At 69.1% G+C, this 57671-nt stretch carries 50 protein-coding genes (2 of these 50 only partly in view); 28 read left to right on the top strand and 22 right to left on the bottom strand.

Annotated elements, in window-relative coordinates:
* Nucleotides 1–472, bottom strand: the 5' portion of a protein-coding gene (locus tag FOH10_RS30105; RefSeq protein ID WP_143983210.1) for a hypothetical protein. Its footprint begins 173 nt before the window's first position; the window shows 472 of its 645 coding nt (coding positions 1–472); the start codon lies at nucleotides 470–472; its stop codon lies beyond the left edge, outside the window.
* Between the two features lie 37 nt (nucleotides 473–509).
* Complete coding sequence (locus FOH10_RS30100) at nucleotides 510–734, bottom strand: hypothetical protein (RefSeq protein ID WP_039808675.1); 225 nt, start codon at nucleotides 732–734, stop codon at nucleotides 510–512.
* Nucleotides 735–953: 219 nt separating this feature from the next.
* Between FOH10_RS30100 and FOH10_RS30095 the strand changes: the two genes are divergently transcribed.
* From FOH10_RS30095 to FOH10_RS30080, 4 genes are read left to right on the top strand one after another with little or no spacing between them, the layout of a single operon-like run.
* A complete protein-coding gene (locus FOH10_RS30095) occupies nucleotides 954–4379 on the top strand; it encodes a transglutaminase family protein (protein ID WP_143983209.1) in 3426 nt (1141 codons plus the stop codon).
* A gap of 22 nt (nucleotides 4380–4401) precedes the next feature.
* Nucleotides 4402–7293, top strand: a complete 2892-nt coding sequence (locus FOH10_RS30090) for a circularly permuted type 2 ATP-grasp protein (RefSeq protein WP_244961433.1) — start codon at nucleotides 4402–4404, stop codon at nucleotides 7291–7293.
* A gap of 29 nt (nucleotides 7294–7322) precedes the next feature.
* Entirely contained in the window at nucleotides 7323–8273 is a 951-nt protein-coding gene (locus tag FOH10_RS30085) for a transglutaminase family protein (protein ID WP_425326111.1), read from the top strand.
* Between the two features lies 1 nt (nucleotide 8274).
* The gene (locus tag FOH10_RS30080) at nucleotides 8275–9324 is read left to right on the top strand and encodes a zinc-binding metallopeptidase family protein (RefSeq protein ID WP_143983207.1); all 1050 of its coding nucleotides are present in this window, start codon (nucleotides 8275–8277) and stop codon (nucleotides 9322–9324) included.
* A gap of 179 nt (nucleotides 9325–9503) precedes the next feature.
* Here FOH10_RS30080 and FOH10_RS35915 read toward each other — a convergent pair whose 3' ends face one another.
* Complete coding sequence (locus tag FOH10_RS35915) at nucleotides 9504–9647, bottom strand: hypothetical protein (RefSeq protein ID WP_244962166.1); 144 nt, start codon at nucleotides 9645–9647, stop codon at nucleotides 9504–9506.
* Between FOH10_RS35915 and leuA the strand changes: the two genes are divergently transcribed.
* Nucleotides 9580–11340 (top strand): 2-isopropylmalate synthase, encoded by a 1761-nt coding sequence (leuA, locus tag FOH10_RS30075; RefSeq protein WP_244962134.1) that lies wholly within the window; start codon nucleotides 9580–9582, stop codon nucleotides 11338–11340. The genes FOH10_RS35915 and leuA overlap by 68 nt on opposite strands.
* 240 nt (nucleotides 11341–11580) lie before the next feature.
* The gene (locus tag FOH10_RS30070) at nucleotides 11581–13401 is read left to right on the top strand and encodes a MinD/ParA family ATP-binding protein (protein WP_244961432.1); all 1821 of its coding nucleotides are present in this window, start codon (nucleotides 11581–11583) and stop codon (nucleotides 13399–13401) included.
* A 64-nt stretch (nucleotides 13402–13465) separates the two neighbouring features.
* Here FOH10_RS30070 and FOH10_RS30065 read toward each other — a convergent pair whose 3' ends face one another.
* Nucleotides 13466–14374: a LysR family transcriptional regulator gene (locus FOH10_RS30065; protein ID WP_143984399.1), complete on the bottom strand. Its 909-nt coding sequence runs from the start codon at nucleotides 14372–14374 to the stop codon at nucleotides 13466–13468.
* A gap of 728 nt (nucleotides 14375–15102) precedes the next feature.
* Here FOH10_RS30065 and FOH10_RS30060 point away from each other — a divergent pair.
* The 7 genes from FOH10_RS30060 (at nucleotide 15103) to FOH10_RS30030 (ending at nucleotide 23515) form a co-directional block, all read left to right on the top strand.
* A complete protein-coding gene (locus tag FOH10_RS30060) occupies nucleotides 15103–16065 on the top strand; it encodes an EamA family transporter (protein WP_143983205.1) in 963 nt (320 codons plus the stop codon).
* Nucleotides 16066–16092: 27 nt separating this feature from the next.
* A complete protein-coding gene (locus tag FOH10_RS30055; protein ID WP_143983204.1) occupies nucleotides 16093–17862 on the top strand; it encodes a hydroxysqualene dehydroxylase in 1770 nt (589 codons plus the stop codon).
* A gap of 52 nt (nucleotides 17863–17914) precedes the next feature.
* Nucleotides 17915–18538, top strand: coding sequence for a pyridoxamine 5'-phosphate oxidase family protein (locus tag FOH10_RS30050; protein WP_029932823.1), 624 nt, complete (start codon nucleotides 17915–17917; stop codon nucleotides 18536–18538).
* 135 nt (nucleotides 18539–18673) lie between these two features.
* Entirely contained in the window at nucleotides 18674–19921 is a 1248-nt protein-coding gene (locus FOH10_RS30045) for a Mur ligase family protein (RefSeq protein WP_186000625.1), read from the top strand.
* A gap of 209 nt (nucleotides 19922–20130) precedes the next feature.
* Nucleotides 20131–20796: a type 1 glutamine amidotransferase gene (locus FOH10_RS30040; RefSeq protein WP_228810672.1), complete on the top strand. Its 666-nt coding sequence runs from the start codon at nucleotides 20131–20133 to the stop codon at nucleotides 20794–20796.
* Nucleotides 20797–21005: 209 nt separating this feature from the next.
* Nucleotides 21006–22613, top strand: coding sequence for a GMC oxidoreductase (locus FOH10_RS30035; RefSeq protein ID WP_483406959.1), 1608 nt, complete (start codon nucleotides 21006–21008; stop codon nucleotides 22611–22613).
* 92 nt (nucleotides 22614–22705) lie between these two features.
* On the top strand, nucleotides 22706–23515 hold the full coding sequence (locus FOH10_RS30030) for an ion transporter (RefSeq protein WP_244961431.1): 810 nt from the start codon (nucleotides 22706–22708) through the stop codon (nucleotides 23513–23515).
* Between the two features lie 18 nt (nucleotides 23516–23533).
* Here the strand turns inward: FOH10_RS30030 and FOH10_RS30025 are convergent, their stop codons facing one another.
* From FOH10_RS30025 to FOH10_RS30015, 3 genes are all read right to left on the bottom strand, one after another.
* Nucleotides 23534–24745, bottom strand: a complete 1212-nt coding sequence (locus FOH10_RS30025) for a low temperature requirement protein A (protein WP_143983200.1) — start codon at nucleotides 24743–24745, stop codon at nucleotides 23534–23536.
* Nucleotides 24746–24815: 70 nt separating this feature from the next.
* Complete coding sequence (locus tag FOH10_RS30020) at nucleotides 24816–25355, bottom strand: SRPBCC family protein (protein WP_081592163.1); 540 nt, start codon at nucleotides 25353–25355, stop codon at nucleotides 24816–24818.
* 179 nt (nucleotides 25356–25534) lie between these two features.
* On the bottom strand, nucleotides 25535–25720 hold the full coding sequence (locus FOH10_RS30015; RefSeq protein ID WP_029932816.1) for a DUF1918 domain-containing protein: 186 nt from the start codon (nucleotides 25718–25720) through the stop codon (nucleotides 25535–25537).
* 137 nt (nucleotides 25721–25857) lie between these two features.
* Here FOH10_RS30015 and FOH10_RS30010 point away from each other — a divergent pair, with 137 nt between their 5' ends.
* Nucleotides 25858–26433 (top strand): dihydrofolate reductase family protein, encoded by a 576-nt coding sequence (locus tag FOH10_RS30010; RefSeq protein WP_143983199.1) that lies wholly within the window; start codon nucleotides 25858–25860, stop codon nucleotides 26431–26433.
* A gap of 9 nt (nucleotides 26434–26442) precedes the next feature.
* Here the strand turns inward: FOH10_RS30010 and FOH10_RS30005 are convergent, their stop codons facing one another.
* A complete protein-coding gene (locus tag FOH10_RS30005; protein WP_029932814.1) occupies nucleotides 26443–26862 on the bottom strand; it encodes a secondary thiamine-phosphate synthase enzyme YjbQ in 420 nt (139 codons plus the stop codon).
* A gap of 272 nt (nucleotides 26863–27134) precedes the next feature.
* Here FOH10_RS30005 and FOH10_RS30000 point away from each other — a divergent pair, with 272 nt between their 5' ends.
* A complete protein-coding gene (locus tag FOH10_RS30000) occupies nucleotides 27135–28400 on the top strand; it encodes an aspartate kinase (protein ID WP_029932813.1) in 1266 nt (421 codons plus the stop codon).
* Nucleotides 28401–28479: 79 nt separating this feature from the next.
* Nucleotides 28480–29514, top strand: a complete 1035-nt coding sequence (locus FOH10_RS29995; protein WP_029932812.1) for an aspartate-semialdehyde dehydrogenase — start codon at nucleotides 28480–28482, stop codon at nucleotides 29512–29514.
* Nucleotides 29515–29580: 66 nt separating this feature from the next.
* Here FOH10_RS29995 and FOH10_RS29990 read toward each other — a convergent pair whose 3' ends face one another.
* Nucleotides 29581–30261, bottom strand: a complete 681-nt coding sequence (locus FOH10_RS29990; RefSeq protein WP_143984397.1) for a YoaK family protein — start codon at nucleotides 30259–30261, stop codon at nucleotides 29581–29583.
* Nucleotides 30262–30920: 659 nt separating this feature from the next.
* Between FOH10_RS29990 and FOH10_RS29985 the strand changes: the two genes are divergently transcribed.
* Nucleotides 30921–32153, top strand: a complete 1233-nt coding sequence (locus FOH10_RS29985) for a helix-turn-helix domain-containing protein (RefSeq protein WP_143983198.1) — start codon at nucleotides 30921–30923, stop codon at nucleotides 32151–32153.
* A 10-nt stretch (nucleotides 32154–32163) separates the two neighbouring features.
* On the opposite strand, the gene FOH10_RS29980 is transcribed toward FOH10_RS29985, so the two are convergent.
* Both FOH10_RS29980 and FOH10_RS29975 read right to left on the bottom strand, forming a co-directional pair.
* Entirely contained in the window at nucleotides 32164–33528 is a 1365-nt protein-coding gene (locus FOH10_RS29980) for a serine hydrolase domain-containing protein (RefSeq protein ID WP_039808740.1), read from the bottom strand.
* A 48-nt stretch (nucleotides 33529–33576) separates the two neighbouring features.
* Nucleotides 33577–34818: an APC family permease gene (locus FOH10_RS29975; protein WP_143983197.1), complete on the bottom strand. Its 1242-nt coding sequence runs from the start codon at nucleotides 34816–34818 to the stop codon at nucleotides 33577–33579.
* A gap of 440 nt (nucleotides 34819–35258) precedes the next feature.
* Between FOH10_RS29975 and FOH10_RS29970 the strand changes: the two genes are divergently transcribed.
* The gene (locus tag FOH10_RS29970) at nucleotides 35259–35678 is read left to right on the top strand and encodes a Fur family transcriptional regulator (protein ID WP_029932806.1); all 420 of its coding nucleotides are present in this window, start codon (nucleotides 35259–35261) and stop codon (nucleotides 35676–35678) included.
* Between the two features lie 42 nt (nucleotides 35679–35720).
* Nucleotides 35721–37184: a catalase gene (locus FOH10_RS29965; RefSeq protein ID WP_143983196.1), complete on the top strand. Its 1464-nt coding sequence runs from the start codon at nucleotides 35721–35723 to the stop codon at nucleotides 37182–37184.
* A 66-nt stretch (nucleotides 37185–37250) separates the two neighbouring features.
* Here FOH10_RS29965 and FOH10_RS29960 read toward each other — a convergent pair whose 3' ends face one another.
* Entirely contained in the window at nucleotides 37251–37982 is a 732-nt protein-coding gene (locus FOH10_RS29960) for a TetR/AcrR family transcriptional regulator C-terminal domain-containing protein (RefSeq protein ID WP_143983195.1), read from the bottom strand.
* Between the two features lie 157 nt (nucleotides 37983–38139).
* On the opposite strand from FOH10_RS29960, the gene FOH10_RS29955 reads away from it, so the two are divergent.
* Nucleotides 38140–39705 (top strand): MFS transporter, encoded by a 1566-nt coding sequence (locus tag FOH10_RS29955; protein ID WP_143983194.1) that lies wholly within the window; start codon nucleotides 38140–38142, stop codon nucleotides 39703–39705.
* Nucleotides 39706–39763: 58 nt separating this feature from the next.
* Here the strand turns inward: FOH10_RS29955 and FOH10_RS29950 are convergent, their stop codons facing one another.
* Nucleotides 39764–40345 carry a TetR/AcrR family transcriptional regulator gene (locus FOH10_RS29950; protein WP_143983193.1) on the bottom strand — a complete coding sequence of 194 codons (582 nt, stop codon included), beginning with the start codon at nucleotides 40343–40345 and terminating at the stop codon, nucleotides 39764–39766.
* A gap of 161 nt (nucleotides 40346–40506) precedes the next feature.
* On the opposite strand from FOH10_RS29950, the gene FOH10_RS29945 reads away from it, so the two are divergent.
* Nucleotides 40507–40815, top strand: a complete 309-nt coding sequence (locus FOH10_RS29945) for a nuclear transport factor 2 family protein (RefSeq protein ID WP_244961430.1) — start codon at nucleotides 40507–40509, stop codon at nucleotides 40813–40815.
* Between the two features lie 15 nt (nucleotides 40816–40830).
* On the top strand, nucleotides 40831–41349 hold the full coding sequence (locus tag FOH10_RS29940) for an anthrone oxygenase family protein (protein WP_143983192.1): 519 nt from the start codon (nucleotides 40831–40833) through the stop codon (nucleotides 41347–41349).
* Here FOH10_RS29940 and FOH10_RS29935 read toward each other — a convergent pair.
* Both FOH10_RS29935 and FOH10_RS29930 read right to left on the bottom strand, forming a co-directional pair.
* Nucleotides 41287–42309, bottom strand: coding sequence for a phosphotransferase family protein (locus tag FOH10_RS29935; RefSeq protein WP_244961429.1), 1023 nt, complete (start codon nucleotides 42307–42309; stop codon nucleotides 41287–41289). The two genes, FOH10_RS29940 and FOH10_RS29935, sit on opposite strands and share 63 nt — an antisense overlap.
* Nucleotides 42310–42316: 7 nt before the next feature.
* Entirely contained in the window at nucleotides 42317–43429 is a 1113-nt protein-coding gene (locus tag FOH10_RS29930; RefSeq protein WP_143983191.1) for an Rv3169 family protein, read from the bottom strand.
* A 122-nt stretch (nucleotides 43430–43551) separates the two neighbouring features.
* Here FOH10_RS29930 and FOH10_RS29925 point away from each other — a divergent pair, with 122 nt between their 5' ends.
* Complete coding sequence (locus FOH10_RS29925; RefSeq protein ID WP_143983190.1) at nucleotides 43552–44169, top strand: TetR/AcrR family transcriptional regulator; 618 nt, start codon at nucleotides 43552–43554, stop codon at nucleotides 44167–44169.
* Nucleotides 44170–45267: 1098 nt separating this feature from the next.
* Nucleotides 45268–46905 carry a PKD domain-containing protein gene (locus tag FOH10_RS29920; RefSeq protein WP_244962133.1) on the top strand — a complete coding sequence of 546 codons (1638 nt, stop codon included), beginning with the start codon at nucleotides 45268–45270 and terminating at the stop codon, nucleotides 46903–46905.
* Here FOH10_RS29920 and FOH10_RS29915 read toward each other — a convergent pair.
* Nucleotides 46892–47914: a TIGR03617 family F420-dependent LLM class oxidoreductase gene (locus FOH10_RS29915; RefSeq protein WP_143983188.1), complete on the bottom strand. Its 1023-nt coding sequence runs from the start codon at nucleotides 47912–47914 to the stop codon at nucleotides 46892–46894. The two genes, FOH10_RS29920 and FOH10_RS29915, sit on opposite strands and share 14 nt — an antisense overlap.
* Nucleotides 47915–48040: 126 nt before the next feature.
* A complete protein-coding gene (locus FOH10_RS29910) occupies nucleotides 48041–49684 on the bottom strand; it encodes a GMC family oxidoreductase (protein ID WP_143983187.1) in 1644 nt (547 codons plus the stop codon).
* Between the two features lie 327 nt (nucleotides 49685–50011).
* Here FOH10_RS29910 and FOH10_RS29905 point away from each other — a divergent pair, with 327 nt between their 5' ends.
* Together FOH10_RS29905 and FOH10_RS29900 are read left to right on the top strand one after the other, a co-directional pair.
* Nucleotides 50012–51244 (top strand): cytochrome P450, encoded by a 1233-nt coding sequence (locus tag FOH10_RS29905; protein ID WP_143983186.1) that lies wholly within the window; start codon nucleotides 50012–50014, stop codon nucleotides 51242–51244.
* 46 nt (nucleotides 51245–51290) lie between these two features.
* The gene (locus tag FOH10_RS29900; protein ID WP_029932795.1) at nucleotides 51291–51779 is read left to right on the top strand and encodes a glutathione peroxidase; all 489 of its coding nucleotides are present in this window, start codon (nucleotides 51291–51293) and stop codon (nucleotides 51777–51779) included.
* A 63-nt stretch (nucleotides 51780–51842) separates the two neighbouring features.
* Here FOH10_RS29900 and FOH10_RS29895 read toward each other — a convergent pair whose 3' ends face one another.
* Together FOH10_RS29895 and FOH10_RS29890 are read right to left on the bottom strand one after the other, a co-directional pair.
* Complete coding sequence (locus FOH10_RS29895; protein ID WP_143983185.1) at nucleotides 51843–53198, bottom strand: cytochrome P450; 1356 nt, start codon at nucleotides 53196–53198, stop codon at nucleotides 51843–51845.
* Between the two features lie 118 nt (nucleotides 53199–53316).
* Nucleotides 53317–53880: a TetR/AcrR family transcriptional regulator gene (locus FOH10_RS29890; RefSeq protein WP_029932793.1), complete on the bottom strand. Its 564-nt coding sequence runs from the start codon at nucleotides 53878–53880 to the stop codon at nucleotides 53317–53319.
* Between the two features lie 138 nt (nucleotides 53881–54018).
* On the opposite strand from FOH10_RS29890, the gene FOH10_RS29885 reads away from it, so the two are divergent.
* Nucleotides 54019–54678 carry a class I SAM-dependent methyltransferase gene (locus tag FOH10_RS29885; protein WP_143983184.1) on the top strand — a complete coding sequence of 220 codons (660 nt, stop codon included), beginning with the start codon at nucleotides 54019–54021 and terminating at the stop codon, nucleotides 54676–54678.
* Nucleotides 54679–54717: 39 nt separating this feature from the next.
* The gene (locus tag FOH10_RS29880; RefSeq protein ID WP_143983183.1) at nucleotides 54718–55461 is read left to right on the top strand and encodes a helix-turn-helix domain-containing protein; all 744 of its coding nucleotides are present in this window, start codon (nucleotides 54718–54720) and stop codon (nucleotides 55459–55461) included.
* Here FOH10_RS29880 and FOH10_RS29875 read toward each other — a convergent pair.
* From FOH10_RS29875 to FOH10_RS29865, 3 genes are all read right to left on the bottom strand, one after another.
* Nucleotides 55440–55841, bottom strand: a complete 402-nt coding sequence (locus FOH10_RS29875) for a VOC family protein (protein ID WP_143983182.1) — start codon at nucleotides 55839–55841, stop codon at nucleotides 55440–55442. The genes FOH10_RS29880 and FOH10_RS29875 overlap by 22 nt on opposite strands.
* Before the next feature lie 56 nt (nucleotides 55842–55897).
* Nucleotides 55898–56662: an LGFP repeat-containing protein gene (locus tag FOH10_RS29870; protein ID WP_303627687.1), complete on the bottom strand. Its 765-nt coding sequence runs from the start codon at nucleotides 56660–56662 to the stop codon at nucleotides 55898–55900.
* Nucleotides 56663–56879: 217 nt separating this feature from the next.
* Nucleotides 56880–57671: the 3' portion of a glucosidase family protein gene (locus tag FOH10_RS29865; protein ID WP_143983181.1), read on the bottom strand. Its footprint extends 282 nt past the window's final position; 792 of the gene's 1074 nt are visible here — the last part of the coding sequence; the start codon falls outside the window, past its right edge; it ends in the stop codon at nucleotides 56880–56882.

The following is a 57671-nucleotide window of genomic DNA, read 5'->3' as shown; positions in this document are numbered from 1 at the left end:
TCTGCACGTACCGCTGATCTCCCCGCTCCACGATCAGATACGGTCCGGGATCCGCCAGCGCCGGCAGCCAGAGATCGAGCAATTCCTTGGTGACATAAGGGAATTCGCCCGCACCGCCGTGTGTGACCGTGGCCGGGATATGCCCGGCGGGATCGGCCAGCCAGGTCAGCTGCGGATCGTAGACGGCGTAGCCGCGCGGCGTGGCCAGCTCGAACAGCAGCGCCCGCACATGGCCGATGGCGTCGTACGGCGTGGAAACGACCAGCGTGGCACCGTTGTCCTTGCCGCCGAGCGGAGTGGAACTCAGGAAGCTGTCGGCTTCCGGCAGCTCCCCATCGCGCCGCTCCAACTCCGCGGCGATCTCGGCCACGACCCCGGCTTCGGGCTGCCCCTCCTGCGCTGTGAGGTAGGCGTCGACCTCGGCGGGCGTGCGCGCCACACCCGAGGGCAGCAGGATCTGGTCATAACTCACCCCGCCAGGCTAGCTGGCCCGCCTCCCCGCCCAGGGGTCAGCTGGTTCGGCGTAGGTGGAGAGTCTCGGCGGTGGACTCTGGGTGTGTGCACTGGCAGCCGCCCGCTATATCGCCGCAGTCCACGATGAAGGTGTGGCGGGCGTGGGCGGAGTCTGGGCAGTCGGGGTCGGTGCATTCCACCGATCGGTCGGCGTGCTCGACCAGGGTGCCGTGACAGTGGTCGAGGGCCGATGTGCAGGACGAGCAGACCGAGTTGGCCATGGAGCCTCCTTCAACCGTTCCCTACGTCCTAGCACTCGGCACCGACAGTCGCGGGAATCCGCGGCGTGTCGTCCGGACTGTCCGGAAAATGCCTGACGTCGGGGGAGTGCCGGGCGTGTCGTGTACCCCGGGGCGTGGTGCGGGCGAAAAGCGGTGCGTGAAGTGGGTTCTGTGGGCTGATCTGGGGGTGCTACCGGGGCCGGCGTGGTGAACTTGGTTATGGGAATCAAGGTTTCCCTCGAACATCGCACCACCTACACCTTCGAGCGGCCGGTGCGGATCCATCCCCATGTGGTGCGGCTGCGCCCGGCACCGCATACGCGCACCACCATCGAGGCGTATTCGATGCGGGTGACACCCGCCGAGCACTGGGTCAACTGGCAGCAGGACGCGTTCGGGAATTTCCTTGCGCGCCTGGTGTTCAGCGAGCCCGCGCGCACCCTCGACATCGTGGTCGGGCTGATCGCCGACCTGGATGTGGTGAATCCGTTCGACTTCTTCGTCGAGGAGTTCGCCGAGCACTTCCCGTTCACATATCCGCCGGACCTGGCGGTCGACCTGGAACCCTATCTGCGCCCCGTGGACGAGGGCGAGACCGGCTCCGGCCCAGGGGAACTGGTGCGCGACTGGGTGCGCCGCCATCCACCCGGGGGCCGGCCGCGCACCATCGACTTCCTGGTGACGCTCAATCAGGCGCTGCACCGCGATGTCGCCTACACCATCCGGATGGAACCGGGTGTGCAGACGCCCGACCACACCCTGCGCGCCGAACTCGGATCCTGCCGGGATTCGGCCTGGCTGCTGGTGTCCATCCTGCGGGGGTTCGGCCTGGCCGCCCGCTTCGCCTCCGGCTACCTCATCCAGCTCGCCCAGGACGCGCCCTCCCTCGACGGGCCCTCCGGCCCGCCGGTCGACTTCACCGACCTGCACGCCTGGGCCGAGGTCTTCGTGCCCGGAGCGGGCTGGATCGGCCTGGATCCCACCTCCGGCCTGTTCGCGGGCGAGGGCCACATTCCACTGGCCGCCACCCCGCATCCGGTCTCCTCCGCGCCCATCACCGGCGCGACCGACCCGGTCCGGGCCACCCTGGACTTCTCCAACACCGTTCGCCGCATCCACGAGGACCCCCGGGTCACGCTGCCCTACACCGACACCCAGTGGTCTCGCATCACCGCCACCGGCGCGGCCGTCGACGCCCGCACGGCCGCCGCCGATATCGGTCTCACCCTCGGCGGCGAACCCACCTTCGTCTCCATCGACGACCGGACCGGCCCCGAGTGGACCACCGCCGCCGACGGCCCGCACAAACGCGAACGCGCCGCCGACCTGGCTCGCCGCCTGCGCCGCATCTACGCCCCCACCGGCCTGACCCAGTACCGCCAGGGCAAGTGGTACCCCGGAGAACCCCTGCCGCGCTGGGAGATAGCCCTGCTCTGGCGCGCCGACAATTATCCCCTCTGGACCCGCCCCGACCTCCTCACCGACCCCTGGCTCCCGCCTGCAGCCGAGCTCGCCGCCCGGCACGGACAGGCCGCCGGACCGCCCGATGAGTCGGCCCCGAACGACGTGGTGCGCCGCGCTCGGCGGGCCGACGCGGAAGCCGCGCGGGCGGTGATCGCGCACGTGGCGGCGGGATTGGGGTTGCCGACCACGCAGGTGCGGGCCGCCTACGAGGATCCCCTGCTGCGTGTCGTGGCGAAAGTCCGTGCGCCGGAAGGTGAACCGGTGCAGGACGAGGACGATCTCGCGCCGGGCGAGGATTCGGTGCAGGCGCGCAAGGCGCTGCTGGCGCGGCTCGACGCGGCGGTGAACGAGCCCGCCGCCTACGTGCTGCCGCTGCACCGGCGCGGTGACGAGGGCGGGTGGGCGAGTGCGGACTGGCGGCTGCGACGTGGACGCATCGTATTGACCGAGGGGGATTCTCCGGCCGGGTTGCGGCTGCCGCTGGGGTCGATCTCCTGGCGGACGCCGCCGGTGCGACCGGAGCCGGATCCGATCGTGCTCCAGTCCTTCGGTGCGGACGGCACGGCATCGAACCCCGCCGCCGTGGTGGAGCCTGCCGATCGCGCGCCCACCACCGCGTTGGTGGCCGAGGTGCGAGACGGTCGGCTGTGCGTATTCCTCCCCCCGGTGGAGGATCTCGACGCCTATCTCGACCTGGTGCGCCGGGTGGAGGCGGCGGTGACACACGTCGGCCATCCGGTCGTGCTGGAGGGCTACCCGCCACCCACCGACCCCCGCCTGCACGCCCTGTCCATCACCCCGGACCCGGGGGTGATCGAGGTGAACATCCAGCCCACCGGCTCCTTCGCGGCCCAGTCCGAGTTGCTCGAAACCCTGTACGAGCAGGCCGGACTGGCCCGGCTGACCACCGAGACCTTCGACATCGACGGCACCCACGGCGGCACCGGCGGCGGCAATCACATCACGCTCGGCGGCCGTACCCCCGCCCGCTCGCCCCTGCTCCGCCGCCCGGACCTGCTGGTCTCCATGCTGACCTACTGGCAGCGGCATCCGGCCCTGTCCTACCTGTTCTCCGGCCGGTTCATCGGCCCCACCTCGCAGGCCCCGCGCGTGGACGAGGCCCGCGACGACGTGCTGTACGAACTCGAGATCGCCTTCGCCGAGATCGCCCGCCTGTGCGGCGGCAGCGGCGCGGACGCGGTGGGCGCGGCACCGTGGCTGGTGGACCGCGCGCTGCGCCACCTCCTCACCGACCTCACCGGCAATACCCATCGCGCCGAGTTCTGCATCGACAAGCTCTACAGCCCGGACTCCGCGCGCGGCCGCCTCGGCCTGGTGGAACTGCGCGGCTTCGAGATGCCGCCGCATTTCCGCATGGCCATGGTGCAGTCCCTGCTGGTCCGAGCATTGGTGCTGTGGTTCTGGGAGCGTCCGTACACCGCGCCGCTCATCCGGCACGGCGCGAATCTGCACGGCCGCTACCTGCTGCCGCACCATCTGCTGGCCGATATCGCCGAGGTCGCCGCCGACCTGCGCGCGCACGGCATCGATTTCGACACCAGTTGGCTGGACCCGTTCGCCGAGTTCCGTTTTCCGCGCATCGGCACGGTGGTACTCGGTGATATGGAGCTGGAACTGCGCACCGCCGTCGAACCGTGGCACACCCTCGGTGAGCAGACCACCGCCAGCGGCACCGCCCGCTATGTGGACTCCTCGGTGGAGCGCCTCCAGGTACGGCTGGTCGGCGCGGACCGTGGCCGCTACCTGGTCACCTGCAATGGTCACCCGGTGCCGCTGCTGCCCGCCGGGAAGGCGGATGTGCAGGTGGCGGGCGTGCGCTACCGGGCGTGGCAGCCGCCGAACGCCCTGCACCCCTCCATCACCGTGGACACCCCGCTGGTCTTCGATGTGGTGGACACCCGGTCGGAACTCTCGCGCGGCGGCTGCACCTATCACGTCTCGCATCCGGGCGGCCGGGCCTACGACGCGCCTCCGGTGAACGCGGTGGAGGCGCAATCGCGGCGCAACCGGCGGTTCGAATCTTCCGGACATACTTCGGGACCCGTCGATATCGCCGATCTGCGTGCCAAAATGGCCATACAGGCCACCGATGTCGGTGCGCCCGGGATCCTGGATCTGCGGCGGGCGCGGACGGTGTGGGGAGTGGTCGGCGACCGGTAGGCAAGCCTGGGAAGTGGTGGCGGTGACAGTGCTCGACCCGACGCAACCCGGCGCCGCCGACGGACCCGACCGCTGGGACAAGGTCGCGGCCCGCCGGGAGGTGGCCGAAGAATTCGCGAAATACCGTGCGGCAGCGGCGGATACCGGAGCTGTGGACGCCTGCGGCCTGCCCACGCCCGGCTACTTCGACGAACTGGTCGACGACGCCGGCCGGGTCCGGCCGATGTGGACCGAACTGTCCGCCGAATTCCTGGACCAGGGTCGTTCCGGACTGCACCGCATGGACACCCGAGTGCGGCGGCTCATCGAGGACGACGCCATCACCTACACCGAGATCAGCGGATATCCGGATCGCGCCGAACCGACGGCGGCGACCCCGTGGCGGCTGGACCCGATCCCCCTGCTGGTCTCCGCCGACGACTGGACCGGATTGGAGGCGGGGCTGGTGCAGCGCTCGCGCCTGCTGGACGCGGTGCTCACCGATGTGTACGGCGCGCGGCGCACCCTCACCGAGGGCCTGTTGCCGCCACAGCTGGTCTTCGGGCATCGCGGGTATGTGCGTGCCGCACACGGGATCTCCCTGCCCGGACGGCAACAGCTGTTCCTGCACGCCTGTGACGTCAGCCGCTGGAGCGACGGCGAGTTCCGCGTGCTGGCGGACTGGGCGCAGGCGCCCTCGGGGGCGGGTTACGCGCTGGCCGACCGCCGCGTGGTCTCGGCCGCCATTCCCGAGGCGTTCGAGCTGGCCAGCCCGCGCCCGCTCACCCCCTTCGTCCGGGCCATGCGCCTCATGCTGGTGGAGGCCGCGCCGCGGGCCGGGGACGAGGAGCCGGTGGTCGTGGTGCTCAGCCCCGGCGTCCATTCCGAAACCGCCTTCGATCAGGCGTATCTGGCGTCGGTGCTGGGCTTTCCGCTGGTGGAGAGCGCCGATCTGGTGGTGCGGGACGGGCGGTTGTGGATGCGGTCGCTGGGCACGCTGGAACAGGTCGATGTGGTGCTGCGCCGGGTGGACGCCGAATTCTCCGATCCCCTGGACCTGCGGCCGGATTCGCGGCTGGGCGTGGTCGGGTTGGTGGAGGTGCTGCGGCGCGGCGCGGTGACGGTGGTGAACACGCTCGGCAGCGGGTTGCTGGAGAGTCCGGCGCTGGCGTCGTTCCTGCCGCGGTTGTCGCGGGCGCTGCTGGACGAGGACTTGAAACTGCCCGGCGTGCCGTCCTATTGGGGCGGTGACGATCTCGAGCGGGCGCACCTCATCGCACGTCTGGATCGGCTCATCCTGCGTTCGACCGTCGACGACAGCACCGTCTTCGGTCCGGTGCTCTCGCGGGCGCAGGTGCAGCGGTGGCGTGCCCGCATCGAGGCCGAGGGGTGGCGCTGGGTCGGCCAGGAACCGGCCCGCTTCTCGGTCGCCCCCGCCGTGACCGGGCGCGGGGGATTGGCCGCCGCACCCGTCGCGCTGCGGCTGTTCTCGCTGGCGGGCCGGGTCGGCTATCGCGCCATGGCGGGTGGGCTGGGGCAACTCCACCACGGTGGCGCGCCCCGGGCCGAGGTCTCCGAAGCCGCCGCCAAGGACATCTGGGTCCGCACCGCCCCCACTCCCGTCCCCGCCGCCGAGATCCCCGACGAACGCGAACGCCCCACCCCCGCCGCCGCACACGAGGCGGTGAACTCCCCCCGCGTCCTCGACGACCTGTTCTGGCTGGGCCGCTACAGCGAACGCGCCGACGCCACCGTCCGCCTGCTCACCGCCGTCCACGACCGCTACCAGGACTACCGCTACCGCCCCTGGCTCGAGGGCGCCGAAGCCATGCCGACCCTGGTCACCGCCCTCTCCCGCCTCACCGGCACCCCCTACCCCCTGCCCGAGGCCGCAGCGCCGGACTCGCCCACGGACTCGGAGACACCACCGCGAGAGGCATCCGCGCCGGATGCGGCCTCCGGTCGCGCGATGGCGGCCGAGCAGGTGCAGGGCCCCGGCGGACAGTCCCAGCGCATGGGTTCGGCAGCACCGACCGGCGGCCCGTCACCGCCGCGGCAATCCCCTACGGCACAGCGGATGCGGCGGCACGGCTCATTCGATCATCCGACGGAGCCGATCGCGCTGCCCGGGGCGTCGTGGCGGGATCATCGGTATCTGGTGACCCTGACCATCGATCGGGAGCTGCCGGGGGCGTTGGCGTATGCGGTGGAGCGGTACGCGAATACCGCTCGGGCGGTGCGAGATCAGGTGACGCCGGGCGTCTGGGCGACCCTGGGCGCCATCGACCGGGCGTTCGCCGAGTATCGGACGACGCGGGGGGATCGGGTGGCGGCCCTGAGCGAGGTGCACGCACGGGTGCTGTCGGGGCTGGAGTCACTGGCGGGGATCGACGCGGAGATCATGGTGCGCGATACCGGGTGGCAGGTGCTCGACATCGGGCGGCGCATCGAACGGGGGCTGGCGGTGACGGCGTTGTTGGCGGCGGCGTTCGCCGAAACGCATCCGCCGGGGATCAGCCGGGTGCTCACCGAGGCCGTGCTGCAGGCGACCGCGTCGTCGGTGAGTTACCGTCGGCGGCACCGGGATTCGCTGCGGGTGGCGGCGGTGGCCGAACTGCTGCTCTTCGATGCCGCCAATCCGCGGTCGCTGGCCTATCAGCTGGAACGGGTCGAAACCGAGCTGCTGGCCCTGCCGGGTGGTTCGGCCACCACCCGCCCGCAGCGGCTGCTGGCGGATGCGCGGCGCATGCTGCGGCGGCTCGATCCGGCCGATCTGGAGGCCACCGATGCCGAGGGTCGTCGCACCGACCTGGTGGACCTGCTCGACGGTCTGCATCTGCGGCTGCGCACGTTCGCCGAATCCTTCGAAGCCACCCGGCTTTCCGTGCCGCGTGATATTCAGCCGCTGTGGGGCAGCACCCGGGTGGTCGGATGAGCGGTCGAGCATGCGCGAAAGGACACGGCATGAGCGAGCGACCGGAAGAACCGGTGGCGCCGGATCGTATGCGGGAAGTTGCCGGCGGTGCGAGCCCGCGCCGCTACCGCGTGCTGCACCGCACCGTCTACACCTACTCCGACGCGGTCGGCAGCTCCTACGGCCGGGCCTACCTGTCGCCGCGCGAATTCCCGGGGCAGCGGTTGCACGCCCACGAGATCCGCATCGACCCGGTGCCGTCGGACCGCTCGGTCGGCGTCGACGTGTACGGCAATATCACCCTGTACTTCCACGTCACCGCCGAACACCGCCGCCTGGAGGTGACCGGCGAGTCGGTGGTGGAGGTGACGCGCCCGGAACATCCGGGCGGCACACCGCCCTGGGAGTCCGCGCGCCCCGACGGGAAGCGCGGCCCGCTGGCGGTCGACTTCGCCCTCGACCTGCATCCGCCGGAGATCACGCCTGAGGTGAAAGCCTATGCCGCCGAATCGTTTCCACCCGGCCGCCCGCTGCTGGACGCGGTCGCCGAACTGAATTCCCGCATCCACCGCGACTTCACCTACACCTCCGGCTCGACCACCGTCACCACCCGCGTCGCGGATGTCTTCGCCGCCCGCGAGGGCGTCTGCCAGGATTTCGCCCGCATCGGCGCGGCCTGCTTGCGTTCCCAGGGGCTGGCGGCCCGCTACGTCTCCGGTTACCTGTCCACCCGTCCGCCGCCCGGCCGGGAACGCCTGATCGGCGTGGACGCCACCCACGCCTGGACGGCGGTCTGGCTGCCGGGCGGCGACGCCCCCGGCGACCCGGGTCGCTGGATCGGCTTCGACCCCACCAACGACCAGTTCGCCGACGACCGCTATGTCACCCTGGCCTGGGGCCGGGACTACGCCGATGTGCCGCCGCTGCGGGGCATCATCTACACCGACGCCAAGGAATCCACGATCGCGGTGTCGGTGGATATGGCGCCGATCGAGGTGTGAGATGCGAGATTTCAGCTGTCCACAGTGCGGCCAGCGCCTGGCCTTCGAGAACTCGCTGTGCCTGAGCTGTGGCAGTCCGCTCGGCTTCAGCCTGGCCGACCGCACCCTGGTGGTGCTGGCGCCGACCGGTGAATCCGAGGGTACCGTCGACGCGAATCGCTTCCGGCTGTGCCGCAATCAGCATCTGGCGCAATGCAATTGGATCGTTCCGGTGGTCCAGGGTGGTGTGCTGTGCGAATCCTGCCGCCTCACCCGCACCCGCCCGGAACCACTGGACGGCACCTGGCTCACCGCCTTCGGCGAGGCGGAGGCCGCCAAGCGTCGCCTCATCGTGGAACTCGCCGAGCTCGGGCTGCCGCTGGTCGGCCGCGACACCGATCCGGAACGTGGCCTCGCCTTCGACCTGCTCTCCAGCGCCGACGAGCAGGTCATCACCGGCCACGACAACGGCGTCATCACCCTCGACCTGGCCGAGGGCGACGACGTGCACCGCGAACAGCTCCGCGTCGAAATGGACGAGCCCTACCGCACCCTGCTCGGCCACTTCCGCCATGAGATCGGCCACTACTACTTCCCGGTCCTGGTGCAGCGGCTCACCCCGCACAATCCGTCCGGGGACGCGTCGCGCGGCGACACCCTCGACCGCTTCCGGGAACTGTTCGGCGACCCCTTCGCCGACTATCAGCAGGCTCTCGACCGCCACTACGCCGAGGGCGCGCCACCCGGCTGGGAGGACAGCCACGTCTCCTCCTACGCCACCATGCACCCCGCCGAGGACTGGGCCGAGACCTTCGCCCACTACCTGCACATCCGCGACACCCTCGATACCGCCGCCGCCTGCGGATTCGCCCCCGCCGGGGCCACCCTGGACCGCCCGCAGGTGGGCCGTTCCGGCTTCGATCGCATCATCGACCTGTGGCTGCCGCTGGCCTGGGCGCTCAATATGCTCAACCGGTCCATGGGGCACCGCGATCTCTATCCGTTCGTGCTGGCCGAGCCGGTGCTCGACAAGATGCGATTCATCCACGAACTCTGCGCCGAGCGGCAGTGAACGCGCGGCGCGCGGTGTGGCGCGCCTCGCCCCCGCTTCCGTCGGCGTATCGCCGACCTGTAAACTTCGATCATCATGCAGCGGGCACTTCTCCTTTGCCGCCGCGACGGGGTCTGATTCGGACCGGCTCCTGTCGCGGGGATCTGCCGTGCCGGTCAACCCATAACACTGGGATCCAGTCACACTTCGGAGAGAACACGCATGTCACCCGCTGACGCTTTTACGTCCTTCAATGTTGCAGCCGGCACGCGCACCATCACGCAGCCGTCCAAGCCCGCGCCCGCCGACCAGCCCGCCTGGAACAGGCAGAAGAACTCCTCCATGCCGGTGTTCCGGTACCGGCCCTTCGCCGAGGAGGTCGAGCCGATCACCCTGCCCGACCGCACCTGGCCGGACAAGGTCATCGACCGCGCGCCCTCCTGGTGTGCCGTCGACCTGCGCGACGGCAACCAGGCGCTCATCGACCCGATGAGCCCGGCCCGCAAGCGCCGCATGTTCGACCTGCTGGTGCGCATGGGCTACAAGGAGATCGAGGTGGGCTTCCCGTCCGCCTCGCAGACCGACTTCGACTTCGTCCGCGAGATCATCGAGGACGGGGCGGTGCCCGACGACGTCACCATTCAGGTGCTGACCCAGTGCCGTCCCGAACTGATCGAGCGCACCTTCGAGGCGTGCAACGGCGCGCCCAACGTGATCGTGCACTTCTACAACTCGACCTCCGTCCTGCAGCGGCGGGTGGTGTTCCGCGCCGACCGCGCGGCCGTCAAGAAGATCGCCACCGACGCCGCCACGCTGTGCCTGGAGATCGAGCAGCGCTACCCGGACACCAACTGGCGCTACGAGTACAGCCCGGAGTCCTACACCGGCACCGAGCTGGACTACGCCCGCGAGGTGTGCGACGCGGTCTCCGAGATCATCGCGCCCACCCCCGAGAAGCCGCTGATCATCAACCTGCCCGCCACCGTCGAGATGGCCACTCCGAACGTGTACGCCGACTCGATCGAGTGGATGAGCCGCAATCTGGCCCGCCGCGACTCCATCGTGCTGTCGCTGCATCCGCACAACGACCGCGGCACCGCCGTGGCCGCCGCCGAACTGGGCTACCAGGCCGGCGCGGACCGCATCGAGGGCTGCCTGTTCGGCAACGGCGAGCGCACCGGCAACGTCTGCCTGGTGACGCTGGGCATGAACATGTTCTCCCGCGGCATCGACCCGCAGATCGACTTCTCGAATATCGACGAGATCCGCCGCACGGTCGAATACTGCAACCAGCTGCCCGTGGCCGAACGCCACCCGTACGGCGGCGACCTGGTGTACACCGCCTTCTCCGGCAGCCACCAGGACGCCATCAACAAGGGCCTGGACGCCATGAAGGCCGCCGCCGACGCCGCGAACGCCGATGTCGACGACATCACCTGGGAGGTCCCGTACCTGCCCATCGACCCCAAGGACGTGGGCCGCACCTACGAGGCCGTCATCCGGGTGAACTCGCAGTCCGGCAAGGGCGGCGTCGCCTACATCATGAAGACCGACCACGGGCTGGTGCTGCCGCGCCGCCTGCAGATCGAGTTCTCGCAGGCCATCCAGAAGATCACCGACGGTGAGGGCGGCGAGGTGACGCCCAAGGAGATGTGGGATGTCTTCGCCGAGGAGTACCTGAACCCGATCACGCCGCTGGAGCGCATCCGGCAGCGGGTCACCGCCTCGGAGACCGACAACGGTGTGGACCACATCGAGGCCGTCGTCAAGGTGGACGGCGTCGAACAGGAGATCTCCGGCGAGGGCAACGGCCCGCTCGCGGCCTTCGTCGACGCCCTGTCCGGCATCGGCTACGACGTGCGCATTCTGGACTACTCCGAACACGCCATGTCCGCCGGTGACGACGCCCAGGCCGCGTCGTATGTTGAGGTGGCCATCGGCGACACCGTGACCTGGGGCGTCGGCATCGCCACCTCGATCACCACCGCCTCGCTGCGCGCCGTGGTCTCGGCGGTGAACCGCGCCCAGCGCCCCTGACGGTGACAACGACCCCGATCCCGCACGACACGGCGGCCGCCCACCAGCGCAACCCGGGCGGCTGTCGGCACCCAACCGCCGGCACGCACGCACGACCGACGACGGCTCTGAGCCACGCGCTGAAGGCGCGGGGAGGCGGGCGAGCGCCACAGTATCCGGTGCGGGTGGGGGCGTGATGCTAGCGTTGGAACGCACTAGCGCCGAGCTCTCTGTTCGCGCCGTCGAACAGATGGGGGACACGTGACCACGAAAGACCAGAATTCGACCTCGCCGCCCTGGTTGCAGGGGCCGGACGCCGACGAATCCGCCGCGGCCGACGCCGCGGTGCATGCCGATGACCAGGATTCGGCGGCCGAGACCGCCGACGATGCCGTCGACGCGAAGGAACCCGCGGGCGAGGCGGAGCCGGAGTCCGGGTCCGGGTTCTTCCCGCCGGTGCCCGACTCCATCGACCAGACCACCGCGTTCCAGCCCGACGGGCCGTTCGCGCACGGGCAGTCGGGCGGCTTCCCACAGCCGGGGCCGTTCGCCCCGCCCGGTCCGCCGGGTGAGGGGCCGTTCCAGGGCTCGTTCGCCCCGCCCGGAGCCCCGGGCGAGGGACCGAATCCGTACGGGCCGAACGGGCAGTTCCCACTCGGCCCGAATACCGGCGCGTACCCGGCGCCCGAGCAGGGGTCGTGGGCCCCGCCCGGCGGCCCGGGCTTCCCGCCCACCGGCGCGTACCCGCCGCCGGGCTTCAATCCCGGTGCGGGCGAAGGCGGCCCGCAGTCCGGACCGTACGGCGAGATCCGGCAGGAGACCCCGTACGGGGAGATCCGGCAGGAGATCGGCGCCGACGGCATGGTGCGCCGGGTCTTCGACCAGCCGGGCGATCAGTCCGCCGGCGGTGAGCAGACCGAGCATTTCGGCGCTCCGGGCCAGAGCGGGCAGGCCCCGGCGGGTGCGGACCACTCCGGCGGCCCGATCTACAGCTGGTCGCCGCCGCCCGCGCCGCCGCAGCAGCCGCAGCCGCAGCAGAATTTCCAGCAGCAGCCCGGGCAGAGCTATCAGCAGCCGGGGTGGAACCAAGCGCCGCAGGGCTTTCCGCAGCAGGGTGGGCCGCAGCAGCCGCCGCCGGGGCACTCGGTCAACGACCTGAACCTGTTGCGTCGCGCCCGGCGCGCGCCGCGCGGCGGTTGGCGACGTGCCGTGCACAAGATGTCCGGCGGTGCCATCAATCCGGGCGAGTCGCCCGCGGACATCATCCACAACGAACTCGTCGACCGGGTGAACCAGCCGGTGCGCGGCGACTACCGGATCGCCATCCTGTCGCTCAAGGGCGGCGTCGGAAAGACCACCACCACAGTCGGTCTCGGCTCCACCTTCGCCTCCTTGCGCGGTGACCGGGTGATCGCCATCGACGCCAACCCCGACCTCGGTACGCTCGCGCACCGGGTGCCGCGGCAGACCCGCTCCACCGTGCGGAATCTGCTGGAGGACAACCACATCACGCGTTACTCGGATGTGCGGGCGCACACCTCGCAGGCTCCGAGCCGCCTGGAAGTGCTTGCCTCCGAACAGGATCCGGCGGTTTCCGAGGCGTTCAGCGAGGCCGACTACCGCAAGGCCATCGGTATCCTGCAGCAGTTCTACAACATCATCCTCACCGACTGCGGTACCGGTCTCATGCACTCCGCCATGGCCGGTGTGCTGGATATGGCCAGCTCGCTGGTGCTGGTGACCTCGCCCGCCATCGACGGCGCCCGGTCGGCCTCGGCCACGTTGGACTGGCTGGACCACCACGGCTACCACAAGCTGGTGGAGCGAACCGTGGTGGTGGTCAACGCCTCTCGCAAGGGTTCGTCGACCGTCGACCTGGACCAGCTGCGCAAGCTGTTCCTGGACCGCACCCGCGCCGTTCAGGTGGTGCCGTTCGACGACCACCTGGCCGAGGGTGCGGAGATCGACCTGGAGCTGGTCAGCAAGCCGACCCGGCGCGCACTCCTGGAACTGGCCGCCATGGTCGCCGACGACTTCGGCTACCACGCCATCCAGCAGCGGGGTTACCAGCCGCCGCGTTGACAGGGCGCGCCCCGCGTTCCGCGACAGCGGCACTACCGGTGTATTCGGTTGCGCCCCTGCGGTGTCAGCGCGGCCTGTCGGTGGCGGTGGCCTGCTGCGCGGCGGTGCGGAAGGCGGCCAGGACGGCGGCGACCGCGGGGCGGCGGTCGGCGTGCGGACGGGTGGCCAGGTCGTAGAGGCGGGCGGCGCGGACACCGGCCAGTCGCAGCATGACCAGGTTCGGGTCGCGGACGGCGAAGCGGGGCATGAGGGCGATGCCGCAATCGGCCGCGACCATGGCCTCGATCACGGAGAAGTCGTTGAGACGCTGGGTGATTCGCGGTTGCACGCCGGTGACGGTGGCGATGGAGCGCAAGACGTCGTCCACGGGGAAGCCGCCGCGCACCGACAGCCACTCCTCATCGGCCAGTTCGGCGGGCACGACCGCGCCACTGCGGGCCAGGCGGTGTTCGGGCGCGACCAGCACATCGATCGGCTCCCGCATGAGCACCCGGGAGTCGACCCGCGGCCCCGCCACGGACGGCGCGTGCTCGTCGCGGTGGGTGAGCACCACGTCGTAGTCCGCCAGCAGCCGCAGCACCTCCGAGGGCGGCAGGTCCTCGTCGGCGGCGACCACGTCCACACCGCTGCCCGCCAGCTCGCGCAGCACCCGCGGCAGCAGTAGCGCGGCCCCCGACGGGAACAACGCCACCCGCACCTGCCCGCGCGGCGAGCCGCGATACGACTCCATCTCGGCGACGGCCCGATCCATGGCCGCCAGCACCTCGTCGGCGCGCACCACCAGTGCCCGCCCCGCATCGGTCAGCCGCACCCGCCGCCCGTCCGGCTCCAGCAGCACCACCCCCGCCTCCCGCGCCAGCACCTTCAACTGCTGCGACACCGCCGACGGCGTCATGGACAGCGCCGCCGCCACCGCCGCCACGGTTCCGCGATCCGCCAACTCCCGCAGCACCCGCAGCCGCTCGACCGCCATCGCCCCGCCCGCGGGCTGCGCCACCCGCCGCGCCCACCCGGTCCGCTCCGGTATCCCCGACGGCACAGCCTTCCCCTCTGCCACCGCGTCGGTACTGTCCGGCGGAGTCCGCCCCGCCGCATCCTGCGCCGCGACGGTCGCGCCGCCGACCCGCCGAGGTGGCCGCACGGTCCTGGGCAGCCCGCTCCCTGCCGCCGCCTTGCCCTCCGCACGCGCCGCCGATCGCCGCGCGGTATTCGCCCGCGCACCCGCCACGGGTAGCGAGGTCTCCGTGGACGCGATCGGACCGTCGGCGGTATCGGACCTCGTTGGGCGTTGGGTTGCCGCCGTGTTCACCGGCGTATCGGTGTGGACAGGTTCGGGCGCGGCGCTACCCGCGGGCGAGTCGGGTCGGGCGGTGTGCGACGAACCCGCAGCGGTATCGGACCGCCCGCTGGCTTCGGGTGCGGAGCCCATGCGGACCTCGGGCCGCGTGGTCGGCGGTGGCGACGTGATGCGTGCGCGTGTGCCCGGCCCCGTGGTGACGCGTGAGGGCGCGGCTCCGGGGATGCCGGGTTGCGTGCCGGGCGGCGCGGTGGCGGCTGTGGTGTCGGTCTCGGTCGCCGATCCGGCGGCGGGGGTATCGCCGGTGGTCGGCGGGTTGTGCTGCGGCATACTTCAGTTTTACTACACTATTAGTGCACAACAATTCGATTGTTCTTACCTATAGAACGCTTCACGATGCGTGCATGAGTAGTCGTGACCGCTTGATCGGGCTCACCGTCGTCGTGCTGTGGGGATTGAACTTTCTGGCGATTCGGGTGGGTCTGGATCATTTCCCGCCGTTCTTCTTCGTGGGATTGCGGTTCGCGGTGATCGCGGTGCCGGTGTTGCTGTTCGTGCCGCGGCCGCGGGTGCCCTGGCGGTATCTGCTGATGTACGGCACCGGGTTCGGGGTGTTGCAGTTCGCCTTCCTGTTCACCGCCATGCGGGCTGGGATGCCGACCGGTTTGTCCTCCTTGGTGTTGCAGTCTTCCGCACCGTTCACCGTTCTGCTCGGCGCTCTGCTGCTGCGCGAGCGGCTGCGTCCGATCCAGCTGGTCGGCATTGCCGTGGCCATGGCCGGGATGGCGGTCATCGGATGGGATCGCGCGCACTACGCGGCGCTGCTGCCGCTGCTGCTCACCCTGGCCGGTGGATTGAGCTGGGCGTTCGGCAATATCGGGTCGCGGCTGGCGATGGCGGATGCCGAGGGGGTGAACCCGCTGCACCTGACCCTGTGGATGGCGGTGGTCCCGCCGCTGCCGATGTTCGCGCTCTCGGCGCTGACCGAGGGCCCCACCACGGGCTGGCGGGATCTGGCCGAATCCTTCACCGCGACCGGCTGGCCCGCCCTGGCGGCCCTGGCCTACATCGTCCTGCTCGGCACCATCGCGGGCTCGGGCCTGTGGACCCTGCTCATGAGCCGCTACCCGGCGGGCACCGTCGCCCCGCTGTCCCTGCTGGTGCCGGTGGTCGGCATCGCCGCCGCCTGGGCCTTCCTGCACGAAACCCCGACCGCCCTGTCACTGCTGGGCGCGGCCGTCGTCATCATCGGAGCCTTCACCGCCACCTCCGCCGGCCGCCCCGCACCCGCGCGCTTCGCACATTCGCTGGCTCTCGGGGAGAAGTCCCGCACCCCAACCGACCACAGGGCGGAATCCGCTGCCTAGGATCGGTCCCGGCTGGGAGGTAAGGGAATGGCAGGACAGCGCATGTCCGTGTCGCGGCGGTCGGTGCTGCGCGGCACGGTCGCGGCGGGCGCGGTGACCGCGGGGGCGGTGACGACCGGGCTGCGGTCCGCCCCCGCGCGGGCGGCGGCGGGCCGTCGGGTGGCGGTGCTGGGCGGCGGCGTGGCGGGAATGACCGCCGCGCACGAACTCGCCGAGCGCGGCTTCGAGGTCACCGTGTACGAGCGGCGGGCACTGGGCGGCAAGGCGCGCAGCATGCGGGTGCCGGGCAGCGGCCGGGGCGGTCGCCCCGATCTGTGGGGCGAGCACGGCTTCCGCTTCTTCCCCGGCTTCTACCACCACATTCCGGATACCATGCGGCGAATCCCGTTCGCGGGCAACACCAATGGTGTGTGGGACAACCTGATCGCCGCACCCGAGGCGCGTTTCTCCCGTCGCGACAACGACGACGTGATCATGCCGCTGGGCAAGGCGGGCCGGGTCTGGGCGACGCCGGAGGACTTCCGCGAGACGGTCAGCTCCGCCATCTCCACCACGGCGAAGATGCCCTATCAGGACGCCCTCTACTTCGCCAACCGGCTGCTGGTCTTCAACACCAGTTGCGACGCCCGCCGATACGGCCAGTGGGACAAGGTGTCCTGGCGCGACTACGTGGGCGCGCGCAACCGGTCGAGCGAATTCCGCATGCTCATGTCCCGCACCCTCACCACCCTGCTGGTGGCGGCACGGGACGATCTGGCCAGCACCCGCACCATCGGCAATATGGGCGAGCAGTTCCTCGGCAATCCGCTCGAGATCGGCAATGACGGTGCGCTGGACCGGATTCTGGACGGCCCCACCAATGAGGCGTGGATCGACCCGTGGGCGGCGCGGCTGCGTGAACTCGGCGTGCGCTTCGTCGCGGCGGAGGTGCGCGGACTCGAGGTGAGCGGCAACCGCATCGGCTCGGCCCGGGTGGTGACCGCCGCCGGCGCGGCCGAAACGGTGGCGGCCGACCACTTCGTGTGCGCCCTGCCCGTGGAGGCGGCGCGCACCCTGCTCACTCCCGAGATCCTGGCGCTGCGACCGGAATTGGCGGGCATGCACCAGCTGATGGTGGACTGGATGACCGGCCTGCAGTTCTTCCTGCGCCGACCGACCGCCATCGCGCGCGGCCACGTGGCCTACGTGGACTCGCCGTGGTCACTGACCTCCATCTCCCAGGATCAGTTCTGGCCGCGCGTACGACTGTCCGAGCACGGGGACGGCACCGTCGTCGACTGCCTGTCGGTGGACATCTCCGACTGGAACACCCCCGGCCCGCTCTACGGCAAGACGGCCAAGGAGTGCACCCACGACGAGATCGTCCGCGAGGTGTGGGCGCAGCTGAAGGCCCACCTCAACGATCGCTCCGAACTGCTGCGCGACGAGGATCTGCACTCCTGGTTCCTCGACACCGGCATCTCCTGGAATGCCGCCACCCGCCGCAACGAGAACGCCGACCCGCTGCTGATCAATACGGCCGGCTCGTGGGCGCTCCGCCCAGAGTGCCACGGCGCCATCGAAAATCTGTATCTGGCAGGCGATTACGTGCGGACGAACGTGGATCTCGCCACCATGGAGGGAGCGTCGGAGTCGGCGCGCACGGCGGTGAACGCCATCCTGGACGTCACGGGCGCCACCGCTGCGCGCTGCCGCCTGTTCACCCTGTACCGGGCGGCGGAGCTGGAGCCCTTCCGGCAATTGGATGTCGCGCGCTACGCCAGCGGCCAGCCGAACCTCTTCGACGGCCCGGTCTGATTGTTCACAAACCCCTGGTGCCGCAGCCGGATCGGGGCGTTCAATCGAATCCATGAGCGAGATCACCGACCCCGAGGAACTGCGAGAACTGTTGGGCGCGGTGAATCCTCGCGCCGCCGCCAAGGAACGCGTCCAACTGCATCCGCGCGACCGCGAGTGGATCGCGGCGTCCCCGTTCGTGGTGCTGGCGACCAGCGACGCCGCGGGCAATTGCGACGCCTCCCCGAAGGGTGACCCCGCCGGATTCGTTCGGGTCCTCGACGATCGGACCATCGCGATTCCGGAGCGTCCCGGCAACCGTCGCGCCGACGGCTACCTCAATATCCTGGACAACCCGCACATCGGCGTACTGTTCGTGATCCCCGGCCGCACCGAAACCCTGCGCGTCAACGGCCGCGCCCGCCTGGTCCGCGACGCCCCGTACTTCGACGACATGATCGTGCGCGGCCACCGCCCCATCCTCGCCGTGGAGGTCGACATCGACCAGATCTTCTTCCACTGCGGCAAGGCGTTCCTGCGCTCCAACCTCTGGCACCCCGACCGCTGGCCCGCCGACACCCTCCCCACCCAAGCCCACCTGGTCAAAGAACTACAACCAGACACCCCCCAATCCCTCGAGGAACTGACCCACTACTACTCCGAACCCAACTACGCCCAGTCCCTCTACAAGTCCTGACCCGCCGAGGGGGAACTGGTGGCGGGGGTCTCCCGCGCGATACCGCCACGGATTCCCCCTGACCGTTCGGTCTGTGCGAGCGGGATCACGCGGACCGCGTGTGGCGGGGTGCGGTGGCGGCAATAGACTCGCGGCGTGGCAGACATTTCGGTGCGCGGGCGGGTGGCGCTGCGGGCGGCGACCGCGGCCTCGTGGGCCTCGCAGAAGGCCGGGCGCGGTAAGGGGTCGATGATCGGCGGGCTGATCGCGCTGAAGATCGACCCGTCACTCATGACGCAGCTCGGCCGGGGACGGCGCACGGTGCTGGTGACCGGCACCAATGGCAAGTCCACCACCACCCGGATGACGGCGGCCGCGCTCGGCACCCTGGGCCGGGTCGCCACCCAGGCCGACGGCGCGAATATGGACGCCGGCATCGTGGCCGCGCTGACCGCGAATCGCACGGCGCCGCTGGCCGCGATCGAGGTGGACGAGCTGCATCTGCCCCATGTGGCCGATGCGCTGAATCCCTCGGCGGTGGTGCTGCTCAACCTCAGCCGCGACCAGCTGGACCGGGTCGGCGAGATCAATATGATCGAGCGCCGCCTGCGCGCCGGCATGGCCCGGCATCAGCACGCCGTGCTCATCGCCAACTGTGACGACGTGCTGGTCACCTCCATCGCCTACGACCACCCGAATGTGGTGTGGGTGGCGGCCGGCAGCGGCTGGCAGGTCGATGCCACCAGCTGCCCGCGCAGTGGCGAGCCCATTCTGTGGGAGGGCGACCACTGGTACAGCACCGGCGCGGATTTCAAACGCCCGCAACCGGATTGGTGGGTGGACGAGCACACGCTGTACGGCCCGGACGGACTGGAGCTGCCGCTGAGCCTGGCGCTGCCCGGACGCGCCAACCGGGGTAATGCCGCGCAGGCGGTGGCGGCGGCCATCGCGCTGGGGGCCGATCCGGCGCGGGCCGTCGCGGCGGCGGCGACCGTGAAGGAGATCGCGGGCCGCTACCGCACCGTTCAGGTCGGCGACCACGCGACCCGGCTGCTGCTGGCCAAGAACCCCGCCGGTTGGCAGGAGGCGCTGTCCATGATCGACCCCGCCGCGAAGGGTTTGGTGATCGCGGTCAACGGCCAGGTGCCCGACGGCGAGGACCTGTCCTGGCTGTGGGACGTGCGGTTCGAACACTTCGAGGGCACCCGGGTGGTGGCGGCGGGCGAGCGCGCCACCGACCTCGCGGTCCGCCTCACCTACGCCGGGGTGCAGCACACCATCGTCGCGGACCCCGTGCGCGCCATCCGTTCCTGCCCCCCGGGCCAGGTGGAGGTGCTGGCCAACTACACGGCATTCCGCGACCTGAACCGCGACCTGGAGGAGAAGGCGGGGGTGCGCGCATGAGCGAGCGAAGCGATCGACCGGAAGACACGACCGAGCGGCCGAGGGATACCGCCGACCACGCCGGGCCCGCGGACACCGCTGCCTCGTCGCAGGCGGCGGACATCACCGCGGAGCGGATCGCGGCCGCCGCCCGCGTGGAACAGGCTGCGGCGCAAGGGCAGCGGTCGAGTGAGTCCACGGTGCGTATCGGTTTGGTGCTGCCGGATGTCATGGGCACCTACGGCGACGGCGGCAATGCGGTGGTGCTGCGGCAGCGGTTGCGGATGCGCGGCTACGACGCCGAGATCGTCGAGATCTCGCTGAGCGAGCCGGTTCCCGACTCGCTCGACATCTACACCCTGGGCGGTGCGGAGGATTCCGCGCAGCGCCTGGCCACCCGCCACCTGCAGCGCTACCCCGGCCTACAGGCCGCCGCCGGGCGCGGGGTGCCGGTGCTGGCCATCTGCGCGGCCATCCAGGTGCTCGGCCACTGGTACGAGACCTCCTCGGGCGAACGCGTGGACGGTGTCGGCCTCATCGACGTCACCACCTCCCCGCAGGCCGAGCGCGCCATCGGCGAGGTGGTCACCAACCCGATCCTCGCGGGGTTGAGCCAGCCCCTCACCGGCTTCGAGAACCACCGTGGCGGAACGAAACTCGGCGGCGCGGCCACCGGTCTGGCCCGCGTCACCCGCGGCGTCGGCAATGGTGTCGGCGACGGCCTGGAGGGCGTGGTGCAGGGCTCGGTCATCGGCACCTACATGCACGGTCCCGCCCTGGCCCGCAACCCGGAACTCGCCGACTACCTGCTCGCCAAGGCCCTCGGCGTCGACTCCCTCCCGCCTCTCGACCTCCCCGAGGTGGAGCAGCTGCGCCGCGAACGCCTGCGCGCCTGAGCGAACGCGTTGCCGGTGCGGGTCGGATCCCCGGCATCACTCGGTGCCGGTGTGATGCGATGGCGCGCATCGAAATCGAGAGATCATAGCCGCCGAACATGGTGCTCGCACGGATATTGCGAACGTGTTGAGGTGTGGGCGGCGGCCCGGTAGTGTCGCGCGCGGCCATTGGTTGATGAGGAGGTGGCCGGTTGCGGAGGCGCGCCGTCTTGAAGGCTGCCGGGGTGGCGGCTTTGCTGGCGGGCGTCGGGACGGGGGCCGCCACGCGCGGTGCCGGACCGGCGTCGGCGAATTTCCTGTGGCATGCGCTGTTCGAGGCATGGGTGCCGGAAATCTTCGCGCCGCTACCGGATCCGCCGGAGCACACCGAGGCCATCGTCATCGGCTCGGGGTTCGGCGCGTCGGTCACCGCCCTGCGGTTGGCCGAGGCCGGGGTGCGGAACACGGTGCTGGAGCGCGGATCACGGTGGCCCAACGACCCGTGGCGGGAGATCTTCACCGGTGACGATCTGCCGGACGGACGCGGGTTCTGGCATCGGAACACCTTCACCGGCGTGACCAAGGTGCCCATGTCGTTCGCCAGCTTCGGCGGTGTCCTCGATGTGACCGAGTACCCGGGTATCGACGTGTGGCGGGCCGCGGCGGTCGGCGGCGGCTCGGTGATCTTCACCGGGGCCATGGTCGCGCCCGAGCGGCATCTGTTCGATGCCGTCTTCCGCGGCGTCGTGAACTACGACGAACTGGACCGCGTCTACTACCCGCGGGTGCGGCAGATGCTGCGGCTGAGCCCCATGCCCGCGGATGTGTACGGCTCCGCGCCGTTCACGCATTCACGCATCTGGGATCAGCAGGTGCGGGCGGCGGGCTACCAGCCCACGCCCAACGATTCCGCCTTCGACTGGAACATCATTCGCGGCGAGCTGGCGGGCACCACCCGCGCCTCCGCCATCGCCGCGCGCAGCAATCTCGGCAATTCCAACGGCGCGAAGTTCGACCTCAACCAGAACTACCTGCGCTACGCCGAGGCCACCGGCAATACCGGCATCTATCCCGGCCACCGGGTGGACGCCATCGCGCAGGACGGCGACCGGTACGCGGTCACGGTGACCAAGCTGGCCCCCACCGGGCAGGTGCTGTCCACCCGCACCCTCACCTGCGACCGCCTGTTCCTGGGCGCGGGTTCGGTGGGCACCTCCGAACTGCTGGTGCGCGCCCAGGCGACCGGTGCGCTGCCACACCTCAACGAGCACGTCGGCGACGGCTGGGGCACCAATGGCGACGCGGTGCTGGCGCGCGGCGCGAACGCCCTCACCGGGGTCGGCAACGGCGTCCCGAGCGCCAGCCGCATCGTGGACGAATCGGGTGTGCCGCTGACCCTGGAGAACTGGTACGTGCCGGGCATTCCGGTGGACACCGGGGCCATCGCGTCACTGGGGATGGTGCTGGACCCGACCCGCGCCCGCTTCGGCTACGACCGCGCCGCCGACCGGGTCGGCCTGACCTGGCCCGCACACGCACAGGACCAGGTGCTGGCCGCCTGCCGTGCCGTCGACGACCGGATCGCCGAGCGCGGCCGCGCGATCGTGGACTACACGCCCATCGGCTACGACGCCCAGGCGTTCTTCACCGCCCACCCGCTCGGCGGCGCGGTGCTGGGCCGCGCCACCGACGCCTACGGCCGCGTGCACGGCCATCCGGGCCTGTACGTGATGGACGGCGCGGCCCTGCCCGGCAGCACCGCCACGGCGAACCCGTCCCTGACGATCACCGCCGTCGCCGAACGCAATATCGAGGCCATCCTCCGCGCCGGACGGTAGCCGCCGGATCGCCCGGCCCGGTTCGGTTCCGCCCGCGGCACCGGCGCGGCAACTACTCTCGGCTTGGCTGTTTCGAGGTGGAAGGGGCCGTCGTGAGCCAGTTCAGCGGCGCGGAGGGTGAGTACCCGCGCAAACCGCCGGTGCTGTGGACAGATTTCGCCATGCTGGCACTGGCCGTCGTCTCGGTGGTGCTGGTCGGCTGGGTGACGTTCTTTCCGGTGGCGGACAACACCTATCGGACGATCGTGGTGGTGGACTGGATCATCTGCGGCGTCTTCGCGATCGAGTTCGTCTGGCGCTGGCGGCGCGAGGGCTGGCCGTGGTCGTTCCCGTTCGTCTACTGGTACGAGGTGCTGGGCATGATCCCGGTGACCAGCCCGTTCTTCCGCGGCTTCCGGCTGTTGCGGGTCGTGGTGGTCGTGGTGCGCCTGGCGCGGGTGGCGGACCGGGCGTTCGGCGACCGGGTCACCGCCGCGGTGGTGAACCGCTCGGTCGGGACCATTGTCGAGACCATCAAGCGCCCGGTGACGGTGGCCGTCATGGACGAGGTCGCCCAGGTGTTGCGGACCGCCCATTTCACCCGCAATATCTCGGCGGCGCTGGAGGAGAATCGCGCCGAGCTGGATCAGATGATCCTGGAGACCATCCGCAAGGATCCGCAGTTGGGTCGCGTGCGCTATCTGCCCTTCCACGAGGAGATCATTCGCGGCATCGCCGACGCCAGCTTCCGCGTGGTGCTCGACGTGCTGGCCGACCCGCGCACCGACGAGCTGGTCGCCGATGTGTTGCGGGAGAATGTGGATCAGATGCGCGAAGCGGTGCGCGCGGGCGTGCGGGTGCCGGATTCGTTCGACCATCGGCCGCCGCCCGTCCCGGACCGCGCGGCCGTGCTCGAGCGCTGACCGGTCCGGGACGGCTGCCTACCCCGCGTGGCCGTGTCGGATCTCGTCGCGGAACTGCGCGTGCCGCACCGTTTCCCAGACGATGAGCACGGCCAGCACGGCGCACAGGATGCCGAGGGCCGCCAGGGCGGGCAGCGCGGCGGCGACGGGGATCAGCGCCAGCAGCGCCACCGCGGCCACCAGCCGCTGCGTGCTCACCTGACCCGTCGCGTACTGCTTGAAGCCCACGAGGGCGACCAGGTACAGCACCACGCCGCCGAACAGCCCGTACAGCGGAATGCCGTACAGCTTGTCCTCCAACGTGTGTCCGTCGGCCCCGCCCACGTAGTTCAGCACCTTCTTGAGGCCCACGGAGAGTCCGATGATGCCGACGATCATGGGGAAGTGCCAGTAGGTGTAGCAGGCTCGCGCGATCTTGATCCGCCGTGCCCCGTCGGCCCGGTGCATGGCCTGCTCGACCGTGAGCGCCGCGATATCGAAGTACGCCCACCACAGCAGCCCGGAGATGGCCAGTCCCAGCATGGATCCCAGCGCGATGGGCCAGGAGATGGGCAGTCCGGACACACCGATGCCGATGGACACGATGGATTCGCCGAGCGCCACGATGATGATGAGCCCGTGCCGTTCGGCGAAGTGCTTGACGGAGTTGAGTCGCCAGTCGGTGCCCGCGATCATCGTCCACAGCATGTCTCCGGCCACGGCGAGCATCCACAGCGCGATCTGCCAGGCGCCGTGCGTGAATGCCGCGAGCACCAGCAGTCCGCCGCCGATGGTCAGCGACCCCAGGCCCCAGCGCACCACCTGTCCGCGCAGTTGGGCGTCCTCGGAGCTGGCGACCATGAACACGACGATGTGCACCAGCCGCACCACCAGGTAGCCGATGGCGAACACCAGGGGTGCGTACCAGCCGCCCGGAAGGTCGTGGAATGCCTCGGGAATCGCGAGCGCCATGAGGAAGGTCGCCCCCATGGCCACGAATATGCCGAGGCGGGTCACGCCCTCGTCGGCTCGGACCACGTTCCCTAGCCAGGAGTACGCGACCCACAGCCACCACATGAGGGCCAGCACCACGAGTGCCCGCAACATGTTCACCGCGGTGGTCTCGTGGGCCGCGAGATCGGCGACCATGGTGAAGGCGAAGACCAGCACCAGGTCGAAGAACAGTTCCAGTTGAGTGACGGCGGAGCCCTCGGACACCGCTGTTGTCCGCGATCGGCGCGATTCGCTCATGAAGGACATCGTGGCAGGAATCGCCCGAAAGGCGTGGACCTCCGGCGGATTTCCGCCGCCGGCGTAATGGTCAGGCGAGTCCGGGTTCGAACGATCCGCCGTACAGCGGCCCGGCGTACCCGCGCGGCTCGTACGCGCCCTCGGGGTACGGTTCCGGCTCGGCCTCCGGCTCGATGCCCGCGTAATCCTCGATGTAGGCGATGAAGTTCTCCACCAGCGTCTCGCTCTCGCGATTGGCGGTGCGCTTGAGCAACATGCCGGGCACCGGAATCGGGAGGCGGATCTCGGAGTGGTACCAGACCTCGGTGCCGTCCTCGGTATCGGCGATCTCGAACCAGCCCTTGCCGCCCGCACCGGCGCTGGATTCGGTGACCTTCCACTCGATTCGATCCTGGGTGCAGGTGTATTCGACCACCTGCCGGTCGGGTCGGCCCATGAGATTGGCCGACACGTAGACCCGCTTGGGCCGCCCATAGCTGTCGCGAGTCGCGACACGCACATCCTGGTGGGAAGGCGACCAGTCGGGCAGTCGCTCGACCGTCAGCAGCGCCTCCATCACCTGTTCGGGATCGACGTCGACAACGAATCGGTGATCAGTCTTAGTACGCATTACAACCCTCCAGCTTCAGGGGCCGATTGTGACGAGCGTCGCTCTAGGAGTCAACCTACCGGTCCGATAGCTGGTACCGCCGGGAACTGGTACAGGATCGAATCCTGCTGTCCGGCAAGGGGATCGGGCTGGACCGAAGTATCTTCGAGAAACTTCGGAAGGGGTGCGGTGAACCGCCCTCAGCCGGGGGCTTTCACTTCCCAGTCCGGGCCTGGGAACACCAGGCTCTCGTGGCCGTCGTCGAAGCGCACCACGTAGGGCGGCGCGCCGTCGTCGCCGCGCACCTCGACGATCTCGCCGGTGCGTTCCCGTAGCCCGACGGCATGGGTGTGGACAACAAGCTGGTCACCGACATTCGCTCGCATGATGTGCATTATCGGCCGTTCGTGATGCGCGTCACAAGGGGTCGGCGCCCGTCGAAAACCTGCTTGACACCACTTCGGGCGTAGTACTACATTTCTAATCACTACGAACGAAGTACAACAATCGAGGCGGTAAGAGTATGCGAAACCTGGTCTACTACGTGGGCGTCTCCCTGGACGGCTACATCGCCGGGCCGGGCGGGGAGATCGACTTCTACCCCCTCTCCGACGACATGACCGCGTGGATGACGGAGCAGTACCCGGAGTCGCTGCCCACCCACATTCGCGAACAGGTCGGACTGGCGGTGGACGCACCCAACCGGGAATGGGACACCGCGGTGATGGGTCGCGGCACCTACGACCCGGCCTACCTGCACGGCATTACGAACCCGTACGCCCATCTGAAGCAGTACGTGGTCTCGACGACGCTCGGCTCCGTGGACGAACCGAACGTGACCGTGGTCGACAGCGATCCGGTCGAACTCGTACGACGGTTGAAGCAGGAAGAGGGGAAGAAGATTTGGCTGTGCGGCGGCGGCACACTGGCGGGGCAGCTCATCGACGAGATCGACGAGCTGATCATCAAGAGCTATCCGGTGCTCGCGGGGACCGGCATCCCGGCGCTCACCGGCGCATTCACCCCGACCCGGTTCCGGCCCACGCGGCGGCGGGAATTCGACAACGGGGCGCAGGTCACCTGGTTCAGCCGGGCGTGACCCGTGGGGTCACGCCGGGTCGGCAAGGAAGGAGAGCCGTATCTTCCGGTTCGGGTTATCGACGTTGAGGTCCACGAACGCGATGGACTGCCAGGTGCCCAGCGTCATGACGCCGCCGAGCACCGGCACCGTGGCATAGGGCGGGATCAGCGCGGGCATGACGTGCGAGCGGCCGTGCCCGCGCGAGCCGTGGGCGTGCCGCCAGCGGTCGTCGGCGGGCAGCAGATCGCGCAGCGCGGCCAGCAGGTCGTCATCGCTGCCCGCGCCCAGTTCGATGATCGCGATACCGGCCGTGGCATGCGGTACGAAGACGTGCAGCAGCCCGTCGCCGCCGCCCGCCGCCTCGCGTAGGAACTCCTCGCACAGCCCGGTGATGTCGTGCACCACCTCGCTGTGCCCGGTCTTCACCTCGAGCACCGTGCTCTTCATCGTTCACCTCCCGAATTCGCTCCCCGCCATGGTCCCGCCGGGCCGCGCTCTCGCCAATAGAGGTTATGCATGAAACCGCGCCGCCCGTTCGCGACCGCGCCGGTGGCGGGTGGACACCGCCGCACCCGCGTCACCACCGAAGTCAATCTGTTCGTCATATTCGCGCGGCATTACATGGGTCACAGCCGGGAGGTGGGCGCAAAACCCCTGGACGCTCATCGGTAGGCTGGGTGCTCGATAGCAGCAGTTTGTCGATCTTGGAGGATTCCACCGTGGCTCTCGTCGTTCAGAAGTACGGAGGATCTTCGCTCGAATCGGCCGAGCGCATCCGTCGCGTCGCTGAGCGGATCGTCGAGACCAAGAAGCAGGGCCACGACGTGGTGGTCGTCTGCTCCGCCATGGGCGACACCACCGACGAGCTCCTCGATCTCGCCCAGCAGGTGGCCCCCGCGCCGCCCGCCCGCGAGATGGACATGCTCCTCACCGCCGGTGAGCGCATCTCCAACGCGCTGGTGGCCATGGCCATCCATTCACTCGGCGCCGAGGCCCGCTCCTTCACCGGCTCCCAGGCCGGTGTGGTCACCACCGGTGCGCACGGCAACGCGCGCATCATCGACGTGACGCCGGGTCGGCTCCGCGAGGCCCTCGACGAGGGTGTCATCGTGCTGGTCGCCGGATTCCAGGGTGTCTCCCAGGACAGCCGGGATGTGACCACGCTGGGTCGTGGCGGTTCCGACACCACCGCGGTCGCGCTGGCCGCCGCGCTCGAAGCCGATGTCTGCGAGATCTACACCGATGTGGACGGCGTGTTCACCTCGGACCCGCGCATCGTTCCCGATGCGCAGAAGCTCGAACAGGTCTCCTACGAGGAGATGCTGGAACTGGCCGCGACCGGGGCCAAGGTGCTCATGCTGCGGTGTGTGGAGTACGCGCGCCGCTACAACGTGCCCGTGCATGTGCGCTCGTCGTACACCGACAAGGTGGGCACCTACATTTACGGATCGATGGAGGACATCCCCTTGGAGAAAGCAATCCTCACTGGCGTCGCGCACGACCGCAGCGAGGCCAAGGTGACCGTCGTCGGCATTCCGGACGAGCCGGGTTACGCCGCCAAGGTGTTCCGCGCGGTCGCCGATGCCGAGATCAATATCGACATGGTGTTGCAGAACATCTCGAAGGTGGAGACCGGCAAGACCGACATCACCTTCACCCTGCCCAAGAGCGAGGGTCCGCGCGCCGTGGAGCTGCTGACCAAGCGGCAGGGCGAGATCAACTTCTCCCAGGTGGTGTACGACGACCACATCGGCAAGGTGTCCCTGGTGGGTGCGGGCATGAAGTCGCACCCGGGCGTCACCGCCACCTTCTGTGAGGCGCTCGCGGACGCGGGCATCAATATCGACCTCATCTCGACCTCCGAGATCCGCATCTCCGTGCTGGTCAAGGACACCGATCTGGACGAGGCCGTGCAGGTGCTGCACCGCGCCTTCGATCTGGGCGGCGACGAGGTGGCGGTCGTGCACGCCGGAACGGGGCGCTGACATGATCGGGTCAAGCGCGGAGGCGGCAGCGCAGCGTAACCACGTAGCGCTCCCGATCATGTCGAAAGGACACTGAGCCATGGGTGTACGCGTAGGTGTGGTCGGCGCGACCGGGCAGGTCGGCGCCGTCATGCGGAAGCTGCTGGAAGAGCGCGATTTCCCGGCCGACGAGGTGCGTTTCTTCGCGTCGTCGCGGTCGGCGGGCAAGACGCTGCCGTGGCGCGGTAAGGAGATCGTGATCGAGGACGCCGAGACGGCGGACCCGACCGGGCTGGACATCGCGCTGTTCTCGGCCGGTGCCACCATGTCCCGGGTGCAGGCCCCGCGCTTCGCGGCGGCCGGTGTCACGGTCATCGACAACTCCTCGGCCTGGCGCAAGGATCCCGAGGTGCCGCTGGTTGTCTCCGAGGTGAACCCGGAGCAGACCCGGAACCTGCCCAAGGGCATCATCGCCAACCCCAACTGCACCACCATGGCCGCCATGCCGGTGCTGAAGGTGCTGCACGACGAGGCCGGACTCCAGCGCCTCATCGTGTCCAGCTACCAGGCGGTGTCGGGCTCCGGCCTGGCCGGTGTGGAGGAGCTGGCCTCGCAGGTGCGCGCGGTCATCGACGACGCCGAGAAGCTGACCCACGACGGTTCCGCCGTGGAGTTCCCCGCGCCGAACAAGTACGTCGCGCCCATCGCCTTCGACGTGATCCCGCTGGCGGGTGCGCTGGTCGACGACGATTCCGGCGAGACCGACGAGGACCAGAAGCTGCGCAACGAGTCCCGCAAGATCCTGGGCCTGCCGGAGCTCGCGGTGAGCGGCACCTGTGTGCGTGTCCCGGTCTTCACCGGCCACTCGCTGTCCATCAATGCCGAGTTCGCGCAACCGCTCTCGGTCGAGCGCGCCACCAAGCTGCTGGAGAATGCCCCGGGCGTCAAGCTGGTGGACGTCCCCACCCCGCTGCAGGCGGCCGGTATCGACGAATCCCTGGTCGGCCGCATCCGCCAGGATCCGGGCGTCCCCGACGGCCGCGGTCTGGCCCTGTTCATCTCGGGTGACAACCTGCGCAAGGGCGCGGCGCTCAACACGATTCAGATCGCCGAGGTGCTGCTCGAGAACCGCTGACGCGGCGGCTCACCGCACGAGACCGATCGCCCCCGATCCCGTTGGGATCGGGGGCGATCTCGTTTCTCACTCCGTCGCCAGCGGGCCGTGCCGGTCCAGGTGCAGGTAGGTGTAGACGGTGGTGATCAGGCAGACGATGGTCGCCAGCAGCAGCAGCCCGAGGCCGTCGGTGATCATGTTCATGAGTCCGCCGATGAGCCCGCCGAGCAGGAATGACGACCAGATCAGGAAGTGGCCCAGCCAGGCGGCGGCGGTGGCCGCGCCCGCGAGGTGGCGTTCGAGCCCCTGGCCCATCTTCACCAGGGCTCCGGTGAAGTAGGTGATCGGCACCGACACCTCCCCGTTCTTCACGAACGAGGTGTTCAGCGCCCCGGTGCCGAAGGCCACGAACAGGATCGGCACCAACTCGATGTCCGGAGCTCCGGCGGGTGTCTCCGTGAAGTAGTCGATGACCGTGGCGACGGCGAGGCTCATCGTGGTGAGCAGCGTCGGCCCGTGCGGATGCTGGGTCCAGAAGTGCCGCCGACACCAGGACGCCACGAATACTCCGGCCACGAAACTGACGATGAGCAGGATGGCGGCCAGGGCCATGGAGCTGCGCCCGTCGAACCAGTTCACGATGGCGCGCTCGGAGTTGCCGGTCATGAAGGTGACGAAGTAGCCCTCGGTGTGCAGAAGTGCCGCCGCGCCGATGACACCGGCCATGGCGGCGAGCACCCAGGACAGCCGTGCTTCAGCGTCGAACATGCCCGCGTAGGGGCTGCTTTCCGTTTCCGGCACAGGTAGAGCTCCTTCCGGGGGGATGTGAGCGCTACCAGTCTTACCGATGCATCCTGAGAATCAGCTGTCGCCGGGCTGTATTGCTAGCCAGTTGCTATCAATCGATCCACGATTCGCTGCGCAGGGGGAATCGGAGAATTCAGTCATCTTGACGATGCCCGATGTGCCGGAGAGTTTCCTTTCGTGGTGCGCGCCGAGAGGATTCCCTCGCGCTCCAGGCGGGCGGTGATGTTCTGTACCGTCGGTCCCTCGCCGAAGCTGGAATATCTGGTTGTCGTCACCGCGCAGGCCGCGAACCACATTGCGGCACCACCGATTCCGACTCCGAGTAGGAAGAACCACAGTTCGCCGGGCATGGTCACCTCTTGACGTCCGTATCGTTCGTGTCGATCGACAGCTCCCACCCATGACGGTAAACACAGAAAAATTGCGGTGCAATAAGAAAAATCCATGTTCCATACTGTGCGCCGTAAGCTCGCCCGGTCTGCAATCCTTGTCGGCAGATCCGATCGGAAGGAGTGAGCATGGATTCGTTACGAAGGCGCTGCGGGATCTGCCGGGCGCACACATCGATCCTCTGGCGGTGATCGCCGGCAAAGCCCATCAGGTAGAAGGAGTTTGACCCGGTGGCCGAAAGTACCCTTGGGGCACGGGTAGCGGAGTTGCGCCGGCGTAGAGGGCTATCGCAGAAGGAGCTTGGCGCCGCCATCAGGCGGTCGGAAAGCTGGGTGTCGCAGGTAGAGCGGGATGTACTGCCGGTCGAGAGACTGTCGGTACTGCAACGGCTCGCCGATGTTCTCGGAGTCGCGGTCCGAGATCTGCGGCCGGAAGCGGCCGAACCGATGTCGACCGACCGTGCGGGCGGCGAACGCGTGGGTTCAGCGGTCTTCGAGCAGTTGCGACTCATGCTCACCGGCCATCCGGCGCTGGATCGGCTGTTCGACGACGAGACCGGTCGCGAGCCGGTCGAGGTGCCGCAGCTGGCCGAACGCGTCGATCTGGCCTGGCAGCTGGCACACGAGTCACGGCTCGTCGAAGTGGGCAGCAGCCTGCTGGAGCTCATTCCGGATCTGGAACAGGCGGCACGCGTCGCGGCGACGCGGCGGGAGGTGCTGGGCCTGCTGTCGCGCGCCTATCAGGCGGCGGCAACGGCATTCACCCGGCAGGAAGAGGTCGACGCCGCGTGGGTGGCGGCCGATCGAGCGCTGGCCGCGGCCGAACGCTCGGGCGACGCGCTCAGCGTGGTGGCCGGAACCTACCGCATGGCACAGGCATTCCTGCGGCTACAACGGTTCGAACAAGCCGAGCAGGCCGCGCGGACCTGCGTGGCGGCACTGGAACCGTTGGTGGACGACGATCGGCGGAGCACGCCGGAAGTCCTGTCGCTCTACGGATCTCTCCAGCTCATGCTGGCGGTGATCGCGGCGACGGAGGGCAACCGCGCACAGTCGCGGGCCGGGCTCGCCGCCGCACGCGGTGCCGCCCTGCGCATCGGAGACGACCGCAACGACTTCGACACCGAATTCGGGCCGACCAGTGTCGCCGTGCACGCGGTGGCGGTGGCCGTCGAACTCGGTGACGCCGGTGAGGCCCTCGATATCGCGCGGGCCGTGAACGCTTCCACGCTCACCCCGGAACGACAGGCGCGCTTCCTGGTGGATGTGGCGCGGGCGCACGCGCAGCGGCGGCAGGCGCATCAGGCGCTGGAAGCCCTGCTGACGGCCGAACGGCTGACGCCGGAGCTCGTACACACCCATCATCGGGCTCGGGAGGTGATGCGCGATCTGCTGCAGTTCGCGGGCCGCCGCCCGTCGGAGGAATTGCGGGAGTTGGCCGGGCGCGCCGCGGTGACACCCTAGTCACCGGCTCCTAGTTACCGGCTCGGATGCCAGGAGTGCGAGGGTCGGGGCCGAGGCATGCCACGATCAGGCACCCCGGCGGTGCGTCGGCGAAGGGCGGCGCGAGCGGAATGTCCAAGCAGGACAGCACATTGCAGCCCGGATAGGCGGCCGGTCCGAGACCGAGGACGGCGAGCGCGATATCGCCGTCGAAGTACCGGCGCGGGTCCAAGCGCAGGGGCGGCTCGACGTAGCGGCCCGGGTCGGGTATCGGGCTGTCCCGGAATGCCCGCAGCAGCCGTCGGAAGAATTCGTGCGGCACCTCCATGCCGTATTGCAGAATTCCGGTGACCCCGCGGTCGGTATGGGTGCCGAAGACGCCGGTCCACACCACCATGAGATCCAGGCTGGGCACGATGTACACATGCTGTAGTCCGAGTCCGGACATGGAATACACGTCATCCGGGAGGAATTCCGGATTCTCCGCGCAACCCGGACCGAGCCAGAACAGATAGCCGTAACAGGAACTGGTCGCCGACGGTGTGATCGCCTGTCGCAGGTACGCTTCCGACACGATGCGCCGCCCGCCCCAGTCGCCGCCCGCGGCCACCAGCATGCCGATGCGGGCCAGATCGTTCGGCGGAATCATGAGATGCGCGTATCCGTAGGTGTTTCCGGAACGGTCGCGCGCCCAGTAGTAGTCGGTCGGCGGAATGCCGAGCGGATCGAAGAATTCCCGCTGGGCGAAGCGCTGCAATGGTTCGCCGACCGCACGTTCGATCACGTAGGCCAGCAGGTCGACATTGCGCTGGCTGTAGACGAACCGGGTGCCCGGCTCGTAATCGAACGGGACGCCGAGCGCCTGCACCGCGCTGTTGGGGTCGATCGGGATGACGCCGCTGAACCCCTCGGTGATAACGCCGATGCGCAGCCCGGAGGATTCGGTGAGCAGGTGCTCCACCGTGAGCGAGCGGTGCTTCGCGCTGCCGAGTCCGGGCGGCAGGTAGCGGTCGATGGGCGCACCGATATCGAGTCTGCCCCGATCCCAGGCGATTCCGGCGAGCAGTGCGACCACGCTCTTGGTGATGCTCCAGACGTTCCAGGGGGTGTTGCCGGTCTGTGCGTTGGTGGGGCCCTCGCCGATCAGGCAGTTGTGCCGGAAGACCTGTACGTTGAGCCGATTGCGGGTGGCGGCGAAGGCGAGGGCGTCGGCGAGCAGGGCGGAGTCCAGGCCGGTGGATTCCGGTCGGGCGCGCTCGAATTCGCGTCCCGACGGCGTGGCGCACGTCGTGCTCGCCCGCGGGCCGGGGTCGGCTTCCGCCCGCACGGTGCCGCCGACCAGCGATCCCGCCGTCAGTAGGAGTGCCGTGACCGTTGCGAGCCCCCTGCGCACCATGTGCACAGGCTATCTGTCAAGCCCCCTGGGCAGCGGTAGAAATACCGGTCACCGCCGGGCGAATCGGCGAATCGCGTACACCCCCGCGCCCGCCGCCAGCACGGCCGCGCCGGTGAGCACCGAACTCGTCGGCAGCGACAGCCCGACCACCACGCAGCCGATCGCGCCCACCACCGGAACCGCCCGGGGCGGACGGTTTTCCGCGGCCGTGAGGGTGGCGGCCGAGACATTGGCGATCAGGTAGTAGACCAGGACCGCGAACGAGGAGAACCCGATGGCGGCCCGGATGTCGAAGCTCACCGCCACCACCGCCACCACCGCGCCGACGGCCAGCTCGGCCCGGTGCGGCACCCCGTAGCGCGGATGCACCGCCGCCAGCACCCCCGGCAGCTGCCGGTCGCGGGCCATGGCCAGGGTGGTCCGGGAGACGCCGAGCACCAGCGCGAGCAGCGAACCGGCCGCCGCGACCACCGCGCCCACCCGCACCACCGGGGCGAGCGCCGGCACGCCCGCCGCGTCGACGGCGCGCGCCAGCGGATCGGCGTAGGCCGCCAGTCCTTTCGACCCGAGCACCAGCAGCACCGCCACCGCGACGAGCGCGTACACCGCGAGTGCCAGCCCGAGCGCGATGCCGATGGCGCGCGGAATGGTGCGCCGCGGATCCCGCACCTCCTCACCGAGGGTGGCGATGCGCGCGTATCCCGCGAAGGCGAAGAACAGCAGACCCGCGGCCTCGAGCACGCCGCGCACCCCGATCTCGCCGTCCGCCCGGGCCGCTCCGCCGTGCTCGCCGAACAGGCACACCGCGACCACGGTGGCCAGCACCACCAGTACCGCCGCCACGATGAGCCGGGTCGCCAGCGCCGACTTCTGCACGCCCACATAGTTGATCGCGGTGATCACGGCCACGGCCGCCACGGCCACCACCCGCGCGTGCTCCGGCCACGCGTAGGCCCCGACCGTCAGCGCCATGGCCGCACAGGACGCCGTCTTGCCGACCACGAATCCCCACCCGGCCAGATATCCCCAGAACGGTCCCAACCGCTCCCGGCCGTACACATACGTGCCGCCCGACACCGGATACAGCGCCGCCAGCCGCGCCGACGACGTGGCGTTGCAGTACGCGACCACCCCCGCCACCCCGAGTGCGAGCAGCAGCCACGACCCCGCCGCCGCGGCCGCCGGGGCGAGCGCCGCGAAGATCCCCGCCCCCACCATCGATCCGAGCCCGATCACCACCGAATCGCTCAACCCGAGCCGCCGATGCAGTGCATCGTCCTGAGTCGCCATGCCCACATCGTCGCCGCCCGGGCCCCTACGCGCGACCCGACCCGCACGGCACCGGGCACTCGGCAAAGGGTTCTTCGGAAAAGGGTTCCTCGGAAAAGCGAAGCGCCGCCAGTCGGGGGGATTCCTGGCGGCGCGGCTCTCGCAGCATCGCTGCGAAGGGTGTCGACGTCCCACAAGCGCCTCTCGGCGAGTGGTCGCTCGAAGCGACGAAGGGTGCGGCCCGGGGCTGTCCGGACGCCGACAGTGGTTCACAACGGCGGGGGTGCGGGATGTATTCCGGGGCCGGGGATGTGATTCGCGCGACCCCGGCGGGGCCTTGTGGACCGCTCGGCGTGTCGGCGTATCTAGGCTGAGGCAACGTCTACCTGCGTAGATCATTTTTCTGGAGTGATTCCAGAAAATTTTCTTGACTTATTCCAGATTAGAGGGAGACTGGGTTCATGCACACCGGGTACGACGCGCGGGAGCGATTGCGCGAAGTCGGCCTGCGGGTTACCGCCCCGCGGGTCGCGGTGTTGGACGCGGTGGTCGCGGCGCCGCATTCGGATGCGGACTCCGTGGCCGCCACGGTGCGGGAACGGCTCGGGTCGGTGTCCACGCAGGCTGTGTACGACGTGCTCAGGGCCTGTGTGGGAGCCGGGCTGCTGCGGCGGATCGAACCGGCGGGTTCATCGGCGCTGTACGAGGCCCGCACCGGGGACAACCACCACCATCTGGTGTGCAGGAGTTGCGGCACGGTCGTGGATGTCGACTGTGCCGTGGGCGCGGCCCCCTGTTTGGAACCAGCCCGGACCCACGGCTTCTCGATCGATGAGGCCGAGGTCGTCTTCTGGGGGCTGTGCCCGGCCTGTCGTCCGTAAGATGCCTCGCAGCCCGAGGCAGTACAGCCGAGGAGACGTCGAATGACCAAGCCGACCACCACCAATACCGGTATCCCGGTCGTCAGCGACAACGAATCGCTCACCGCCGGCACGCAGGGCCCGATCCTGCTGCACGACCACTATCTGATCGAGAAGCTGGCCCAGTTCAACCGCGAGCGGGTGCCGGAGCGGATCGTGCATGCCAAGGGCGCGGGCGCGTTCGGTGAACTGGTGGTCACCGGTGACGTCAGCCGATACACCAAGGCCAAGCTGTTCCAGCCGGGTGCGCGCACCGAGTCGCTGGTGCGGTTCTCCACCGTCGCCGGTGAGCAGGGCAGCCCCGACACCTGGCGCGATCCGCGCGGTTTCGCGGTGAAGTTCTACACCGAGGACGGCAACTACGACATCGTCGGCAACAACACGCCGATCTTCTTCATCAAGGATCCGATCAAGTTCCCCGACTTCATCCGCTCGCAGAAGCGCCTGCCGGGCAGCGGACTTCGCGACCACAACATGCAGTGGGACTTCTGGACCCTGCGCCCCGAGACCGCGCACCAGGTGACCTGGCTGATGGGCGACCGCGGCATTCCGAAGACCTACCGCCACATGGACGGTTTCGGTTCGCACACCTACCAGTGGGTCAACGCCCAGGGTGAGCGCTTCTGGGTGAAGTACCACTTCAAGACCGACCAGGGCATCGAATTCCTGACCCAGGCCGAGGCCGACCGCATCGCGGGGGAGGACGCCGACTTCCACCGCCGCGACCTGTGGGACGCCATCGAGCGCGGCGAGTTCCCGAGCTGGACGGTGAAGGTCCAGGTCATGCCGGTCGACGAGGCCGAGGGCTACCGCTTCAACCCGTTCGACCTGACCAAGGTGTGGTCGCAAAAGGACTACCCGCTCATCGAGGTCGGCAAGTGGACGCTCAACCGCAATCCGGGCAACTTCCATGTCGAGATCGAGCAGTCCGCCTTCGAACCGTCGAATGTCGTTCCGGGCATCGGCTTCTCGCCGGACAAGATGCTGCTGGGCCGCGTCTTCGCCTACGCCGACGCGCACCGCTACCGCATCGGCGCCAACTACGCGCAGCTGCCGCCCAACCGGGCCAAGGCCGCCGAGGTGAACTCCTACTCCAAGGAGGGCCCGATGCGCTACGACTACAACCCGGCGGATGTGCCGGTGTACGCGCCGAATTCGTTCGGCGGCCCGCACGCCGATCCGGAGCGGGCCGGTGACGAGGGCCTGTGGAACTTCGATCCGACCATGGTGCGCGCGGGTTACGTCCAGCACGCCGAGGACGGCGACTTCACCCAGGCGGGCACGCTGGTCCGCGAGGTGCTCGACGACGCCGCGCGAGATCGCCTGGTGGCCAATGTGGTCGGGCACGTGCTGGGCGGTGTGCGGGAGCCGGTGCTGAGCCGGGTGTTCGAGTACTGGAAGAACGTGGACAGCGATCTCGGCAAGCGCATCGAGGAGGGCGTGCGCGCCGGGCTCAACGGCCACTGAGTGAAATCCGCGCTGCCTCCGGCTCTTTCGGCCGGGGGCAGTCGTGTGTCCGCCGCGTGGCCCCGGTCACCGTGCGCGGCGCGCCTCCAGCCCGTCGATGAGCAGTTCGAGTTCGGTGTCGAAGAATTCGTCGCGGCTGCGCGCCGAATCCAGCTCGCGGTGTCGGGCGTAGCTGCGGTGCAGGCGCGGGTACGGTTCGCTCATTCGCTGCGAGGCGGTCATGATCTGCTCCATCCACTCCTGTTCGCCGAGGCCGCTGCGGGTGACCGTGGTGATCATGGCGGTCTCGGTGGTGGTGGCCCCGATCAGGTACGCGAAGATGGCGTTGGTGGCGCGGTCGGAGGTGGTCGCGTCGAATCCGGCCACCTCGAGAATCCCGAGCATGCCGTCGGTCATTCGCATCACATTCGGGCCGAGATAGACCAGCCCGGCGGTACTCAGCACGGCGGGCATCCACACGTGCCGCAGCATGGTGGCGCGCATGCTCCGGCCGAACTCCATCAGGTCGGTGCGCCAGTTCTCCGCCGCCAGCCGCTCGGGTAGACGTATCTCGCCGAATACCTCGTCCACGACGAGTTCGAGCAGTTCCTCCTTGTTCGCCACATGGGTGTAGAGCGAGGTGGCTCCGGCATTGAGCCGGGTGCCGAGTTTCCGCATGCTGAGCGCCTCCAGGCCCTCGCTGTCCAGCAGTGCGATGGCCTCCGCGACGATCTGTTCCCGGTTCAGTGCCGGGGTGTCGCGCCGCGTGCGCTGGGGACGCGTCCATACCGTCGCAAACTGCTCAGCCTTCGCTGTCATGGCCTCTCCTCTTCTGTCCGCGGCCAGCATAACCGCTGTTAGAACGCTGTTCGACGCACCGAACAATGTTCTCGCTTGCGAACACTGTTCGGGTGACCGTACAGTGTTCGCAGATGCCGAACAGTGTACGGCGAACTGGATCGAAGAGGGATTCGACATGAGTGATATCGCAGGCGCGGCGGTGAGCACCGAAGCGCCACAACGTAATCCGAAGCGCTGGTGGATTCTGGTGGTGCTCTGCCTGAGTTCCCTGGTGCTGGTGATCGACAATATGGTGCTGAACGTCGCCATCCCGCAGATCTCCACCGAACTCGGCGCGACGTCCCAGGACATCCAGTGGATCATCGACGCCTACATCCTGGTGTTCGCCGGACTGCTGCTCACCTCGGGCAGCCTCTCGGACCGGTTCGGACGGCGGCTCGTCATGGTGGTGGGCCTGGTGGTCTTCGGCGTGGCCTCGATGCTGGCCGCCTATGCCGACACCCCGCAGTTGCTGATCGCGGGCCGGGTGCTGATGGGCGTCGGCGGTGCGCTCATCATGCCGAGCACGCTGTCCATCCTGATCACGGTGTTCGACGAGCAGGAGCGGCCCAAGGCCATCGCGTCCTGGAGTGCCGTGGCCATGGTCGGCATGGTCGGCGGCCCGATCGTGGGCGGTGTGCTGCTAGAGCACTTCTGGTGGGGTTCGGTGTTCGTGCTGAACGTGCCGATCGCGATCGTCGCCATCGCCGCGGCCCTGCTGCTCATGCCGGAGTCGAAGGGGCCGTGGACGAAGCCGGACCTGTCGGGCATGGCGCTGTCGATCGTCGGCACCACCGCGCTGGTGTGGACGATCATCGAATGGCCGACCGCGGGGTTCGACGGCACCTGGGGCGCACTACTGATCGCGGTGGCCGGTCTGGCCGCGTTCGTGGTCCGGGAACTGCGGGCGGAGTACCCGATGGTGCCGTTGCAGCTGTTCCGCAACCGGGTGTTCACCGGCTCCAGCTTCTCGCTGGTGCTCGTCACCTTCGCCAATGGCGGCCTGCTGCTGGTGCTCACGCAGTACCTGCAGTTCGTGCTGGACTACTCGCCGATGCGCACCGCGCTCGCCTTCACTCCGTTCGCCCTGACGGCGCTGGTGTTCAACGGTATCGGCGCGGGTCTGGTGCAGAAGGCCGGTGTGCGCCCGGTGATGTTGGTCGGAATGGCGGTGCTGGCAGGCGGTTTCGTCATGCTGTCGCTGCTCACCACCGATTCCGGATTCTGGAAGCCCGCCCTGGCCATGACCTTGGTCGGCGCGGGTGCCGGTCTGGCCATGCCTGCCGCCATCGGCGCGCTGATGAGCGCGATCCCGCCGGAACGGGCCGGTGTCGGCTCCGCGCTCAACGACACCATCCAGCAGACCGGCGGCGCGCTGGGCGTGGCGGTGCTGGGCGCGGTGTTGGCCGGCACCTACACCGAGGAGATGCCCGCCACGGCCCCGGCCGCCGCCCGTGAAAGCATCGCCCCGGCCCTGACCAGCGGCGACGGCATGCTGATCACGGCCGCCAAGGACGCCTTCACCACCGCCATGTCGGCCACCTTCCTGGGCGGCGCGGCCAGCGTCCTGGCCGCGACGGTCATCGCCTTCTTCCTGATGCGGGGTGCGAAAGCAGCTGGGGGAGAGGGAGGACCGGTCGAAACATCCGAACAGGAGGATGCGCCGGGCGGCGGAGACGACGATCTGGTGACCTCCGGGTAGCGCCGAACGCCAACCGAATACGCTTGCGCCCCGGCGGCTTCGCCGGGGCGGAGCGCTGTCATCGACCCTCTCGTTCTCCGCCGACCAGCCGCAGCACGCTGCGGCGCAGGGCCCGCTCCGCCGCGGGCTGGTCCATTCGCCCGGCCGTGACCTCTGCCCCGGCCGCGTGGCTCACCGCGACAATGGCCGCGGCGAGCCATTCCGGCGTTGCGGCGCTGTCGAATTCGCCCTGCCGCTGACCGCGACGGAGCAGCGGCAGCAGGTGGTCGAGGACGGGATCGTGGAGTTCCCGGCTCTCCTCGGGTGCGGTGGGGGCGATGAGTTGCAGCGTCGGATGCGCCTCGAAGGCGCGCCAGCCCACGTCGAGAATGCGCAACAGCGCGTCGACGGCGCTGCCGCTGTCGAGGTCGGCGGCAGCCATGGCGGCGACCGTCGCGGCGGTGGTCCGTTCGACCACGGCCGTGAGCAGTTCCTCCCGCGAGGAGAAGTGCGCGTAGATGGTTTGGCGGGTGACGCCCGCCGCCGCGGCTACCGCGGCCAGTCCCGCATCGGGCCGCTCGGCGAGCAGCCGGGTGGCGGCGTCGAGAATCGCCGTGCGGCTGCGTTCCGCATCGGCGCGTCGGCGTGGTCCCGGACTCATGGAATTCTTACACCCTTGTCAAAGTTTCGGCCGCGCTCTAACCTTTACAGCGTTGTCAGAATTCTATGGCAGGAGAGCCATGAACATCGACTCGCCATCCGATCCCGCGCAGTTCATCAGGGATTTCTTCACCTCCTTCACCGACGCGGCGATGAGCGACGGTGACCCGGCGGAGGTCGTCGACCGCTTCCACAGCCCGGGATATCGTGCAGGTGGCCGACGGTCTGCGCATCGACCGCGACCGCCTGATCGCCCACCTGCGCCCCATACGAAAGACGCTGGCCGAGTATCGCTTCGACGTCCACGAGGCCATGGCCGACGGCGGCCGCATCGCCGCCCGCATGACGATCCACGCGCGACGGCGCAACGGTGACGAGATCACCACCGACGTGCACTTCTTCGGGGAGTTCACCCCGGACGGCCGCATGCGCCGCGCCCACCAGCTCACCCGCACCGGCACCGCCGCTTGATCACCGGGAACTCTCATGCGTATCCATATCCTCCGTGCCGCATCCCTGCTCGCCACCGGGTTGCTCGCCGGTGCCTTCGGCTATGGACTGGCGAATATCGCGCCCACCTTCCATCGCGTCCCGCTGCAGCTGCGGCTCGAGTTCCACACCGAGCTCATGCGGGCCAACAGCATCAGCATGCAGCTCACCATGGCGACGGCGGCACTGAGCTGTACCGCTCTCGCCATGGCGGCCCGGGGCCGAAGCCGGGTGCTGGCCGGGGCGGCGGCGGTGCTGGTCGTGGCCTCCTTCGCCATTACCCGGCTGGGCAACGTCCCCATCAATCACAAGATCAACGCGTGGGTGACCGACGGTGCACCCGCTGATTACGCGGCGATCCTGTCGCGCTGGGACTTCTTCCACGGCCTGCGCACCGGTACGGCGATCGCGGCCTTCGTGTTGATGATCGTGCTCGCACTGTGGCCGCACCGGTCAGGGCAGCAGCTCCTCGATGCGCGCGGTGCAGAAGCCGGTGATGTCCGTGTCCGGGGGTAGTCGGACGCGGTCGGCCATGCGCAGCAGCGGAATCGAGAGCAGGACGGCGGCGAGGATCTCGTTGTAGTGGAGGTTTCGGACCGGCATGCCGGTGGCGGCTTCGTAGTGGGTGATGGTCTCCGCGCGGGTGGGGGTGCCGGGCAGGGGGGTGTGGCCCTCGAAGACGCTGCTGGCCCAGTCCAGGAACAGCAGCCAGGCCAGATCGTATTCGTGGTCGCCGAGGTGGGCGGTCTCCCAGTCGAGGACGCCGGTCACGCGATAGTCCTTGTCGTAGAGGATGTTCGACATGCGGGCGTCGCCCCAGCACAGCACCACGTGTTCGGGGTCGTAGCGGTGGGCGCGCAGCCAGTCGACGGCCCGGCGGTAGGTGGCGGGTGGGTCGCCGGTGGCCCAGGCGAGGGCGGCGTCGAGGTAGTTGACGAGCTGGTCCACCGGTCCGGACCCGAATCGGGGCATGGCCAGGAAGTCCAGACCTAGTGCCCGCCAGTCCAATCGGTGTATCGCCGCGATGGTGTCCACGCAGCCCCACCACATCCGCGCCCGGTTCTCCGGACTCGCGGCATAGTAGTTGCCCGCCACGTGATACGACGGATAGTCGCCGGGCGCTTCCCCGTCGAGACGGTCCATGACGAAATACGGGCTGCCCAGGGCGGTGTCCGAGCGGTCCAGCCACCGAACGGTGGCGACGGGCAGGACGGTGTCGGCCAGGCGCTCCATGACAAGCACCTGGCGCAGCAGGTCGTAATCCGGGAACAGCGACAGCTCCGGCGGACGTCGGAAAACCAAGGGGATGCACCGATTCTCATCGACCACCTCGAACAGGTAGGTCTCGGTGGCGAATCCGCGCGGACTGGGTGCCCAGTCGCGGATGCGTGCGGTCGCGCTCACCGGCAGGCGCTGTCGCAGAATGGGTTCCAGGGCGGCCGGTAACCGCTCCCCGGGCAGGCGTGCGGTCGACACGATTCTCCTATCCCGCGAATCCGTAGCGGGCATGGCGACCCATGCAGACCATTTCCACCAGGCCGTGTCCGACCTCGCCGCCGTGCTCGACCCGGCAGAAGGTCTCACTCAGCATGCTCACCCGGCGCAGCTCGTCGGTATCGGACAGGTCGACGGTGAAGCCGTCGCTGTAGTACGGCCCGCGCCAGAGCCCGGAGGCGTAACCGCGGTAGTTGTCGTACCCGGCCAGGCCGGGCCAGAAGTCCTTCAGCGCGGTGACCGCGAATTCTCGGGTTCGCCCGTCCGCGCCGTGGGCGCGGAAGGTGCCCTCGCGCAGGATTCGGAAGTCTTCCCGGAACCGTAGATCGTGCTCCACCGACACGATCGGAATCGGCGCGGCCGCGGAGTCGATACGCGGGACGACGGTGCCCTCGAAATGCCACCGCTGTCCGTCCGCGGTCTCGCGATGCGCGAAATGCACCAGTTCGTCCGCGAATTCGAAGATGCCCATGAAGTACAGGACGCCGTCCGGGACCTCGGGGGGCTGCATGCCCTCGCCCTCGGCCAGGCTGCCGCCGCCTCCGCCGTGTCGGGTGCCCCAGGAGTGGTCGCGCCCGAACCACCAGGTGTCCGGATCCAGTTCCAGGCGTTCGCCCTCCACCTCGAGCCAGCCGGAGACGCGCCCGTTCTGGTAGTACCGCCGTGCGTCCTCACGCACTCGCCCGCGCGACCGGAAGAACGCGGGTTCCTGTTCGTAGGCCGGGAATTCGGCATCGAAGTCCAGGTGCAACCGCACTCCGTGTTCATTGTCGTCGAGGCTGGCGTGCACCGTGCGCAGCGGTTCGCCGATCTCGTAGCGGTAGGGGCCGACCTGCCAGGAGCCGAGACCGTCGTAGCGTCCGGCGATCTCGCGGGACATGCGCACCACGTGGGTTTTGCCGCCGTCCAGGGTGACCATGGCGTAGGCGTCGGTGACATTGCGGTTGGGATAGCGCGCCATACCGGTCATGACGGTGGCGGTGCCGCCGGTGTCGAAGCCGTACAGCACGATTCGCTCGGTCCAGCGCAGATCGCTCTGCAGGACGTGATCGAAGGTGGTGGGCAGCTGGTGGCAGAGGAGTTCGTCCTGGGGAGTCAGCATGGGAGTGCCTCTCGTGCGGCCCGGCGTGCGAGCCCGCTATTAGAATACGAGGCATAGCGTATTTCAATCGGGCGCGCCGATAGGCTGAATCGGACGAATACTCGACATGAGGGAGGGTTCGCGTGACCGCACCCGCAGGCACCCGCACCGGGCCGGGGCGGCCCCGAGACCCGCAACTGGACGCCCAAGTACTGGCCGCGGCGCAGGAACTGCTGGTCACCGAGGGCTACGAGGCCACGACCATCGCGGCCGTCGCGCGCCGGGCGGGGGTGGTGACGACCTCCATCTACCGGCGCTGGCCGAGTCGGCGCGCGCTCATCGAGGATGCGGTCTTCGCGCTGGACCCCGGCAACCATCCGGTGCCCACGGGCGACCTGCGGGCGGATCTGCTGGCCTGGACGCGGCTGTGCCACGGCGCCGCGGCGCATCCGGCGGCCCGCTCGGCCATCCCCGGTCTGCTCGCCGCCTACCACGACGACCGGGCGAGCTACCGGCGGATTCTCGATCGCGGAGAGCAGCCGACCCGGCGGGCGCTGCGGGAACTGCTGACGGGCGCGGCGGCCGCGGGGCAGGCGTCAGCCGGATGCGATGTGGACGCGATCTTCGAACTCCTGCGCGGTGCGACGCTGATTCGCGCGCTGACGCACGGCGAAGAGGGCGCGGACGCGTTCTGCGAGCAGATAGCGGACGCGCTGGTCGTTGTGGCGCGCACGCCTCAGCGCAGCAACCCGAACCAATAGATCAGGGTGGCCAGAATGAAGACGACCACGGTTTCCATATCGCTCCCAATCTGCTTGCCGCACTTGTTTCCATGATGCCTCCAGGCACCGGAGGCCGGCCAGGCCATCCATGAAACAAGATCGCATGGCGACCGGATCGTGATACACGAAAGAGCCCGCCGGACCTGATCGGCCCGGCGGGCTCTACCCTCCGCCCGCGAAACCCGACACCCCTCGTGGTCGAGTACCGCGGCCCCACCCCGACCCGCCGCCATCGCTCCTCCCCGAGACGATCTGAGCGGGTGCTACCCCCCCGCGGGATCCGCCGGGCTCGGCACCTCCCCGTGCTCGAGCCCGTCGGGCTCCCGCCGTGCCCGTCCGGCCCGCCGCCTCCCCGCGGCCGAGCCCTTCGAGCGTCCCCCCGTCCGATGGTCCGCGCTCCCGGACGCGAGACCACCGGTGTTCCGGCCACCGCCGCCGGACCCGACACCCCTCGTGGACGGGTCCGCTCGACGGTGGTGGTTCGTGTCGCCCGGGCACGACCCGACACCCCTCGTGGACGGGTCGCGCCCCGGCTGCCACCCTCGATGGTGGTTTTCCGGGTGACACCGGCTGTTCCGGTGTCGAGACATACGATGTCGCGCCCGGCTTGGCACGCCCTTAACAAGACCTTGCAACCTGAAACTCGCAGGCCGGCAGTTGTTTTCGGCGCTGCGGGCGCGGTGCTCAGCGTGAACGCTCGCCAGCTGCCAGCGTGGTGTAGCTGTTGGATAGCGGGCTGGGGAGATTCCGCGCCTGGAAGGCCACGGTCAAGACAAGTGCGGCGAGCGTCAGATTCCTCGCGTTCATGGCAAATATGTAGCAGAAATGCAGGTAGATCCGATCGGGACACGCAGAGTCGGCGTGGCGTGCAAAACGCCGATATCGGCGGGTCGCGGCGTGTCGTCATTCTCTGCGCGGCGTGTGTCGATTGGTAGCGAGTTGGTAGCGCGCTGGCGCAACCGGATTGGGTATGGTGCGCGGCGAATTCGCTCGGAGAACTTCCTATTTCAGCATCGGCGGCATTTCACATGCCGCCGATGCGCTTTCGTATGCGCACTCGAGGAGGAGCTGTTGAACGTGTGGCGATCGCGGTGGTGGCACCCCGTGCTGCCGCTTGCCGTCCCGGTCCTGGCCGTCGCGGCCGGATCCGTACCGGCGCAGGCCGAGGTGATCACCGACTACCCCGTGGTCATCGATGTCAGCGCCACCCCGGGCGGCCTGTGCGACGGCCCGCTCCAGGGCACCACATCGGTCTGGTACCCGCCCGGCATCCCACTCCGGGCCGATATCGAGTGGCGGATGCGCGCCGGCGACCGGCTGCTGCGCAGCGGTACGGCGCGCGTGGACGGCGAGGTGCTGACCATTCCCTTCGAGATCGCCCGGCACGAGGTTCCGGCCTCCGGCCCGCTGCGGGTGGATGCCCGTGCCCATCTCCCCGGCGGCGCCGTCACCGAGTTCGGCACTCCGTGGCCGCTGTACCCGGCGCGGGAATGCGATGCGCTGCACGTGGTCTCGGTCGGCGACGCGGTCATGTGGGGGCAGGTGCTCGACCTGGAACACAAGTTCGCCCACCTGACCGCCGAAACCCTGGGCGCGCGGACCGGCCGCGCCGTGGAACTGCACGACTACTCGGTGTCCGGCGCGGTTCTCGACGCCCCGACCGTGCCCGCGGGCAACGACGACGCGGGTTGTCTCGAACAGCATTACGCGCGCGAGGTGTACGGCACCGTCGCCATGGAGTCGGTGCCGCTGGACGAACGCCTGCCGGATGTGTTCTGCCAGTTGGAACGTGCCGCCTCGGAGGCGGAGGCGGGCGGCTACCGGGTGGACCTGGTGCTGGTGAACGGCTGCGTCAACGACCTCGACCCCTTCTTCGGCATTCCGCTCGGCGTCACCCCGGGCAGCGCCGACCTGGTGAGCGCCGTGCGGCGCGAATGCGGTGGGGAGGGCGCGGATCCGGTGAATCCGGCCGCGGACGTGCCCTACTACAGCGGGGCCAAACTCGGCTACGGCGGCCGCGGCATGCGCGCCGCCCTGGAACGTGCGCACGACCTGCCGGGCGCGCCGAAAGTGCTGGTGTCCAACTACTTCCACGGTTTCGATGCCGAGCTGCTGCCGGACGGGCTGCCCCGCTGGTCGGAGTTCGTGCGATTATCCGCGGCCGCCTTCGGGCAGGCCGCGCACGAGGCGAACGCCGCCGCCGGAGTCGATTTCGCGGTGGCCGCCGACGGACTGGTGGCGCGCGACGGCGTACCCGGCGCGACGAGCCGACTATCGCTGAATCCCTTCGGCGACGAGTCGGTCACGCTGCGGGCCTTGACCTGTCCCGAGACCGATCACGAGGCCCCGCAGTGCCGGATCCCCGTACTGGGGCGGCCCGATGTGGACGGGGCGCGACGATACGCCGAGGCGTTCCTGTTGCATCCCCGGATGCGGGAGTGGTTCGGCGGGGGCGGGCCGACGGGCGAGGGCTTCACGCTCTCCCACGAGTCCGGGCCGGTCGGGCAGACGGTGCATTTCGACGCCACGGCGGCGGGCAGCGCCGTCCGCGAGTACGACTGGTACTTCGGGGACGGCATCCACGTCACCACCACCGCGCCGACGGTCGCGCACACCTACACCGGCCGCGGACCCCATCGGGCGCGGCTGGTGGTGACCGACGTGGAGGGCAACCGCACCCTGTACGAGGCTGGCGCGTCCATCACGATCGGCTGACGGCCCCGCCCCGCAGCGCGGCCGCCAGTTCGGCGATGGCGGCATCGGTGACCGGATAGCCCGGGAAGTAGCAGCACACCCGGGAGATGGTGTCCCCGAACCGCTCTCGAATGGTGGCCGCGCACGCGGCGGGGGTACCGCTGACGGCGATGGCGTCGACGAGGTCGTCGTCGATGCGCGCGGCCATCTCCGGCCAGCGCCCCTGTTTGGACAGTGCATTGAGTTCGGGCTGCAACCCGGCCCGCCCCTCCACCGCGAGGACCGGTCGATAGGCCGGGGTGGAACCGTAGAACGCCAGCAGATTCCGCACCGCCCGCCGCGCGACCTCGATCTCCGCGTCCGTGGTGCCCATGGCCACGATGGCTTCGGCGATGATCTCGAACGGGCGCTCGGACCCGTCGAGGCCGGCCGCCACGGCGGGCAGTGTCCGCTCCCGGTAGTGCCGAGCGCTGTTGAACGGCATGACGAGCAGCCCGTCGGCCACCTGCGCGGCCATCTCGGTCATCCGCGGTCCCAGCGCTCCGACCAGCACCGGCGGCACCCCGCACGGATTCGGTCCGGGGGAGAACTGCGGCGGCATGAGCGTGTGCCGCCAGAACGGTCCGCGGTGGTCGAGCCGCTCCCCGGTCTGCCAGGAGCGCAGAATGGCCTTGACCGCCAGCACGGTATCGCGCATCCGTTCCACCGGCCGCGACCACGTGCTGCCGTAGCGCTTCTCGATGTGCGTGCGGATCTGGCTGCCGAGTCCGAGCCGGAATCGCCCGTCGGACAACAGGTGCAGATCGTAGGCGGCGTGCGCGAGGTGTACGGGGCTGCGCGGGAAGGCCATCGCCACATTGGTCATGAGCGAGAGTTCGGGTACCCGGCTCGCGGCCACCAGTGGGAAGAACACGTCGTTCGGCCCCTCGAAGGTGAAGACGCCGTCCACCCCGAGCGCCCGCAGTTGCGCGGCCCGGGTGCTCGCTTCCAGGGCGGAACCGTTCAGCCACACGTCGATCGGTAGTCCCACCCGTATCTCCTCACTGATCCCACACACCCCTCCCGGGACCGAAGAGGGTGCAACCGGTCCCGGAAGGGGTGGGGTGGTACCGCTCCGGCAGGGAAGCACAACAGCGCGGTACCGAGTCTCGCGGTGCTACATATCGGCGGTGATGAACTCCGCGGCCTTCTCGCCGATCATGTAGCTGGGCGCGTTGGTGTTGCCGCCGGTGATGCTGGGCATGATGGAGGCGTCGGCGACGCGCAGGCCCTCGATGCCGCGCACCTTCAGCGTCGGGTCCACCACCGCGCGTTCGTCCACACCCATGCGGCAGGTGCCGACCGGGTGGTAGATGGAGTGGATGCGGTTGGGCAGCTCCGCCCGCAGCGCGCTCTCGTCCATGAGGTCGGGGCCGGGGGCGAGTTCCTCGATGACGTCTCCGGCGATGGCCTTGTGCGCCATGATCTCCCGGATGATGCGGATGCCCTCGACGAGGAATTCGGTATCGCGGGAGTCGGTGAGGTAGCCCGGGTCGATGAGCGGGGAGGCGTACGGATCGGCCGAGGCCAAGCGCAGTTCACCCCGGCTCTTCGGGTAGATGAGGCTGGGGAAGATGGTCAGGCCCGGCCGCCGGTCCACCATGTGCAGTTTGTCCTCGTCCTGGTTGGGGATCGGGTAGGACCACGGCAGGGTGTGGATCTGCATATCCGGGTAGTCGCCCTCGGCGAATTTGGTCTTGACGAAGCCGACCGCCTCGAACACCGTGCGGCCCATCCACGAACTGCCGGGCCGCCGCAGCTCGCGCAGGATGCCGCGGGCGAAATAGGTGGGGATGCCCCGGTGGATGGCCTTCTTGGAGATGTAGGTCATGGGCACGAACAGGTGGTCGTGCAGGTTCTGTCCGACCGGCAGGTCCGCGTGCACGTTTATGCCCAGATCGCGCAGGTGCCCGGCCGGGCCGATGCCGGAGAGCATGAGGATCTGCGGCGAGCCGACCACGCCGCCGGAGACCACGACCTCCTTGGCGGCCCGGATGATCCGCCGCGCGCCCTTCTTGTCGGCGACCTCGACACCGGTGGCGCGGCCGTTCTCGATGACCACGCGGGTGACGTGCGCGTGCGTGACCACGGTCAGGTTCGTGTTCGGCCGGTCGGTGATGAAGCCGCGGGAGGAGCTGTAGCGCAGACCGTTTCGCACGCTCTGCTGGAAGATGGAGATGCCTTCCTGCGATGTTCCGTTGTAGTCGTCGATGATCGGCGCGCCGAGGGTCTCGGAGGCGGCGATCATGAACTCCTGGGTGATCGGGGTGAGGTCCTGCTGCCGGGTGACCTCGATGGGGCCGCCCGCACCGCGCACGTCGGACGCGCCCTCCTCCCAGTTCTCCAGCCGCTTGTAGGCGGGCAGCACCTCGTCGTAGCTCCAGCCGGTGTTGCCCTCGGCGGCCCAGGAGTCGTAGTTGGCGCGGTTGCCGCGCACGAAGAGCATGCCGTTCACGGAGCTGGAGCCGCCGAGCACCTTGCCGCGCGTCATGGGGATCTTGCGCTCGTTGGCGTGCTTCTGCGGGACCGAGTACTGCTTCCACACCACGCGCTGCTTCAGCTGCGGCACGGTGTGCACCATGGTGATCATGCCGGGGCTGGTGACCAGCCGGGTGTTGTCCTTGCGCCCCGCCTCCAACAGGATCACGCTCGCCCCGGCCTCGGCGAGGCGGCCTGCGACCACCGCACCGGCGCTGCCCGCGCCTACGACGACGTAATCGGCTTCGGTTGCGGCGTCCGCGGAGCGCGGAGAAGCGGTCATGTTCGTTACCTCATCCTCGAGTGTGCCTCTGATCACTGTAGAACAAGTTCTAGTCTCAGCACACCCGGCGGGACTTGTCCAGATCCATAGATCAACTCACGCGCAGGCAGTGCGTGCGGATCTCACTCAGTGAGATGCATTTCCAGGATATGGCAGGCGAAGAACGGGTTTCATGGCCGGTGCTGGCGGGTAGCTGGATGAGCTCTCGTGCCCGACGGTGAAATCGATGGCCGCGACCCCTGGTCCGCGACGGGGTCACATGGTTGAATCTGCTGTAGAACGTGTTCCAATTTCGCATCGTGACGCCGACAGGCCGCAGGAGGAACAATGACTGTTCCGTCGATACCGACCGGATTCGATTTCACCGATCCCGCACTCTGGGCGGATCGAAGTCCGGTCGAAGAATTCGCCGCGCTCCGGCGCACCGCACCGGTCTGGTGGAATGCGCAGACTCCCGAACAGGCGGCCCCGTTCGAGGACGGCGGCTACTGGGTGATCAGTCGCCTGGAAGACGTGAAGGAGATTTCCCGCCACCCCGATCTGTTCTCCTCGAACGAGAAGGGCGCGATCATCCGCATACCGGGCGACAGCACGCCCGAGCAGCTGGATCTGACCCGTAACGCGCTGCTGGTCAATATGGATCCGCCGAAACACACCAAGATCAGACGAATAATCTCCAAGGGATTCACCCCGCGCGCCGTGGAAGGATTGCGCGCCGCGCTCACCGAGCGCGCTCACCGAATCGTGGCCGCCGCCAAGGAAACCGGCGGCGGAGATTTCGTCGAACAGGTCGCTTGCGAACTCCCACTGCAAGCCATCGCCGAATTGCTCGGCGTACCGCAGGACGACCGGCACAAGCTCTTCACCTGGACCAATGAGACGCTGAACTACGACGATCCGGAGTACGGCGGCGACTCCAACGCCGCATCCGCCGAGATCCTGGGCTATGCCTGGAATATGGCCGAACAGCGGCGGGCCTGTCCGGTCGACGATATCGTGAGCCAGTTGGTGAACGCCGATGTCGACGGCGAGGCGCTGGGTTCGGACGAGTTCGGATTCTTCGTGATTCTGCTGGCCGTGGCGGGCAACGAGACCACGCGCAATGCCATCACCCACGGCATGAAAGCCTTCATCGACAATCCCGATCAGTGGGAGCTGTACCGGGAGCAGCGGCCGCGCACCGCGCCCGACGAGATCGTGCGCTGGGCGACGCCCGTGACCGCCTTCCAACGCACCGCCACCCGCGACACCGACATCGGCGGGCAGCGCATTCGGGCGGGCGATCGGGTCGGATTGTTCTACAGCTCCGCCAACTTCGACGAGGACGCCTTCGACGAGCCCTTCCGATTCGATGTGCTGCGTGATCCCAATCCGCATGTCGGCTTCGGCGGCACCGGAACGCATTTCTGTGTCGGCGCGAATCTGGCGCGGCTCGAAATCGATCTCATGTTCAATGCCATCGCCGACGCCATGCCGAATCTGAGCGAGGTCGAGCCGCCGCAGCGGCTGCGGTCCGGATGGATCAACGGCATCAAGCACTGGCCGGTTCGCTACGCGTAGTCCGGCCGTCGGGTAACGGTCACGAACTCGTTCTAGGATCGGGCCCATGACCGACCTACGCGAGATTCCGCTGCGCACCCTGTCCGACGAACCCACCACCCTGGCCGAACTGGCCGGGGACAAGGTGGTGCTGCTGGTGAACGTGGCCTCCAAGTGCGGCCTGACCCCGCAGTACGCGGGCCTGGTGGAGTTGCAGCAGACCTACGGTCCGCGCGGCTTCACCGTGGTCGGCGCACCCTGCAATCAGTTCATGGGGCAGGAGCCCGGCAGCGCCGAGGAGATCCAGACCTTCTGCGCCACGAACTACGGCGTGGACTTCCCGCTGCTGGAGAAGGTGGAGGTCAACGGCGAGGGCCGCCACCCGCTGTACGCGGAGCTGACCGAGACCCCCGATGCCGAGGGCGCGGCCGGGGATATCCAGTGGAACTTCGAGAAGTTCCTGATCGGGCGCGACGGCAAGGTGCTGAGCCGTATTCGCCCGCGCACCGAGCCGACCGACGCCGCCGTCACCGGCGCGATCGAGGCCGCGCTCTGACATCCGCGACATGCGAACACGCCGGGGCGGCGGGGGAGTTCCCCCGCCGCCCCGGCGTCCAGCTCAGTGCCGCTGTCGGCGGCGGTAGCGCACGGCGCAGGGCTGTTCCAGCTGCACCACCATCTTGGAGTGGTCGTTGCGGTAGCTGTCGGAGGGTTGTGCGAGTTCGAATTCCCAGTCCCGCAAGAGGATGGAGAAGATCGCCTTCAGCTGCATGAGCGCGAACGCCGCGCCCACGCAGCGGTGACGGCCCGCGCCGAAGGGGATCCAGGTCCAGCGATTGGCCAGATCCTCCTGGTTCGGGTCGAGATAGCGGTTCGGATCGAAGCGGTCCGGTTCCGGGAAGTCCTCCGGAATGCGGTTGGAGACAGCGGGTGTCGCGGCCACCAGGTCACCGGCTGCGATGCCATGGCCGCACACCTCGAATTCGTCCCGGGCCACCCGCATCAGGATGATGAGCGGCGGATGCAGCCGCAGCGTCTCCTTCAGTGCCGCCTCCAAGCGCGGAATCTGGCGCAGCGCATGGAAACTCACGTCCTGGCCGTCGGCGTAGAGGGTGTCCAGCTCGGTCACCACGCTGTCGAGCACCGCGGGATTGCGGAGCAGTTCGATGATCGTCCACGCCGCCGTGCCCGAGGTGGTGTGGTGCCCGGCGAACATCATGGAAATGAAGATGCCGGTGATCTCGCTGGCCGAGAAGCGTGGCTGCCCCTGCTCGTCGCGCACCGACACCAGCACGTCGAGCATGTCCCGGTCCGCCTTGCCCTCCGGCGGATTCGCCATTCGCCCGGCCATGATGTGGCGCACCAGTTTCACCAGCTGGTGGCGGGCCTCGTCGCGGCGGCGGAAGCTGTCGATGGGCGCGTAGGGGTCCACATAGCAGTAGGCGTCGGTACCCTGCTCCAGCTCGTGGTAGAGCCGGGCGAAGCGGGCGTCGAGTTCCTCACGGAACTTCACGCCGATCAGACACGCCGAGGAGGTGTAGATGGTCAACTCGGCGAAGAACTCGAGCAGGTCGATCTCGCCCTCGTCGTCCCAGCGCGCGACCATGCGGTCCACCTCGCGGGCGATGGTGCTGGCGTGTCCGCGCATCTGCTCGGCGCGCAGGGCCGAGTTGTGCAGCATCTCCTTGCGCCGCTCCGGCGGGGCGTCGAACACCACGCCCTCGCCGAAGATGGGCTTCATGAACGGATAGGCGGCGGCCTGGTCGAGTTCGTCGTCCGAGGCACGGAAGAAGAACTCGTTGGCCTGCGCGCCGGACAGCAGGATCACGTCCTTGTCGGCGAGTCGGAAGGAGCCGATATCACCGCATTCGGTGCGCACCCGGCGCATGAGGGCGATGGGATCGGTGCGGAACTCCTCGAGATGGCCGTGTTCGTGTTCGCCGCCGGAGACCTGTCGCGGTCGCACCAGGGTCATCGGAAACCTCCCAACGGTACCGGTGTTGGACACCTGTCTGGACGGTACTACGGAAGGTGTTGCGCGGCAAGGGATCCCACCGAATTCGGTGTCATTTCGAAAGATTTCCGCGCGGGATTCAGTGCGGCAGCACGAGCCGTGCCGACTTTTCCAACTGGTCGGCGATTTCGATATAGGACGCATAGCCCATTCCGGCGCGCACCAGCGCACCGGCGTACAGCGATTCCAGCGTCTCCACGATTTCCGGATCCGCATCCGCGCCCAGGGCGGCCACGAGCCGATTGCGGATCTCGGTGCCGATGCGCAGGCGCAGATGCGCCACATCGGGATCGGTGCCGAGCAGGGCGCTGGTCACCGCGCCCGCCAGCGCCGGTTCGTCGGCCACCAGCATGGCGATCTGGCGCAGCACCGCGATCACGCGCGCGGTGCTGTCGACATCGGTCTCGACCGGCGGTTCGGTGGCGGCGAGCCGCCGCCAGAACAGCTCCGCGACCAGGTGTTCCTTGGAGGAGAAGTAGGTGTAGGCGGTGGCGGTGCCGACCCCGGCGGCGGCGGCCACCATGCGCACCGTGAGACCCGCGAAACCCTCGCGCGCGAGCACTTCCATCGCCGCCCGGGTGAGCTTGTCGACGGTGTCGGCCTGCTTCTCGGTGAGGCGGCGGCGGGTGGCCTCCATGCTCACCACCGGACGGGCGGAAAGGGAATCAGACACGTGTCTGGATGCTACTATGGGTCGGCTCCCCGAGCAACTCGCACGATGTTCGCGAGGTATCAATACGGGTGCCCCGGAACTGTTTTGGATGAGGCAGGCAAGGATTTCATGACACAGGCCGCCGCGGGGATTTCCGCCGCCACCGCCGAATTGTTCGCACTCGCCGAACAGGCCACCGGATTCATGCCGCCGGCGGAGGGCCGCGCCCTCTACGCCGCCGCGCGCGACCACGCCGGTGACGGTGTCATCGTCGAAATCGGCACCTACTGCGGAAAATCCGCGATCTATCTCGGCGCGGCCGCCCGCGAAACCGGGGCGACCGTCTACACCGTCGACCACCATCGCGGCTCCGAGGAGCATCAGCCCGGCTGGGAGTACCACGACACCACCCTCGTCGACCCGGAGACCGGCGTCTTCGACACCGTGACCGCGTTCCGCCGCACCATGGTGCGCGCCGGACTCACCGACACCGTGGTCGGCATCCTCGGCTCCTCCACCGCCGCCGCCCGCATCTGGCGCACCCCCGTGCGCCTGCTGTTCATCGACGGCGGCCACACCGAGGAGGCCGCGCAGCGCGACTACGACAACTGGGCGCACTGGGTGGCGGGCGGCGGCCTGCTCGCCATTCACGACGTCTTCCCCGACCCCGCCGACGGCGGCCAGGCTCCCTTCCACATCTACCGCCGCGCCCTGGACTCCGGAAAGTTCCGCGAACTCGCGGTGACCGGCTCCCTACGCATCCTCCAGCGCACCGCCGCCTGCAACTAGAGCCGTCGGCTGTCGGTTCCCGCGCGTAGCCTCGGGGACGTGGAGGAATCGGCATCCTCGCCCGCCTATCAGGAGCGGCCGTCGGCGGCGGTCGCGGGGGCCGTGGTGTGGACACGGACCCTGCGGTCCGCGGTCGAAGCGCCGGTGCTGCCGGACGGGTGCATGGATCTGCTGTGGATGGACGGCGCGTTGCGGGTGGCGGGGCCGGATACCCGGGCGCGAGAAGTCGCCTTGGCGGCCGGGACGCGGATATCGGGGATTCGGTTCGCCCCGGGGACGGCCCCGGCGCTACTTGGGGTGCCCGCGCACGAACTGCGCGATGCCGGGGTGGAACTCGACGCGTTGTGGTCGCCCGCCGACGTGCGCCGTGCGGCCGAGTCGGTGGCAGCGGCCGACGACCCGATGACCGGGTTGGAGGTGGTGTCGGCCGAACGCGCCGCGGTCATCGAGCCTGCCGATCCGGTGGTGCGTTGGATCGCGGAGCAGCTCGCGGCGGGCCGCTCGGTGGCGGAGACGGCGACGGCGACCGGGTTCGGCGCGCGCCGACTACATCGGCTGTCGCTGGCGAGCTTCGGTTACGGTCCCAAAACCCTGGCCCGGGTGCTGCGGCTACAACACGGCCTGGCGCTGTCCCGCGCGGGTGTGCCGTTCGCTGAGGTGGCGGCCCGCGCGGGCTACGCCGACCAGGCACACTTCGCGCGTGAGGTGCGCGACCTCACGGGAATGCCCCTGCGCCGACTGCTGACGGTGCAGGGGGCCGATCAGGCGTCCAACGCGGCGTAGAGGTCCACGCCATTGCCGTCGGGATCGTGCACCACCGCGTAGCGCTGTCCCCAGGGTGCGTCGAAGGGTTTCATTTCGGCGTGGTGGCCCGCCGCGACCAGTTCCTCGAAGAGGCGGTCGACGTCGGCGGGTGAATCGCAGTGGAAGGCCAGGCCGATGCGGCCGTCGCCCTGCGGCGGTCGCCAGTTCGGATGGAAGGAGGCGATGACCGCCTCGGTGTCCAGGGCCAGGCGGAAGCCGCCCGGCAACTCGGCCTCCACATGGCCTTCCCCGAGGACGGGGCCGAATTCGAGTCCGAGTCGGCGGTAGAAGGTGAGGCTGGCGTCCAGATCGGAGACGACCAGGCCGATGACATCGAGTCGAGGTGCGTTCTTGGTCATACCCCGACGCTAGAATCCCCTACGGCCCGACGTCTTGAAGAAATCGGACACCCCGCCTATTCGCCGTCCGGGCTCCACACGATGCGCCCGCCCTGGAAGTCCTGGGCCTTCCCGCCCTGATAGTCGTATTCGTCGCCGGTGGGCAGCCCGTAGCGACCGTTCTCGCCGCCCGCGGCGACCCACTGATCCCGGATCGCGCCCCACACGATGTGCGTGCCGGTGGCCTTGGACCAGTACACCGCTCCGCCCTCGAACAGGTTGTAGCGGCCGTTGCCCTTGTTGGTCTGGGCCTCGTCGCTGATGGGGAAGCCGAGCGGGCTGTTCTCCCAGCCGACCGCTCCCCACTTGTCGCGGATCACGCCCCCGACGTAGTGCGCGGCGGTGCCGACCGACCAGTAGACGGACCCGCCCTGGAAGTGGTTGTAGCGGCCGGGCTTTCCGAGCGTCGACTCCTCGTTCGTCACCGGATATCCGAGCGTCCCGCGCTCCGACCCCAGCTGCCGCCACTTGTCCCGGATGAACCCGGCCACCGCGTGCGCGCCCACCGCCTCGGTCCAGTAGATCGACGCGTTGTGCGCGAAGTCCTGGTACTTGCCGCCCGCGGCCGCATCCGACTCCGGCCCGACCGGATCGCCCAGCGCCTCGGGACCGCCCAGCGCGTCGTAGGTGACCTCGATGGCCCCACCCACCTCGAACGCTCCGACCGGGCGCGCCCCGGCACTGTTCGTGCCCAGCACCAGCAGTCCGGCCGCCGCCACGGCCAGCGCGAGCGCGCTCCGGGCACGCGGGGACGACTTGCTCTCGCGACGAATCGAACTCAACGCACTACCTCGGATTCCCGGCTGGACAGTTACGCCGTCATCCTGCAAGGCCCGGCCGTTCGCGGCAAGACGGTAGAGCCGTCGTCCATCGACATCACACCCGGAAGCCGGCGCGGTCGTCCGCCCGGCCGCCGAGTGCCCGCGCGGGCGTCGGCGTGCTCCGGACCGCGAACGCCGGTCGACCCGACCGGCCGCGAGACCCCCCGGAACGCGTCCGTCAGCCGCGGACCTCCGCGCATTCGCAGGTGAGGTGGGTCGTCACCGGCGCCTCGGGCAGCAGGTCGCGGAAGATGCCGTTGGCCGGGGTGGCGCGGCTCAGCGCGTCGGCGGCGAGGATCATGGCGGCCCCGGTCCAGGTGGTGCGCTCCTCGGGCCAGCGTTTGCCGTCGGCGAAGACCAGACCGGTCCAGTAGGAGCCGTCGGACTCGCGCAGGTGCTGCATATTCGTGAACAGGCGCAGGGCGCGCTCGCGCTCGCCGAGGGCGTCCAAGGCCAACACCAGCTCGCAGGTTTCCGCCCCCGTCACCCACGGCCGGTCGGCGACGCACCGAATGCCCAGCTCGCCGACCACGAAGTCGTCCCAGTGCGCGCGGATGCGCCGGCGGCCCGCATCGCCGCGGATCGCGCCGCCGAGGATGGGGTAGTACCAGTCCATGGAGTAGCGGCTCTTGTCCAGGAAGGCTTCCGGATGCTCGCGCAGCGCGTGTCCCAGCCGCATGGCCGCGACCTCCCACTCCGGCTGCGGGTCGCCGACCCGCTCGGCCAGCGCCAGGGCGCAGCGCAGGCTGTGGAAAATGCTGGAGCAGCCGGTGAGCAGTGCCTCGCCGGAGCTTCCGGCGGGGCCGAGCGACCAGTGGATCTCCCCGTAGCGCCCACGCTGGAGACCGATCACGAAATCCATGGCGCGGCGCACCGTCGGCCACATCTCGTCGGCGAAGGCGCGGTCGCCGGTGCGGGTGAGGTGATGCAGCACCCCGGTGGCGATGTAGGCGCAGAAGTTGGTGTCGGC

Source organism: Nocardia otitidiscaviarum (assembly GCF_007362295.1).
Classification (GTDB): domain Bacteria; phylum Actinomycetota; class Actinomycetes; order Mycobacteriales; family Mycobacteriaceae; genus Nocardia; species Nocardia otitidiscaviarum.
Note: the sequence above shows the minus strand (reverse complement) of the source record. Positions and strands in the feature narration are given on the sequence as shown.

Bases quoted from the DNA above. Each gene is read 5' to 3' on its own strand.
- FOH10_RS30100 (WP_039808675.1), bottom strand. From the start codon at position 734: ATGGCCAACTCGGTCTGCTCGTCCTGCACATCGGCCCTCGACCACTGT.
- FOH10_RS29980 (WP_039808740.1), bottom strand. From the start codon at position 33,528: ATGGTGCGCAGGGGGCTCGCAACGGTCACGGCACTCCTACTGACGGCG.
- FOH10_RS35915 (WP_244962166.1), bottom strand. From the start codon at position 9,647: ATGGAGGAGTTCTTCTGCCTGTTCCAGGCGGGCTGGTCGGCGGGCGCG.
- FOH10_RS30005 (WP_029932814.1), bottom strand. From the start codon at position 26,862: ATGAAGAGCACGGTGCTCGAGGTGAAGACCGGGCACAGCGAGGTGGTG.
- FOH10_RS29975 (WP_143983197.1), bottom strand. From the start codon at position 34,818: ATGGCGACTCAGGACGATGCACTGCATCGGCGGCTCGGGTTGAGCGAT.
- FOH10_RS30080 (WP_143983207.1), top strand. From the start codon at position 8,275: ATGCGAGATTTCAGCTGTCCACAGTGCGGCCAGCGCCTGGCCTTCGAG.
- FOH10_RS29960 (WP_143983195.1), bottom strand. From the start codon at position 37,982: ATGACAGCGAAGGCTGAGCAGTTTGCGACGGTATGGACGCGTCCCCAG.
- FOH10_RS29875 (WP_143983182.1), bottom strand. From the start codon at position 55,841: ATGACCAAGAACGCACCTCGACTCGATGTCATCGGCCTGGTCGTCTCC.
- FOH10_RS30010 (WP_143983199.1), top strand. From the start codon at position 25,858: ATGCGAAACCTGGTCTACTACGTGGGCGTCTCCCTGGACGGCTACATC.
- FOH10_RS30020 (WP_081592163.1), bottom strand. From the start codon at position 25,355: ATGCGTACTAAGACTGATCACCGATTCGTTGTCGACGTCGATCCCGAA.
- FOH10_RS29910 (WP_143983187.1), bottom strand. From the start codon at position 49,684: ATGACCGCTTCTCCGCGCTCCGCGGACGCCGCAACCGAAGCCGATTAC.
- FOH10_RS30050 (WP_029932823.1), top strand. From the start codon at position 17,915: ATGAGCGAGATCACCGACCCCGAGGAACTGCGAGAACTGTTGGGCGCG.
- FOH10_RS30065 (WP_143984399.1), bottom strand. From the start codon at position 14,374: ATGGCGGTCGAGCGGCTGCGGGTGCTGCGGGAGTTGGCGGATCGCGGA.
- FOH10_RS30015 (WP_029932816.1), bottom strand. From the start codon at position 25,720: ATGCGAGCGAATGTCGGTGACCAGCTTGTTGTCCACACCCATGCCGTC.
- FOH10_RS30025 (WP_143983200.1), bottom strand. From the start codon at position 24,745: ATGAGCGAATCGCGCCGATCGCGGACAACAGCGGTGTCCGAGGGCTCC.
- FOH10_RS29995 (WP_029932812.1), top strand. From the start codon at position 28,480: ATGGGTGTACGCGTAGGTGTGGTCGGCGCGACCGGGCAGGTCGGCGCC.
- FOH10_RS30040 (WP_228810672.1), top strand. From the start codon at position 20,131: ATGGGCACCTACGGCGACGGCGGCAATGCGGTGGTGCTGCGGCAGCGG.
- FOH10_RS29990 (WP_143984397.1), bottom strand. From the start codon at position 30,261: ATGTTCGACGCTGAAGCACGGCTGTCCTGGGTGCTCGCCGCCATGGCC.
- FOH10_RS30085 (WP_425326111.1), top strand. From the start codon at position 7,323: ATGAGCGAGCGACCGGAAGAACCGGTGGCGCCGGATCGTATGCGGGAA.
- FOH10_RS29930 (WP_143983191.1), bottom strand. From the start codon at position 43,429: ATGCTGACTCCCCAGGACGAACTCCTCTGCCACCAGCTGCCCACCACC.
- FOH10_RS29940 (WP_143983192.1), top strand. From the start codon at position 40,831: ATGCGTATCCATATCCTCCGTGCCGCATCCCTGCTCGCCACCGGGTTG.
- FOH10_RS29970 (WP_029932806.1), top strand. From the start codon at position 35,259: ATGCACACCGGGTACGACGCGCGGGAGCGATTGCGCGAAGTCGGCCTG.
- FOH10_RS29895 (WP_143983185.1), bottom strand. From the start codon at position 53,198: ATGACCCTGGTGCGACCGCGACAGGTCTCCGGCGGCGAACACGAACAC.
- FOH10_RS30060 (WP_143983205.1), top strand. From the start codon at position 15,103: ATGAGTAGTCGTGACCGCTTGATCGGGCTCACCGTCGTCGTGCTGTGG.
- FOH10_RS29905 (WP_143983186.1), top strand. From the start codon at position 50,012: ATGACTGTTCCGTCGATACCGACCGGATTCGATTTCACCGATCCCGCA.
- FOH10_RS29950 (WP_143983193.1), bottom strand. From the start codon at position 40,345: ATGAGTCCGGGACCACGCCGACGCGCCGATGCGGAACGCAGCCGCACG.
- FOH10_RS29885 (WP_143983184.1), top strand. From the start codon at position 54,019: ATGACACAGGCCGCCGCGGGGATTTCCGCCGCCACCGCCGAATTGTTC.
- FOH10_RS29955 (WP_143983194.1), top strand. From the start codon at position 38,140: ATGAGTGATATCGCAGGCGCGGCGGTGAGCACCGAAGCGCCACAACGT.
- FOH10_RS30055 (WP_143983204.1), top strand. From the start codon at position 16,093: ATGGCAGGACAGCGCATGTCCGTGTCGCGGCGGTCGGTGCTGCGCGGC.
- FOH10_RS30095 (WP_143983209.1), top strand. From the start codon at position 954: ATGGGAATCAAGGTTTCCCTCGAACATCGCACCACCTACACCTTCGAG.
- FOH10_RS29900 (WP_029932795.1), top strand. From the start codon at position 51,291: ATGACCGACCTACGCGAGATTCCGCTGCGCACCCTGTCCGACGAACCC.
- FOH10_RS29965 (WP_143983196.1), top strand. From the start codon at position 35,721: ATGACCAAGCCGACCACCACCAATACCGGTATCCCGGTCGTCAGCGAC.